This window comes from Sphingomonas sp., assembly GCF_031426035.1.
Taxonomy (GTDB): domain Bacteria; phylum Pseudomonadota; class Alphaproteobacteria; order Sphingomonadales; family Sphingomonadaceae; genus Sphingomicrobium.
In genome coordinates this window covers 1-40,949 of record NZ_JANPKO010000148.1, presented here as the reverse complement: position 1 = coordinate 40,949, position 40,949 = coordinate 1, and the positions used below count along the sequence as shown (strand labels likewise).

Genomic DNA, 40,949 nt, shown 5'->3' with positions numbered 1-40,949 from the left:
CCCGCCTGGCGCGCATATTGCGCCTGCACCGGCCAGATCGCCGGGTCGTGGCGCATCACCCCGCGGGTGTAATAATTGATCCCCAGCCAGTCGATCGGCTGGGCGGCCAAAGCGAGCTCCTCGGCGGTCCAGTCGCGCCACGCCGCGCCGAAGATTTCGGCCATTTCGGGCGGGCAGCCGAGGCCGAAGGCGGGGTCGAGATATTGGCGGTTCATGTAGGCGTCGGAGCGCAAGGCGGCGGCGCAATCCTCGGGCGAGTCCGAGGCGGGGAATTTGGGCTCGATATTGACCACCAGGCCGAACTCGTGCGCGCCGACCGAGCGGTAGCGCTGGACCGCTGCGCCGTGGGCAAGCATCAGATTGCGCGAGGCGATCGGCGTCTCGAACAGGTTGCGGTGGCCCGGCGCCAGCTTACCGTGGAGGTAACCGCCGTCGGTCACCACCCACGGTTCGTTGAGCGTCGCCCATTGCTTGACCCGCCCGTCCAGCCGCTCGAACAGCGCGGCGCCATAATCGGCGAACCACGACGCGATGTCTGGGTTGAGCCAGCCGCCGCGGTCGTCGAGCGCGGCCGGGAGGTCCCAATGATAGAGCGTCGGCAGCGGAGCAATTCCGGCCTCGAGGAGGCCATCGACAAGGCGCTCGTAGAAATCGAGGCCGGGCTGGTTGAGGCGGCCGGTGCCGTCGGGGAAAATGCGGCCCCAGTTGATGCTAAACCGGTAGGCTTGCAGCCCGAGCGAGCGCATCAGCGCGATGTCGTCGCGGAACCGGTTGTAATGGTCGCAGGCGATATCGCCGGTGTCGCCGTCAGCGGTCAGCCCGGGCGTATGGAGAAACCGTTGCCAGATGCTTGGCCCAGCGCCATCGGCCATGGGCGAGCCCTCGATCTGATAGGCCGAGGTGGCGGCGCCCCACAGGAAGCCGTCAGGGAATTTGATCATTATTGGTCCTCAGTTGGTCGCGGCGCCCGCCGCTGCTGGAGTAGCCACAGGTACAGCGCGGGGTCGCCATAGGCGGGATCCCAGCTATTGTGACCGAAATTCGGAAAAATGGTGAGCCGGGGCGCGCCGCCGCAGGTGCGAATTGCGCGGACCATGGCGAAGCTGCCTTCGGGAGGAACGGTGTCGTCGCGGTCACCGTGGAATGCCCACACCGGCGTTTCCTTCAAGGCGCAGGCGGTGGCGGGGTCACCAATTCCCGCGACTGGTGCGACGGCGGCAAAGCGGGTCGGCCGGGCGGCCGCCCAGCGCCAACTGGCGTGGCCGCCGAGGCTGAGCCCGGTCAGGTAGACCCGCGCACGGTCGATGCGCAGCGTGGCGAGAGTGCGGTCGAGCAGTGCGTCGAGCCGCGTGGCGTTCCAATCCTGGTCGCGGGGCAATTGCGGCGAGACCAGTACGAAGGGAAAGGACGGATCGCGGTCGGCAAGCTTGGGCGGACCGTGCGCCTTGACCGAGGCAAGATCGTCGCCGCGCTCGCCCGAGCCGTGGAGGAAGATGAGAAGCGGCCAGAGCGCTGCGCGGTCGGCCGCGTAGCTTGGCGGCAAATGGAGCAAATAGGCGTATCCGCCGGGCTCCACCGGGGGTTGCGGGTGCTGGCCGGCGGCGGGAACGGCGGCGAGTGCCAGTGCAGCCAGCGCAGTGATCATTTCCCTACCTCGATCCGGATCGGCTGGCCGGTAGCGCGAAAGGCCAGCACGCCGTCGCGCCATGGCACTGCGCGGCCATCGACACGCGCCGGGGGTGCGTTGCCGCTGAACGGCCAAGTGAGGACGAATCCGCCGGGCGGGCGTGCGCTGCCGCCGACTGTGGCGGAGAGCTGGCGAGCGTCGCCACGAATGGCAAAATCCAGCGTGCCATAGGGAGTCGCCAGCCCGGCGATGCTCGACCCTTCGCCGCTGAGCCAAGTCGCGGAAAGGCCCGCGCCCAGCACGAGCGCGCTGTCATCGCGGCGCTCCCAAGCGAACATGTCGAGCATGCCGCGCACGAAGTCGGACGCGACCCAGGCATGGGGCATATCGCCAATGAAGCGAATTTCGCGCGCGTCGCGCCCGACCACTTCGGCCCACTGATTCCACGCGGCGGGGCGGCGGTCAGCCATGAAGAAATCGAGCAACGTATCGATGCGGTCGCGCCAGCCGAGCCGAACGAAGCTGCCCAGCGTGCGAGTTTCGTAGGGAGTGTAATCCTTCCACGCCCGGGTGCCCGCGGCGCGTGTCTTGAATTCACTCCAGTAGCGCTCGAAGGTCGCGATCAGCATGGCGGGATCGAGCCGCGCCTGCTCGTTGCCGGGGTCGAGCGCGATGGTCGTCGAGGTAGCGTCGAAATCTCCAAGGCTGGTGGCGCCGGGGATGTGGGCGATTTTCCAATGGTCGCGCGCGGCGAGGATGGCGGCGTGGAGGTCGGCGGCGAACTGGTCGCGTGAAGACGCGAGGAAGGCAGCTTCGGGCCGGCCGAGAACCCGCGCAATTTCGGCCGCGTCGCGATAGCCGCGCAGGGCCCAGAAGTCGTCCCACAGGCTGTATTGCGGCTTGGCCGAATAACCCTCGTGGCTGATTGACGGCGGCATCAGCCCATACAGCATGCGTCGGCGGGGCGTGAGGTTGGCGGGGGTGCGCTCGCTGAGCCTAAGCTCGTCCATGTAGCGCGCCGCCGCGAACACCGACGGCCAGTCGCGGGCGAGCGCAGCGCGGTCTCCGGTGAAGCGGTAGAGCTGGTGAACGAGGAATATATACTCGCCGTGGCTGTCGTTCTCCGGCACCGGATCGGCGCCGCGGAAATCGACGCAGCAGGGAACCTTGCCGCTCTTGAACTGATAGGGGCGGTACCAGTCCGCGAAGGCGCGCGCGACATCGGCGCGGCCCATCCGGAGCAGGGCTTCGGACATCATCGCGCCGTCGCGCACCCACGCCCGGTCGTAGCTGCGGGTGCCGGGCTTGAGCATCGGCCCGTCGCGGCTGGTGAGGATGTGCGCGAAGGCCGTGGCGAGGGTGTCGGCGATCGCCTGCTTGGCCGGCGGTACACGTAGCTGGACGCGGTTGAGGACAGTGCGCCAATGATCTGTGGTTGCCGCGTACGCCGATTCCCAGGACGGCACGGCGCCGTCCGCGGCGGGCATGGTTAGGACAATCTGCTCGCTTGCTCCGGGCGCGAGTTCGAGGTGGTAGACAAGGTCGGTGGTCGCCATGTCCTTGCCGGGCAGCGCGGCGAAAGTCGCGGCGTCGGGCGCGCGGCTGGCGACCAGGGTGCGCACGGCCGGCGGGTCACCTTCGCCCAGCGGCTGGATGATGGTCAGCCGCGCGCCGTCGCGCCCGATGCTCGAGATGGCACTGACGCCACCCTGCTGGGCGAGGAACTGCGCAGGCGGATTGACCTGCCACGGGCGTATGCCGAGCCGCAGCTCGATGGCGCGGCGCGGCCCCGCGGAATTGCTCAGGCGGTAGCTAGCGTGCACTGCGCGGCCGGCGCTGTCGGTGAGCAGGGTAGTGGCGAGGCGGATGCCTGGCGCGGCCCAGGTCACGGTCGGGATCGGCAATTTGCCGTCGGCGAGCGAGTGGCTTGGGGAAACCGACGACCAATCGAAGCGGCGGCCGCGATCGATCACCACTGGCTCGATCGAGTAGCTGCCCTTGGCGGGCTCGACCGCGCCGTCTTCGCTGATCAGCGCGGTGACTTTGCCGCCGTCGCTGCCGGCCAGCGTCCAGTACGGCTGCTCGCCGATGAACGCGCGCGGGAAGGTGCCGCGCGGGCTGGACTTGGCGAGCACCGCGACGGCGTCGTTGGCAGAAGCTTCCGCCGGCCGTGCGGCGACTGGCTCGCCGGGCAGTGCTACGATGCTCAAACCGTCGATCGCGATGCTGCCGGCGCCGCCGTCGCGGTTGCGCGCAACCACGATCTCGATGCCGTCGGCGTGGCGCAAGGCCTTGTCCTCGGCCGGGCCCCAGGCGAAGCCGATCTCGCTCGCCGGGATGATGACATCCTGCCATTCGGCGGGCGGGCGGAAATTGCGCCACACCTTCCACCAAACATTGTCGCCGTCGGTCAGCTTCAGCTGAAAGTCATTGCGGCTGCCGGTGCCTTTGACCTTGAAGCGGATTTCGTAATTGCGCGGGATTGCGATGTCCGCCGTCCGACGCATGAAGGCATAGCCCGACACCTCGGCGAAATCGTAGTTCAGCGCGACCGCCTCGCCCGCCGCGCCGGGCACCACGGCGCTCGACGCGGCGACGCTGTCCGAGCCCTTCGCCACCCACGGAGCGGCGGTGTCCATCGGGTCGATGAGGATTGGCGCGGGCGCCGCTGCCAGCAGCGCCAGCGCGGCGAGCGAAACGAGGAGTCTCACCCCTTGACGCTCCCCGCCAGCAGGCCCTGCATGTAGTAGCGCTGGAGCACGAGGAACAGCAGCAGCACCGGCAGTATGGTGAGGACCGAGCCGGCCATCATCAATTCATTGTCCTGGACATGCTCGCGCGACAAAGCGGCGAGCGCGACGGGCAGTGTGTATTTGTCCTGGTCGGTCAGAATGATCAGCGGCCACATGAAGTCGTTCCACACCCCGAGGAAGGTGAACAACGCCAGCGTGACGAGGATGGGGGTCAGAACGGGGACGACGATCTGGAGGAAGATGCGGAACTCGCTGGCGCCATCGATCCGCGCTGCCTCGAGCAACTCATTGGGGATCGACAGCGCATATTGGCGCACTAGGAAGATGCCGAAGATGCTTGCGGTGACCGGCACCAGCACCCCGGCGAAACTGTTGATGAGGCCGATTTCCTTGAGCATCAGGAACAGCGGCAGCATGGTCACCTGAGCGGGGATAACCAGCGCCGCGAGCATCAGTTGAAAAATGCGGTTGCGGCCAGCGAAGCGCAATTTGGCGAAGGCGTAGCCGGCGGTGGCGTTGAACGCGAGCGACAGCGCAGTGCCGAGCGTGGCGACGAGCAGGCTGTTGAGGAAGTAGCGGGTAATCCCGGTTGTCTTGAACAGCGCGACATAGGCGCTGAGGCCGGGGTTGTCAGGCAGCAACGGCGGCGGGAATTGGCTCGCCTCGCCCGGCGCCATCAGCGACACCGACACCATCCACAGCAGCGGGAACAAGGCGAACGCTGCAAGCAGCCCGAGCAGAGTCAGCTTAAGCACGGACCCGCCGCGCGCACGACGCATCAGGCATCCCCCCGCGACTGGGCGAGGCGGTACTGGACTACGGTGATGGCGAAGATGATCACAAACAGGATGAAAGCGACCGCCGAGGCGAACCCGAGGTTCCACCATTTGAAGCCCTGCTCGTACATGAAATAGAGCACGCTGACGGTGCTTTCGACCGGGCCGCCTTGGGTCATCACATAAGGCTCGGCGAACAATTGGAAATAGCCCGCCATGGTGAGGATCGAGACCAACAGGATCATCGGCCCGAGCCCGGGCAAAGTGACATGGCGGAAACGGTGCCAGGCGTTGGCGCCGTCGATCCGCGCCGCTTCATAAAGGTCGTTGGGAATGGTCTGCAGCCCGGCGAGCAGGATCACCATGTTGTAGCCGAAGTTCTTCCACACCGCGAACAGGATGATCGCCGGCATCGCCCAATTGGGGTCGCCGAGCCAGTCGACCGGGTCGATGCCGAGCCGCTCGAGCCCGTAATTGAGCATGCCGTATCGGGTGTGCAGCAGATAGCGCCAGATCACCGCGACGGCGACCAATGTAGTCACCACCGGCGCGAACAAGGCCGTGCGGAACAGGCCGACCAACTTGGATGCGACGCCGTTGAGCAGCATCGCGGCCCCGAGCGACAGGCCGATCGACAGTGGCACGCCAACCAGCACAAAGTAGAATGTGTTGAGCAGGGCCTTCCAGAACAATGGGGTGGCGAGCAGGTCGCCGTAATTGCCAAAGCCAACGAAGCGCAGGTCGCGGTAATCGGCCAGCGCGTAGAGATCGAAATCGGTCAGGCTGAGGACGAACGCGAGCAGCACCGGCACCGCGAAGAACAGGCCGAGCATGAACAATGCCGGGCCGGCGAACAGCCAGCCGGCGCGCGTGCGGCGGACCGTCATTGGCGGGCCTCGCGCGCCATCTTCCAGCGGCGCTTCTCGAGAATGTCGTCGGTGTCGGCGTCAAGCGTGGCGCGAAACTTGGCAGCAGTGACCTGGCCAGCTACCGCGCGTTCGGAGACGGTGCGCATCTGTTGGCCGATGCGCTCCCATTCGGGCACCGCGGGGGGCGGCCTGGTCCGCTCGAGCTGCTCGCGGAAGGCCTTGGCGTAGGGATCGCCGGCAAGCACCGCTGCATCCCACGCGCTGCGCCGTGGCGGAAGATCTCCGGTCAGCTCGAAAAAGCGCAGCTGCACCTTGGGCTGCGAGAGGAATTCGATCAGCTTCCAAGCCGCCGCCTTGCGCTCCGATTGGGCGAACACGGCGAGGCTCGAGCCACCCGCGATCGACAGGCCCGGGCCTGTAGGGCCGGGCAGCGGCGCAGTCATCCAGTCGTCCTGGCGGTCAGCCGGTAGGCGTCGTTTGAACTCGCCTATGTTCCACGGGCCGGTGATGACGAACGCGAAATGGCCTTTCGCAAATTCGTCATAGATGTTCGAGATCTGGGTGTTGGTGGCGCGGGGCGCGAGACCCTGCCGGAACAGGTCGAGGTAGAAGTCCGAGGCGCGGACGAAGCCGGTCGAGCGGAAATTGCCGAAGCGGCCATCACCGCGAAGCAGCGGCTCGGGCTGCTGCAAGGCTAGCGCGAGCAGCGGCTCATATTCGTTGATGGGCAGGAAGATGGCATAATCGCGCGGCGCCGCGCGTGCCTTGACTGCGCGCATCGCCTTAACCCAGCCGGGCCAATCGGACGGCACAGTGTCGTAACCTGCCGCGCTGAGCAGATCGCGGCGGTAGAACAGGATGCGGGTGTCGGCGTACCAGGGGATGCCCCAGGTGCGCCCGCCGATGACATTGCCCGACCAGCCGCCCGGGAAATAATCTTGCGGGGTGACCGCTAGGGATTGCTTGAGCAGGCCGTCAAGCGGTTCGAGCGCGCCCAAAGCGACCAGCTCGGGGACCCAGCTCGAGCCCAATTGGGCGATGTCGGGGGTTACCCGCCCGGCGAAGGCGGTAAGCAGTTTCTCGTGCGCCGCGCTCCACGGGATCTGCTGCAGCTCGACCTTGATCCCGGGGTTGAGCCGCTCGAACTCGGGGATCAGCTCGGCGACCACTTCGCCTTCGCGGCCCATTGCCCAGAACCGCACGGTCTCGCGGCCGTCGTCGGCCTTGGCGCAGCCGGCGAGCAGGAGCAGGAGGAGCAGCCACTTCATGCGGCGAGCCAGCCGCCGGTGAAGCCGGCGCGCTGCAGCCCGCGGCGGATATGCGGGTTGCCGCGCATGACCTCCCAGATCAGCCCGCTGCGGTGGTTCTCGATCATCGCCAGGATCGGGCCCTGGTCGATGCCGAGATAGTCGCCGTCATACCAGCCGCGGGCGGGGACGTGGCGGCCGTGCTTGAGCGGTACGGTCGGCGGCAGGCTGGGATTGAGCGAGTCGAGGAAGCCGTATTGCTGGTACAGCTCGTCGCCATGGTCGGCGCGCATTGCCATCAGCGCGTCGATGCACAGCTCGGGCGCAAACGGCACCGACCCGCCGACCGCGGTGGGGGCGACGGTGCCGTCGTCGAAATCGCCGGGGCCGCGCGCCGAGTAGGTGCGGAAGGTGCGGCTGCGGCCGGCGACATCGACCGTGACGTCGGCCGGGCCGTCGCACGCGGTGAGCCCCCACAGGCGCGGGCCGTAGCCGGTCCAGCCCATCGGGTTGCGCACAGCGTAAGCGTGCTGGGCAAGCGTCGCGCGGCGGCTGTTCTCGAAATAGTCGATGCCCTTCTCGCGCGTGAAAGCATCCTGGATGCCGCGGAAATCGACCCAGATGTGGCTGTACTGGTGGCCGAACAAAGGACCGAAGCGGATCAGCTGCTGCCCTTCCTCGACGGTCCAATGCTTGGGCAGGCCGGCCGACCACGCGGTCCAGCTGTCGGGGCCGAGCGCGTGAGTCGGCGAGCCGAGCGCGAGGACGTAGACCAGCATCGCTTCCGAATAAGCGATCCAGTCGTACGGGAGATGCCCCTTTTCCGGGCTCCAGCCGAGCGCGACAGTGGGCGGTCGGGCCTGGCTCCAGCGCCAGTCGACGCGGGCGTAGATGCGGTCGGCGAGATCGCGGATCTCGGACTCGCCGGGGCGATCGAAATAGCCCTGGGCGAACAGGATGCCGCCGAGCAGCAGCGCGGTGTCGACGGTCGACAACTCGGTGGTCTCGAAGCGCCGGCCGCGCTCCATGTCGACGAAGTGGTAGAAGAAGCCCTGGTGCCCGGTCATGCCGGTCGGGGCATCGCCTTGGGGGGCGCGAGCGAGGAAGCGTAGCGTCGCCAGCGTTCGTGCGGCGGCGGCGTGGCGGCCGATGAAACCGCGCTGCACACCGATCGGATAAGCGGTGAGCGCGAACCCGACCGCCGCCGTGCTGGCGAATGACGGGGTTGGGAAGCGGTCGCGGGCGAGCCCGTTGGAAGGGTTGGTGGTGTCCCAGAAGTAACGAAAGGCGCGCCGCTGGACGTCGTCGAGAAACGCATCCCTGGCGCGGGCACTCAGTCGGGCCATGGGCAGCGGAGGCGGTGCCGGAGTGCAGCCGAGGCCAGCGCCAGCTAGCCCGAGTGCGGTCAGCTTGAACAGGTCGCGGCGGGTCGTCACGGTTGCACTCCCGGCTCCACGAAAAGGTGGGGCGGAGGCGGCCTGAAGGCAGCCCCCGCCCCAGCGGCTTAGAAGCGGAACGCGGCGCCGAGCTGGAAGCTGCGCGGCGGTCCAGCGAGGCCGTTCGGCTTGCCGAAGTTGGGATTGCCGTCGCAGCAGATGAAACCGTCCGCCGAGCCGAAATTTGCGCGGTTGAGCAGGTTGAACACCTCGGCCGAGATGCTCAGCTCCTTGTCGCCCCACATCCGGAAGATTTTCTGCAAGCGAAGATCAACCTGGAGGAAGTGGGGCAGTTCTTCGAAGTAACCGAGCCTGATATTACCCGGCTGGAACCCGTCACGCGCATCGACGACAAAGAATGGCAGGCCGGAGCCGTATGTAACGAGGCCCGACACGCGGAAATCAAATGGCAGATCGGCGACGCCGTTGAGGACAGCACGGTGCTTCTCGTTACCGGCACCCGGCACGAACGGTTGGTCGCCAATGTTAGGATAGTCGAAGTTAAACGCCGTGCCGCGTTCCTTGGCGCGCAAGACGCCAGTGTAGGCGAGCCCAACGCCCCATCCCGACGCCTTGGTGTAAGGCTTATCGACACTAAGGAAGATCGCGTCATATTTGGTCGCGCGGGTGTTGAACGCCGCGACCGCGTCGCCGTAACCATTGATCAGAGGAATGAAGTCAAAGAAGCCGTTCGTGCCCGGCTCGGCCGAGCGGTTGAGGGGCGCATAGCCGATTTGATCCTTGCCGACCGTATGGTTGAAGGTCAGCGAGGTGCGGAAGATTCCGAGCCGCTGACGGACACCGATGCTGAATTGGTCGGTGTAGGGAGTCTTGAGATCGTTGGGGATGGCGCGCAGCTGGTTGGTCCCCGGCGAAGTCGGATCGGCGGCAAGGCTGGCCAGCAAGGCGTCGAAGCCCTGCTGAGTCAGATAAGCGTCCTGGAACTGGATGGTCGGTCGGCCGTCGCGGGGCAGGCCATCGCGCGAAAACAGCAGTTCACCCGAGCGGAATTGGGCAAACAGCGTCTCCTCAGCGGCACTGCGGAACAATGCGCGGTCATAATAGCGGCCGTAACCGCCGAAGAAGACCGTTCGCTGATCGGCATTGAGATCGTAAGAGAAGCCGATGCGCGGGGCGAAATTGTTCTTGTCAGCCTTGCGGTTGCCGTTCGAAATATAGTCCTCGACATCGAAGTACGATCCGATGCGCGGGTCGGTGCCGAGCGCGCGCAATGCCGCTACCGCGCGGTCGGGCGTCCGGAAGCTGTTGTTCTTGGCGTTGGAATCATAGTCCCAGCGCAAACCCGCGTTGACGATCAAATGCTCGTTTACCTCCCAATCGTCCTGCACGAACAGCCCGATCTGAGTGGTTTTGGCTTTGACCTCCGGATTGCCGCCGCCGAAGCGGACCACGGCGGGGAAGGTGAAGTCGAGATCGTCGCTAGTGTCGTCGGGCGTGCCGCGATCGTTTCTGACGAACTCAAACTGAGGATTGGCGTTGGGGCCGGTTCCGCCGACGCCATATTTTTGCAACGACAGCTTGGCGCCGAGCTTGACCAAGTGGCGGCCATGCCACTCAAGATCGGTGAAGCTGAAATTGTTGCGGAACGTCAGGCCTTTTTGCAGCACCTCCTGGAATTGCGGACGCCCGCCGACGCTGATCACGCCTTGGTAGATGCGCCCGAAGCCGGCGCTGCCAAGCGCGCCGAATTGCAGGTCCGACTTGAGCCAGTCGATCGTCGCTTCGTTGAGAAAGCCGTCGCCGCGCCAGTCATAGCGGAGCTTGGCGGTGTAAACATTGTTGTCGACATCCTCGCCGCGCTCGCGCGCTTCCGACCCGCCGAAGCCGCGCAGATCGGTCTCCTTGCGAATGCTCGCGCTCAATTCGACAAGATGATCTTCAGCCGCCTGGAAAGTCAGCTTGCCGAAGCCGAGATGCTCGCGGAACGGGCTTCCGAAGCTGCCGCGGAATTGATCGACGTCGAACGGCACCAGCGCCTGTTCCGCAGGGCTTCCGCCGGGAATTACAGTCAGCGCGCGGTCCTGCAGATTGGCCTCGTAACTGGCGAAGAAGAACAGCTTGTCTGGGATGATCGGCCCGCCCAAGCCGGCACCATACTGCTTGCGCTCAAGCTCCGGCTCTTCGAGGTCGTCGCGTTTGACGAAGAAATCACGATTGATCATTTTCTCGTTTTGGTAGGAGCCGAAGACTTCGCCCCGAAGCGTGTTGGTGCCGGACTTGGTGACCGCGGTGATGATCGCGGTTCCCGCATCTTCGAACTCGGCTTTGAAGTTGGAAGTCAGGACGCGGAATTCGCGCACCGCGAGCTGCGAGAATGGATTGCCGCGGCTGACATCCTGACCGACGATGCCGCCCTGGTTGACGTTGCTCTTGAGGCTGACCCCGTCGATGAACACGTTGACCTGCGGGCCGCCGAAGCTGTCGCCGTCGCGACCGGCGCCGACGCCGCCGCCAGAAAAGGTCTGGCGCTGATCTGTCTGGTTGACGCGGATGCCCGGCGCCAATTGCGCGAAGTTTAAGAAATTGCGGTTGTTCTGCGGCAGGTTCTCGATTTGCTGGTTGGACACGTTGGTGCCGACTTCCGACGTGCGGGTTTCGATCAGCCGGGTGCCGGTGACGACGATGGTGCCCTCATCGGAGGTTGCGGCGCCGCCCGCAGTGGGCGCGTCGCCCGCATCCACGGTGCCTTCGGGAGGCACGGCAGGTGCCGCCGTATCGACGTCAAGCGAAGCGGTCTGCCCGACTTCGATAATGACGCGACGGGTAATCGGGGTTCCGCCGGCCGCCGCAAAGCTGATGTCGTAGGTGCCGGGCCTAAGGCCGGTGAGGACGTACGAGCCGTCTGCACCAGCTTGCGCTCGGGTGGTGGCGCCGTTGTCGACGTTGACCGCGGTCACCGTCGCTCCGGGGACCGCGGCGGTGGCATTGGTGATATGGCCGCGGATGGTCGACGTCGTCAGCTGAGCATGCGCCGGCATTGCGGTCAGCAGCGAAGTCGCCAGCAGTGCGATGTGCAGTCCGAAAGCGGGCTTCCGGTTCGACGTCGATTTAGCCATGCTCGTGTCCCCTTTTGATTGATGTCGTTTGTGTTGGCATGACCGATGATGCACGGATCACCAGTTTCGGTTTGAACAGGCGCCGGCCGCCCGGCTCGCGTCCGGCGATGGCGTCGACGCAGCAGTCAAGCGCGCGGCGGCCGATCTCGGCGATCGGCACCGCTGCGGTGGTCAGCGGCGGGCTGACGTAGCGCGCGATGGGGATGTCGTCGAAGCCGGCGAGCGCGATGTCGCTAGGCACCGCGATGCCCGCTTCACGCAGTGCTTCGAGGCAGCCGATCGCCATCATGTCGTTGGCGCAGAACACTGCATCGGGGAGGCCGTCGGCGAGCAAACGCTGAGCGGCCGCGCGGCCGGCCTGTTCGGTAAAGTCGCCCGCTACGATGATCTCCGGCAGCTCGGCAGTGCGGATTGCGGAACGATACCCGCGCTGGCGCTCGCGCGCTTCGCTGTTGGCGGCCGGACCGGTGACGAACACGATGCGGCGGCGGCCCGCTTGCGCAAGATGTTCGGTGATGGCGAAGGCGCCGCCATAATTGTCGATGACGAACGATGGATGGTCGCCGCTGCCGCCGTTGTCGCCGAGGAAAATCATCGGCCCCGCGCCGCGCGCCGCATGGACCGCGTGCTCCTCGCTTGCGCTGGGCATCATGACGATCACCGAGTCGACCCTGCTGCGCATCGCGCGCAGCGCCGCGGCGGCTTCGGCGGGGTCGCCGTGCGAGCTCGACAGCAACAGATGCAGGCCGCGCGCGCGGGCGGAGAGATCGATGCCGCGAATGAGTTCGGAGAAGAATTCGCCGTGGAGATCGGGGAGCAGCACGCCGATGGTGTCGGTGCGCCGCGTGGACAGGGCGCGGGCGCCGCTGTGGGGCACGTAATCGAGTTCGCCGGCGACGCGCAGGACGCGATCGCGCGTCGGCACGGCGACGGTCGCAAGGCCGTTCAAAGTGCGGGACACCGTCGCCACCGAAACGTCCGCCGCACGGGCTACGTCGCGAATGGTGGCGCCACGCATCAGCGCGAGCGGTCCATGGCGCAATGCGGCGCGCGGCGTGTGCGAGTCATCCGGTCCCCTTACTTATGTCGCCGCAACGCATTCCTTACACGCAAATGTGTAAACGGTTACAGCGGCAACCTAACATTTCCGCCGACGACTGCAAGCGTCTCATTTTGCTGTTTTTATGTCAGCGGGTCAGGCGGCCAGTGCGCCAGGTGTGCCCGAAGCCCGCGGAAACGCCGCGCCGTCCGCATCGAACAAGTGGCAATCGGCGGGCCGGGCCGAGATCGACACTTTGTCCCCCTCTGCGATTGCCAGCTTGGGCGGCAATTGCATGACCAACGGATCGGTTGAGAATGCCGTGGTGATATAAGCGAAACGGACGTTGCCGAGCCATTCGATCAAAGTGACCGTCGCGGGTATGGCCCCGGGTGCCTTGGACACGGCAAGATGCTCCGGACGGATGCCGAGCATGACCGAGTCGCCAGGCTGCGCCGACGCGGTGTCGACCGCGGCCTTGAGCGTTAACCCGTCGGCAATTTCGACATTTGCCGTGCCCCCGCTCGAGCGGCCGAGTTTGGCGGCGATGAAATTCATTTGCGGGGATCCGATGAAACCGGCGACGAACTGCGTTGCGGGGCGCTCGTAAAGATCTTCGGCGGTGCCGATTTGCTGCACCTTACCACGGTCGAGGATGGCGATGCGGTCGGCTAAGGTCATCGCCTCGACCTGGTCGTGGGTGACGTAAATGGTGGTGGTCTTGAGCCGCTGGTGCAGCTTGGCGAATTCGTAGCGCATGCGGACGCGTAGCGCGGCGTCGAGGTTGGACAGCGGCTCGTCGAACAGGAACACCGACGGCTGACGCACGATCGCCCGGCCGATCGCAACGCGCTGGCGCTGCCCCCCCGAAAGCGCCTTGGGCTTGCGGTCGAGCAGGTGCTCGATGTCGAGCAGATTGGCGGCATCCCTGACCGCACCATCAATTTCGGCGCGATCCTTCCCCATCAGACGCAATCCGAACGCCATGTTATCGTACAGGCTCATGTGCGGGTAGAGCGCATAGGACTGGAACACCATCGCGATGCCGCGCTTGGCCGGGGGCACGTCATTGACGCGTTGGTCGCCAATCAGGACATCGCCCGAATCGACATCGTCGAGCCCGGCAATGGCGCGCAACAGCGTCGACTTACCGCAGCCAGAAGGACCGACGAGGACGAGGAATTCACCGTCGGCGACGGTCAGGCTGACGTCGCGCAGCACCGGCGTCGCTCCGAACCCTTTACTTACCCCGCGCAGTTCGACCGTCGCCATGCCATTCCCGCCAATCCGTGAGTCTGGCTGCCAAGGTGCGGGATTGAAAAGAAAACTGCAACGGTCGCCTTTTCGTCAAGCGTCGGCTGAGCTTACTCGCCTGATGATAGCACCGCCTTTCAGGTGTTCATGGGCATGTCTATCACGCGGCCGGTGCGCGCGGAGATCGATGACAGCTTCACAATGTTCGTTTTGGGTGGAAAGCGGACGGAAGAATAAGCCGCTAAGGTAGAAATGCATCGACGAAGCCAACCTCACGCATCGTCATCTTCGACAGGTCCAAGCCGCACCCGACCCGCACGGCATCACCAGCTCGCCTCATGGCCGCCCGTGCAGGAGGGAAAACTGCTTGGGGCAGCTTGTCGTACGCGAGGAAGGCGTGTGTAACGTGCGTTCCAGTCTGGACATGGTCAATACGGAGGATGGCGGCCCCCTGCTCGTTGCCCGGCGTGAAGTAATACTCAAACTGCGCAACTGGCGTTCCTTCGGGAGGAACGACGAAGTCCAAGCGGTGCACCTGACCGAAAGCCTTCCGAAGCGCTCCGTCCACACATTTCACGTCTATCTTCGTGGGATACTCGGCCTCGGCACGTATTCCATATGCGGTATCACAGCCACCCAGACACAGGGCAAAGCAAACCAACGAAACTGATTTCCGGCGCATCAACGCCTCCAGCGCTGGCCCCCGTTACATCTCATGTGACAGCGACTGCTGATGTCCGCAATGGGTCGAAAGCGGACCTTGAGCGTTCAGTTCGACTAGGAGAGAAGGATCGCGATGATTAAGCGTGCCGCCATGACCGCATATTATCCCGCCGAGGTTGGGGCGAGCTGATGCGCGCGTAGCGAACAGACCCCCAGCCTCCCCCGCCCGCCCAGCTTGCGCTCGGCGGGTTTTTTATTGCTTTTATAAGGACCGGCCGATGCTTCACCGAGCGATTGCCACCGTGGCCGAGCCGCACAGCTGGCAGGATTATGTCGTACCACAACAGTGGGAGGCGTTTACCGCCGACGATCACGCGGTGTGGGATTTGCTGTTCGTGCGCCAGGTCGATTTGCTCGGCACGCGCGTGGTGACCTCCTTCCTCGATGGGATCGATCTGTTGCGTCTGTCGCGCCCTGGCGTCCCCGACCTCGGCGAATTGAACGCCATCCTGACGCCGCGAACCGCGTGGCGGACGGTGGCGGTGACCGGGCTGGTGCCCGACGACATTTTCTTCGCGATGCTCGCGGCGCGCGTATTCCCGGTCGGAAATTTCATCCGCAAGCGCGCCGAGCTCGACTATCTCGAGGAGCCCGACTGCTTCCACGATCTGTTCGGGCATATCCCGATGCTCGCGGACCATGACTTCGCGGGCATGGCCGAGCACATCGGCCGGTTGGGTGAGGCGGCGATCGCCGCCGGGCAGGGCGAGCGCGCAGCGCGGCTATACTGGCACAGCGTCGAATTCGGGCTGGCGTGCGAGGGCGAGGCGCTCAAGATCCTCGGCGCGGGATTGGCGTCGAGCTTTGGCGAGGCGCATTTCAGCCTGGAGAGCGAAGCGGTCGAACGACTGCCATTCTCGGTCGAGCGGGCGGTCGCCACGGACTACAAGCATGACGCGTTCCAGCCGCGATATCTGGTTTCGCGATCGCTCGAAGCGACGATCGCCGAGGTGATGGCGCTGACGCCCGAGCGGTTGCTAACGATCTAATTCCGTTCGTCCGGGGAACTGGTCTCTCGTCCTCGCAATGACGGACGCGCGCGCTATAGGCCAGGCATGGCCGACCAGCCGACACGCCTGGAATATCATTAAAAGCGACCGTCCAAAGTGTCGGTTCCCCGACTTGTCGCAAATCGCTGTTTTGCGCCCTAGTGAACGGGGCAACCTCAAGCACAAGGTGTTCAAGCGACTCACTGGAAGCGGACGTCGGTAGCCTAACGCCAAAGGCGCCCTCTGGCAGCGCTAGTTGGTAATGCCCCAGTGGCACCGTCGCACCGTCGCAGAACTGTGCCTCTGCGAGGCTGGAACCACGCTCCAGTTCATTGCCGACTGGCAGCGCTTGGGCACGCTGTCTAGCAATGCAGCGAGCTTGCTGTGGCGGGACTCTGGCGCGCTGGTCGCAACAATTTGCCTGGTCGCCGAAGCCTATCAAGTCTCGTGCACGCCGTTGGGACGAGAAAGTGTCGTCGCCGGCGTCGTGCCGTCCGATGACCAAGACCGATGGCGCGTCTGTGGCGGCGTTCACCTGTCCGGCCGCATTGCTAAGCAGTAGCGCATCTAAGCCGGGCGCTGCCTCAAATGTTCGACTGGACTGGCGAGCAAAACGGAGCATTGGTTGCTCATCGCCCGAAGGCGAGAGAAGCCGCTAGCCACTAAGGTTCGGTGGCTTGGGTCAGTGCCGCGGGATGGTCCCGCTGGCGTACAGGGGACCCAGAATGACCACCCAGAAAAAGGCGACCACCAAGGCTGCAATGGTGACCAAGATCCTTTCCCGCGAGAAGGGCGCGACACTGCCCGAGATGAGCAAGGCCACTGGCTGGCAGCCGCATAGCTGCCGCGCATTTCTGACCGGGCTGCGTAAAAAAGGCAGCATACTCAAAGAGCAGCGAAGCGACGGCCAGTTGGCCTACCGGATCGCGCCGGTTGTTGATCACCCAAGCCCGATCGACGCTGAGAGAGCCCAGTGAGTGAACTCGATCGCAAGCTCGCCCAGCTGCCTTCTATGTCCCCTGCCCAGCTTCGCGCCCTTTGGCGTGAATGCTGGCGCAGGCCGGCACCCGAGATCGGCACTGACCTTCTGCGTCGGGGCATCGCCTGGAAGCTTCAGTCCCGCGTGCACGGAGACCTGCCGAATGGCATTGGCAGGACTATCGATTCCTCCGCCGAACGGCTCAGGCGCGGAGAGGAGCTAACTGGTAGGTCACCCTCCCTGAGGGCGGGCTCTCGGCTGGTCCGTGAGTGGCGAGGTAAAACACACCAAGTCATCGTGCTCGACGACGGCTTCGAGCATGAGGGTCGCCGCTACTCGAGCCTCACCCAAATTGCCTCGGCGATCACCGGTGTGCGGTGGTCCGGCCCGGTGTTCTTCGGCGTGAAAAAGCGAGCGCCCGTAAGGCGGCATAGGGCGCAATGACCATGAAGCGCCGTTGTGCAATCTACACCCGCAAGTCGACTGAGGAAGGACTGGAGCAGGCATTTAATAGTCTTGATGCCCAGCGTGAGGCCTGCGCCGCATACATTCTCAGCCAGACCCACGAGGGCTGGGAACTGGTCGACGAGCAGTATGACGATGGCGGGTGGTCCGGCGGCAATATGGAACGGCCCGGGCTTAAACAGCTCCTTGCTGATGTCGCTGCAGGCAAAGTCGATGTGATTGTCGTCTACAAGGTCGATCGGCTGACCCGCAGCCTCGCTGACTTCGCCCGGATCGTCGATACGCTCGACAAGGCCAAGGCCTCATTCGTGAGCGTGACCCAGGCATTCAACACCACCAGCAGCATGGGGCGGCTAACTCTCAACGTCCTGCTGTCCTTCGCCCAGTTTGAGCGTGAGGTTACAAGCGAGCGCATCCGGGACAAATTCGCTGCCTCCAAACGGAAGGGCATCTTCATGGGTGGCCCCATCCCGATTGGATATCGCCTTGAGGACAGGAAGCTCATCATCGATGAGGTGGAAGCTCGTACGGTTCGGATTATCTTCGAGCGTTACACCGCGCTGCGCTCGATTGGCCAGCTGGTCGACGAACTTGCCCTTCGAGGTTTCCAAACAAAAGTCCGTCAAATGAAGAATGGCCGCGTGACCGGCGGTGTGCCCTTCTGCCAGGGTCCGCTGGCAGCCTTGCTCAAGAATCCTCTGTACATCGGCAAGGTAGCGTACGGAGGGGCTCTCCATGAAGGGGAACATGAGGCGATCATCGACGATGCGCTTTGGACCGAAGTTCAGTCGCTCATCGCCAGCAATCGTCACCGCCGCAAGTTCGGCCTAGGCGCTCGTAATCCCAGTTTGCTCACGGGCATGCTCACCGACCCGGACGGTGTCCCGATGACGCCAACGTTCACTACGAAGGGTAGCCAGCGCCATCATTACTACGTCACTCGGCTCAAACCCGGCGAGGACCGCAAGAATGCATGGCGAGTTCCGGCCAGAGAAGTTGATCGAGGTGTGATCGCCGCGCTGAAGAATTGGCTCCGGTCCAGCCGGGGGACTGAGCTCTCCGAAGATGTTCGTGCCATACGAGACCAACTCGCAAATCGCCGTCACCTCGCCACCGCAATATCTGACATGAGCATCGCCGAGCAGCGGCAACTCCTCTTCGACTTCAGAGTGACCGTACAGCTCGGCACCAACCAGCTGTCACTCAGGCTGGGCGATGTCGCCGAAGCAATTGTGATTGAACTGCCAGCGCGCCTTGCGCATCGTGGACCTGAGTTGAAACTGATACTCCTTGAAGGTGTGGATCAGGCCCGCGAGCCCGACCGGGTCCTGATTAAGTTGATGGCACTCGCCAGAGTGGCACAACAGGCTCTCATGAACGATGAGCCGGATCCTCTCATCTCCCACTACAGCAAGCGGCACTTATGGCAGCTGTTGCGCATAAGTTGGCTGGCCCCCGACATCATCACGGCGATCATTGGTGGGACCCAGCCGGCGACTTTGACCGGCCGCCGCTTACTCCGCGCCACGGACATCCCGCTCGACTGGAAATCACAGCGGGCTTACTTCCAATTTGGCTAGACCAAGTCTGCGGCCCGCAACTGCAACCGGTGCCAGCAAATCCGGGGGTAAGAGAAAGTCGCGCCCGTCGCGGCGTTCACGTGAACCAATTTGCTCTCTTGGCGCGACGACAGATCGCATGCCCAGAGCCAAGCTACCGTGATTGCGGGGCTAATTGCCAAAGGCGCCGACCCATAACACTCTGCTGGGGACAGTGAATTATGGGTGGTGCCGCTTACAGGACTCGAACCTGTGACCCCATCATTACGAATGATGTGCTCTACCAGCTGAGCTAAAGCGGCGCGGGCGGGGCGGACGGCCCCGGCAAGCGGCGTCCCCCTAACAGCGCGCCCCGCACGGGGCAAGCTCAGGGCCGCCGAGCGGCCTCAACGGCTGTTCGCAATCGGTTATGCTTAACGCTTTGGTAACGCGCATCCGCCACACCATGCGCGAACCTGGGGGAAATGGGACGGGCATGGACGGCTTTCGCGATCACCCGAGCGACTTCGACCCCGAGTCGGCCGCGCCCAGCGCGGGGGCTAGCGCCGGCGCCGAGCAGGTCGCCGCGGCGATCGGCAGCGACGAGCGGCGGATGCACGTCCGCGCGTATAATTATTGGGTGTCGCTGCTCGACGGCCGCGACTTTCCGTCGATCGAGGATCTCGAGCCTGCAGACCTCGAGGATTTCGCGCCCAACAGCGTGCTGCTCGACTTCACCGCCGGGCGCGACAACCCGGCGACCGCCTACATCGGCACCGCGATCCGCCGCGAGTGCGACCTCGACGACAGCGTCGGCAAGCTCGACGAAGTGCCCAGCCGGTCGCTGCTGTCGCGGCTGACCGACCATTACCTGCAGATCATCGCCAACCGCGCGCCGATCGGCTTCGAGGCCGAGTTCGTCAACCAGCGCGGCGAGCCGATCAGCTATCGCGGGATCATGATGCCGTTCTCGTCCGACGGCGACACCATCGATTTCATCTACGGGGTGATCAATTGGAAGGCGGGCAGCGAGGCGGCGCCCGCGGCGCAGGTCATCGTGCCCGCGCTGGCGCCCGAGCCGGAGCCCGCGGAAGAGCTCGCAATCCAGCCCGACTCCGACCCGATCGCGCTCGAAAATTTTTCCGCATCCCCGGTCACCCCGTTCGAGGACGCGCCGCTGCCCGCCCCGTTCGAGGAAGAGCGCGACGAGGCTTCGCTCGCGCCGGCCGCCGTGCTTGACGATGCCGTGCTCGACGATCTCGACGACGAACTGCTGCTCGACACCGCGGTGACCGACGACGCCGGGCTTGCCGACCGCTTGTCCGCCGCGCGCGAGATCGCCGAGGCGGTCAAGGCCGCCGACGGGCGCAGCCGCGCCGCGCTCTATCGCGCGCTGTCGCTCGCTTATGATTTCGCGGTCGCTTCCAAGGCCGATCCCGACGGCTATGCCGAACTGCTCGAGGATTCGGGGCTCAAGTCCCAGGCCCGCGCGCCGATGACCCCGATCGCCAAGCTGGTGTTCGGGATCGACTACGACAAAGCGCGGCTGACCGAATTCGCTTCGGCGCTGGCCTATGCCGAGCGCCAGCGGGTCGCCGAGGGCGGCTTCCTTGGCCTGGTCGAGAGTCAGCCGGGCGGGCTCAAGGCGCTGGTCGCGGCCGAGCGCCAGGCGCGCCGTCCCGGCCAATCGCCCGACGCCGGCACCGAAGCGGCGCGCGAAAAACTGCGCCGCGCCGCGCCGATCGCCTTGAACGATCTTCCCGCCGACAGCGAATTCGCCTTGGTGCTGGTCCGCCGCACCGTCGACGGCGGCGCCGAGCCGGTGGCGATGGTCGACGATGCCGCGCTGCTCGACCGCGCGATCCGCCGCGCCGCGCGTTAATCGCTCCTTCCGCGCCAACTGATCGGTCCTGACGGGTTGTCCCGGTGACGGCCGCGCGGCTATAGCCCGCGGACATCGCATCACTGGCGGAGCAACCATTCCGATGACGGCCCATTCGCGCCTGGCCAAGCCGCTGGTCGAGGCCCTGCGTTCCGCGCTGACCGCCAATGCCCTGCCGGGGGAGACCGAGGGGCTCGACCGCCGCGGCGAGCTGGAAGCCGCCGAGTTCGTCGCCGAGGCGATGGCGCAGCGCGCGGCGGGCAAGCGCGTGATCCACATCCAGTCGACCGGCGGCGAGGCCGGCAACCGGCGCATGCGGCTGGCGGTGATCAACGACGACATGCCGTTCCTGGTCGACAGCGTGGCCGGGGCGATCGCCGCCAAGGGGCTCGCCATCCATCGCCTGCTCCACCCGATCGTCCTCGCCACCCGCGACGGCGACGGCACGCTCAAGGAGATCGGCCGCGGCAAGCCCGAGTCGGTGATTTACATCGAACTCGACCGCGCCGACGCGCGCGGCCGCCAGGACCTGGTGCGCGAGGTCGAGCGCGTGCTCGACGATGTCCGCGCCGCGGTCGCCGACTGGCGCGAGATGCTCGCGCAGATGAAGGCCGACGCCGAGCTGCTCGACCGCAGCGATCGCGAAGCGGCGGCGCTGCTGCGCTGGCTGGCGGACAATAATTTTACACTGCTGGGCCACGCCGACGTCGACAAAGCGGGCAAGATCGGCAGCCCGCTGGGCATTTTGCGCAACGACATCGCCTTGTGGAACGAGGAAGCCGCGCGCGCCGCGATCGACCATTTGTCGCACGAATCGCGCAACGTGCTGATCCTCAAGGCCGACCGCATTTCGCCGGTCCACCGCCGCGTCCCGCTCGACGTAGTGATGGTCAAGCGCGCCGATGGCCGGCTGTCGGTCCACACCGGGTTGTGGACCAGCTCGGCGCTGCGCACCGCCGCCGAGCTGGTGCCGGTGCTGCGCGAGCGGCTGGCCAAGCTCGACAAGGAGCTCGGCTTCGCGCCGTCGAGCCATGGCGGGAAAGCGCTCGCGCACGCCATTTCGACGCTGCCCCACGACCTGCTGATCTCGTTCAACGAATCCGAAGTGCGCACCGCGGCGATGACGGCGATGAGCCTCGCCGACCGCCCGCGGCCGCGGCTGCTGCTGCTGCCCGGCGCGCTCCACCGTCATCTTTACGCATTCGTATGGCTGCCGCGCGAGGAGCTGACCACCGCGCGGCGCAAGGCGATCGCGACGATGCTGGCGAGCGAGCTCGAGAGCGAGATCACCAGCTGGTCGGTCGAGTTGGGCGAAGGCGAATTGGCGCTGCTCCGCTTCACTTTGCCGACCGACCCCAAGGCGCCCGCGCCCGACGCCGCCGGGCTCGACGAGGCACTGGTCGACATGGTGCGCGGCTGGGTGCCGGCGGTCGAGCACGAGCTGATCGCGATGGCCGGGGCGTCGCGCGCGACGCGGCTGTCGCTGACCTATCTGCCGGCGATGCCCGACGGCTACCGCGCCCGCACCAGCGCCGAGGAAGGCGCCGCCGACATCTGCGCGCTGGCCGATTTGAACGACGATTGCGACCGCGGGGTGCGCCTGTTCCGCTTCCCCGGCGACGCGCCGGGCCATTTGCATTTGAAGACCTATCGCCGCGGCGGTCTGATCCCGTTGTCGGAAGCGGTCCCGGTGCTGGAAAATTTCGGCTTCCGCGTGCTCGAGGAAATGCCGACCGCGCTGGGCGACGGCAATTTGGGCTACATCCACGACTTCCGCCTCGAACTGCCGCCCGAGGCCGATGTCGAGGCGATTTTGGCGCGCGGCGATATGATCGAGCGCGCCATCGCCTGCGTGCTGAGCGGCGCATCGGAGGACGACGAGTTCAACCAATTGGTGCTGTTCGCCGGGCTCGATACCAAGCCGGTGGTGTGGCTGCGCGCGTGGTTCCGCTACATCCGCCAGACCGGCAGCAGCTTCGGGCTGGTGACGGTGGTCGACGCGCTGCGGCGCGCGCCGCAAGCCACCGCGGCGCTGGTCGCCCTGTTCATCGCCGCGCACGACCCCGCCGCGGCGCGCGGCCGCGATGCGTCAGTCGCCCGCCTGCGCGAGGAATTCGACGACGCGCTGGCGCGGGTCCGCTCGATCGACGACGACCGCATCCTGCGCCGCCTGCGCGCTTTGGTCGAGGCGATCCTGCGCACCAACGCGTTCGCCCCGGCGGCGAGCGAGGCGGTCGCGTTCAAGCTCAATTCGGCGATGGTGCCCAATTTGCCGCGGCCGGTGCCGTGGCGCGAGATCTGGGTCTATTCCCCACGCGTCGAAGGCATTCACTTGCGCGGCGGGCCGGTCGCGCGCGGGGGCCTGCGCTGGTCCGACCGGCGCGATGATTTCCGCACCGAAATCCTCGGACTGATGAAGGCGCAGCTGGTCAAGAACGCGGTGATCGTTCCGACCGGCGCCAAGGGCGGTTTCTATCCCAAGCAATTGCCGCCCGCCGCCAACCGCGACGCGTGGCTGGCCGAGGGCACCGAGAGCTACCGCATCTTCATTCGCGCACTGCTGTCGGTCACCGACAATTTGGTCAACGACAAGGTGGTGCACCCCGACAGCGTGGTCGTGCACGATGTCGACGACCCGTATTTCGTGGTCGCCGCGGACAAGGGCACCGCGAGCTTCTCCGACATCGCCAACGCGATCGCGCTCGAGCGCAATTTCTGGCTCGGCGACGCGTTCGCCAGCGGCGGCTCCAACGGCTACGACCACAAGGCGATGGGGATCACCGCCAAGGGCGCGTGGATCTCGGTCCAGCGCCACTTCCTCGAGATGGGCGTGGACGTGCAGACCGACCCGGTGCTGGTCGCGGGCTGCGGCGACATGTCGGGCGACGTGTTCGGCAATGGCATGCTGCTGTCGAAGTCGATCAAATTGGTCGCCGCGTTCGACCACCGCCATATTTTCATCGACCCCGACCCCGATCCCAAGGCCAGCTGGGCCGAGCGCAAGCGGCTGTTCGAATTGCCGCGCTCGAGCTGGGACGATTACGACCGCGCCAAAATGTCCAAGGGCGGGGGGATTTTCCCGCGCACGCAGAAAGCGATCGAGCTGTCGAAGGCTGCACAAGCCGCGCTCGGCATCGCCGCCGCCAGCGTCGACCCCGCGACACTGATCAACGCGATCCTCAAGAGCCCGGTCGACCTGATCTGGTTCGGCGGGATTGGGACCTATGTGAAGGCCTCGACGCAAAGCCATGCCGACGTCGGCGACCCGGCCAACGACGCGCTGCGCGCCGATGCCGCGGAGCTGCGCGCCAAGGTCATCGGCGAGGGCGCCAACCTCGGCATCACCCAGGCCGGGCGGATCGAATTCTCCGAGGAAGGCGGACGGATCAACACCGACTTCATCGACAACTCGGCCGGGGTCGACTGTTCGGACAAGGAAGTGAACATCAAGATCCCGCTCAACCGCGAAATGCGCGAGGGGCGGCTGAGCGAGGCCAAGCGCAACGCGCTGCTGGCGCGGATGACCGAGGACGTGTCGGAGATCGTGCTCGAGGACAATCGCCTGCAGAGCCTGGCGCTGTCGATCGCCGAAAGCGGCGGCGCGCAGTCGCTGCCGGGCCAGGTGCGGACGATCGAATTGCTCGAGATCGCCGGGCGCATCGACCGCAAGGTCGAAGGCCTGCTCGGCAGCGAGGAATTGCTGCGCCGCGGGCAGGACGGCCACGGCATGACGCGGCCCGAGCTGGCGGTGGTGCTGTCGATGTCCAAGCTGGCGCTGCAGGACGCCGCCGAGCCGCTCGAGCTGGCCGACGACCCATTGGTGGAGGACGAATTGTTCGAGGCTTTTCCCAAAGCCATGCGCAAGCCCCACGCGCGCGCCATCCGCGCCCACCGCCTGCGCCACGAGATCCTCGCCACGCGGGTCGCCAACCGCATCGTCAACCGCTTGGGCCCGAGCGTCGCGCTCGACTTGACCGAGGAGGAAGGCGCCTCGCTCGGCCAGGTCATCACCGCGTTCCTCGTCGCCGAGCATTTGCTCGGCCTGCAAACGCTGTGGGAGGAGATCGAGACCGCGGCGGTGCCCGAGGCGGTGCGCATCGAATTGTTCACCATCGCGGCGACCAGCGTGCGCTCGCACCTGTCAGACATTTTGCGCGCGTCGGGGGGCGAGACCAAGGTCAGCAAATTGGTCAAATTGTTCGCGCCCGGCGTGCGCACGATCGGCGTGGCGGCGGCCAAATTGATCCGCGCCGAGGTGCGCAACGAAGCCGCCGCGCGGCGCGACCGCTTGCTCTCGCTCGGCGCCAGCGAGGAGATCGTGCGCGGGCTGCTGCGGCTGTACGAGCTCGACGGGGTGTTCGGGGTCGCCGCTCTCGCCGCTCGCCGCGGGGTCGACGAGCTCAAGCTGACCCGCGCCTACACCACGCTGGGCGAGGCGCTCGGGCTCGACTGGGCGCAGCAGCAGGTCGCGCGGTTCGTGCCCAAGGACCAGTGGGAGCGGCTGCTGACCGCCGGGCTGGCGCGCGATTTCGAGCAGTTGCGCATCGAGTTCCTGGCGCGCGGGCGGGGCAAGGAGCCCGACGCCGCGGTTGAGCAATGGATCGCCGGGCAGAGCGCACGCATCGAGCAGTTCCGCAAGCTGGTCGCGCGCGCGCGCACCGAAGGCAATGCCACCGCGCCGATGCTGGCGCAGATCGCCAACCAGGCGCGGATCCTGCTGGCACGTTGACGCGGTTCCTGATCCTGGTCCCCGCGCCGGAATATCCGGAGGCGTGGGGGTGGTCGTACGACGCGACCGCGGCGGCGCTGGTCGCGGCGGGGGCGGAGATCGAGACGCGGCCGTGGACCGAGCACGGCGGCATTACGCAATTCGACCTCGTCCTGCCGCTGCTGGTGTGGGGCTATAACCGCCGCTACGCCGAGTGGCTGGCGCTGCTCGACCGCATGGAGGCCGAGCGCTGGCCGGTGATCAACCCGCCCGCGGTGCTGCGCTGGAATAGCGACAAGATCTATCTCAATGAGCTCGAGGCGGCGGGGGTGCCGACCGTCGCGACGCGGGTCGCGGAAGCGCTCGGCGAGGGCGATCTGGCCGCCGCGCGCGCGGCGTTCGGCTGCGACATATTGGTGATCAAGCCGCCGGTGTCGGCCGCCGCCGACGGGACCTTCAAGCTGGCGCCGGGCGAGGCGATCCCGGACAGCGTGCGCGGGCAGCGGATGCTGATCCAACCGTGGCTGGCGGCAGTCGCGAGCGATGGCGAATATTCGCTGATCTTCTTCGCCGGCGCCTACAGCCACGCGGTGGTCAAGCGGCCCAGGCCCGGCGACTTCCGCGTCCAGCCGCACCTCGGCGGGAGCGAAGTGAAATGCTTGCCACCGCCGGGCTCAAAGGAACTGGCGCGCGCCGCGCTCGCCGCCGCGCCGGCGGTGCCGGCCTATGCCCGGGTCGACATGCTGGCCGACGATTCCGGGGCACTGCGGATTATCGAACTCGAACTGATCGAGCCGTCACTGTGGATCGAGCATGCGCCGGACCAAGGCGCGGCGTTTGCCGCCGCGATCATGGCGGCCGTCGGCGCCTGATCCGCGATGCGCACGCGCCAAAGCGTCTGCGCCAGGAAAGCGCGTTTCACATCGCGGCAAGAGGCGGCGGCGATCGCCGAGCGCTCAGCTGTCCCGCTCCGCCCCTACCGCTGCGACCGCTGCCGGCACTTCCATCTGACCAGCCGCACCAAAGGCAAGCGCATTCCGCGCCCGGCGAAGTAGCGTCAGATACGGAAGATGCGCGTCACTTTGTGGCTGTCGCGGCTGATCTGGTAGATCCGCGCGCCATCCGACCGGTAATAGACGTGTTCACTGTCGCGGTAGCGGTCCTGGTGCTGGTACGGGACGCCGAACATATCTGACGGAGCCGCACGCTGGCCGACACGCAGCGCGCCGCTCTGAAGGTCCGAGCCGGGCACGGCGGCCGCCCCCAAGCCTTGGCGGTCGTCTTCCCAGAATCCGTTGCGGTTGAAGTCCCGGTCATCCACACCATCGCGGTTCGCGTCGATCGGCGCGTTGGGCTCCGGCCGCAGGACATAGTCGTCGTCGGCGTCCCAATCCGCGAATCGGCCATTCGCGCCATTATCCGCCCGTTGAATCCGGGCTCGAACGGCGCGTACCTGCCGCTGCAGGAAGACCCGGTCGCTGATCGACAAATCACCCAGGGCCGAAAGGTCGCCGATAAGCTCCAAGCGCTTGCCGATCGCCCGCGCCTCGGCGGGATCGATGGAGCCACGGCGTTCGCCGTCCGTCAGGCGCAGGTGGAGGTGGTGAATGCTGGTCGACAGCGGGTCCGTCGCGCTGCCGCCGTCATCCGCTTCAACCGGAGCGTAGGCTTGCTGCGCCTGGCCCGGGACGGCCAGCACAGCCGCGGCGATTGCCGCCAGCGCGATATCAAGCGTGCTCATTTTCATATGCCCACCTGCTCATTGGTCATGCTGCCTTGCCGAGACGCGAAAGCGCCCGCCCCACCAGGGGCGAGGCAAGCGCCTCGAATGGCGTCAACCCTCGACGCGGACGCCTTCCTTGGGCCAGTCCTTGTCGACATCGACGCCGCGCTCGGCCCACTCGGCGCGGGTCCAGCATTTGACCTCCTCCAGGCGGCTGCCGAGGATCGCTTCGATATACATGCAATATCTGGTGTCCGGCGTGCCTTCGGGCGCGGTCGCGGGCGGATTGTCGGTAGCGGCGGCGGGGGCGGCGAGGAGCGCGATCAGCGCGAGTGCCAAATGCTTGTAGGCCATGTCGGTCTCCTTGAGTGAAAACGCTGGCGTGATTGCTTTACCGACTTTCGCGCGCGGACGCGAGCAGCCATTGGCGCAGGGCCGAGGTCAAATTGGGAACGCGCGAGGCCTCCAGCCGCGCGGCGTCGATTTCGGCGATCAGGGCGTTGACCGGCAGGTTGCGCGCCGCCGCGGCGTGCTCCAGCGCGGCCCAGAACGCGGGCTCGAGACTGATCGAGGTTTCATGCCCGGCGATGGTCACCGAACGCTTGATAGGGGTTCCGAAAGCGGGCGCCTCGTCCGTCATCAATACATGTGCTGCCCGCCGTTGATTGACAGCGTCGAGCCAGTGATGAACCCGCCGTTCTCGTCGACCAGGAAGGCGACCCCGCGCGCGATCTCGCTGGCCTGGCCCAAGCGGTTGACGGGGATCTTGGCGACGATCTTGGCGAGCACTTCGGGCGGCACCGCGGCGACCATGTCGGTGTCGATATAGCCCGGCGCGATGGCGTTGACGGTGACGTTGGCGCGCGCGCCTTCCTGCGCCAGCGCTTTGGTGAAGCCGTGGATGCCCGACTTGGCGGCGGCGTAATTGACTTGGCCGTATTGGCCGGCTTGGCCGTTGATCGAGCCGATGTTGACGATGCGGCCGTATTTGCGCTCCTGCATCCCCTCGAACACCGCTTTGGCCATGTTGAAGCAGCCGCCCAAATTGGTGTCGATGACGTCCTGCCACTTGGCGTGATCCATGCGCTTCATGGTGGTGTCGCGGGTGATGCCGGCGTTGTTGACGAGGACATCGACCGGGCCGAGCGCCGATTCGACTTCACGCACGCCGGACTGGCACGCGTCGAAGTCGGACACGTCCCATTTGAACGCGCGGATTCCGGTGCGCTCGGTGAATTGTTTCGCGCGCTCGTCGTTGCCGGCGTAATTGGCCGCGACCTCCATTCCCATGTCCTTCAAGGCGACGCTGATCGCTTCGCCGATGCCGCGCGTTCCGCCGGTGACGATCGCCACTCGAGCCATGTTGCAGTCTCCCATCCTGATTGCTTGGGGAGCGCTTAGGTCGGCGGCAGCCAGCCTGCAAGTTCGCGGCGCATGATGCACTGCAGCATAGCCGTGCCTTCGGCGCTGTCGTTGAGGCAATCGAGGCGCACGAAATGGGTGCCGCCCGCGGCGACAAATGTGTCGCGCCCGCGCAGCCCGAGCTCCTCCAATGTTTCGAGGCAATCGGCGGAAAAACCGGGCGCGGCGATGGCGATCCTTTTGACACCTTGCGCTGGGTATGCGGCGAGGGTTGTGTCAGTTGCCGGCTCGAGCCATTTGGCGCGCCCAAAGCGCGACTGGAACGCGGTGTCGACCGGCAACGATAGTTGGTCGGAGAGCAGGCGCGCGGTCTTGCGGCAATGGCAGTGGTACGGGTCGCCGAGAATGAGCGTGCGCTGGGGCATGCCGTGGAACGACAGCAGCAGGCGATCGGGGGTGAAATCGAGCGCCGCGAGCTGGCGCTCGATGCTGGCCTTGAGCGCGTCGATGTAGAGCGGGTCGTCGTGGTACGGCGGCAGCGTGCGCAGCGCGGGTTGCCAGCGCATCGCGGCCAGTGCGGCGAACACCGCGTCGTTGGCGCTGGCGGTCGTTGCCGCGCAATATTGCGGGTAGAGCGCGGCGGCGAGGATGCGCTCGCAGCCAGCGGTTTTCATGCGCTCGATCGCGGCGCTCACCCCGGGGTTGCCGTAGCGCATCGCCCACTCGACCAGCACGGAGTCGCCAAGGTCGCGTTGCAGCGCGGCGGCCTGGCGCGCGGTGATCGCGGCGAGCGGCGAGCCGTCCTCGGTCCACACCTGCTGGTAGGCATGCGCGGATTTTTTGGGGCGGGTGTTGAGGATGATGCCGCGCAGGATCGGCTGCCAGGCGATGGGCGGGATTTCGATCACGCGGCGGTCGCTCAAAAACTCGGCGAGGTAGCGGCGGACGGCGGATGCGGTCGGCGCGTCAGGCGTGCCGAGGTTGATCAGCAGCAGGCCGATGCGGCCGTGGGCGACGGCGGGGTGGTCAGGGGGGCGGTCCATATCAGGCGCTCATAGGGTCGAGCGGCAGCTCACGCATCCTTTTCCCGGTGGCGGCGGCGATCGCGTTGGCGAGCGCGGGGGCGAGCACCGGGACGGCGAGCCCGCTGACCCCGCCAGGCGCGGCGGACGAGGTAACCAGGCGGACATGGAATTGCGGCATGCCGGCGAGGCGCGGCAGGGCTTGCGGACGCGCTCTCGCAATGCCGCCGGCGATGGTCGGCGCGGGGGCGAGCGCGAGGCCGAGGGCCCAGATCAGCCCGCCTTCGATCTGCTGGCGGACCAGCGAGGGGTTGATCACCCGCCCGCAATCGACGGTGGCGACCAGGCGGCGGACTTCGATCTGCTGGGAGGGGCCGAGGCCGGCGTCGGCGAGCAAGGCGATGTGCGAGCCGTAGGCCGAGGCGGCGGCGAGGCCGAGCGTGCTGCCCGGCCCGCCGCCGTCCCATCCGCCGGCCGCTGCCGCCGACTGCAGGCAGCGGGCGAGGCGCGGTTGGCCGCTGAGCATCGCCATACGGAAGCCGAACGGGTCGGCATTGGCGGCGCGCGCGAGCTCGTCGACGAAGCTTTCGGAGGCGAAGGTGAGGAAGCGCTCGGGGTCGCCGCGCAGGTAGCCGGTGGCGAACGGGAGATCGGCGGCGACGGTGTCGATCGCGACATTGGGAATGGCGTAGGGCGGGACGGCGCCGCGCAGTTCCGACTTGTCGTCGGTGCCAGACAGGCGCGCGAAAGCGGCGGCGAGGCCGTTGGCGCCGGCGACGCGCATTTTCCACGCCGCGACTCCGCCGCCTTCACCGGGCATTGCGCTCATCTGGCCCGCGGCGGGCGGGCCGAGGCGGTCGTGGTTGTGGTTGGTGGTCGTGGATAGGGTGAGCTGGACCGGGCGGCCGAGTTTCTTGGCGACGGCGATCGCGACCGGCACCGCATTGGCCTCGAGCGCGCCGCCGCCCGAGTCGCCGACCGGCATCGGGTAGATGGTGACGTGGGCGGCGCCCGACGCGCGCTCGGCGCTGGCGCGGAGCAGGTCGGGGGCCAAGGTGGCGGCCCACACTTCGAGGCGATCGCCAGTCCACCGCGCCGCGGCGCCGGCCGCCTCCAGCGCGAGATGCGCGGCGGGGGCGGCGCGGTAGGTTGCTTCGAGCGGCGGCTTGCCGTCGACCGCTGACCCGTAATCGCCGCGCTCGAACCACGCCTCGCCGCCGTCGCCGTCGAGCGCGGCGTCGAGCAACGCATCCCACGGGTCGCCGGCGGGGCCGGTGAAACGGGCGTTGGCAATCTTCAGCGCGCGCTCGGCGGCCCAGCCGGTATCGGCGGCGACCGCCAACCAGCGAGCGTCGGCGATCACCGCGCGCACGCCGGGCACGCCTTCAGCCCCGGCGCGCGAGAAACCGGTCAGGCGGCCGCCCAATGGCGCCAGCCGCGCTGCCGCGAACAGCATGCTCGGCAGCCGCACGTCGCCGGCGAAGCGCAGGCTGCCGTCACTCTTGGCGGGGAGGTCGAGGCGCTCGAGCGGGCGGCCGGCGAGACGGCCACTGCCGGGCGCGCGCAGCCGGATCGCGCGTGGCTCGAGCCCGGCGGCTTCCTCGGCCAACTCGCCGAAGCCGAGGCGCCGCGCGCCGGCGACGACGAAGCCGTCGGCGGTGTCGCATTCGCCCTCGTCGATATTCCAACGCTCGGCGGCGGCGGCGATCAATTGCCCGCGCGCGGCGGCGCCGGCCTCGCGGAGCGGGCGCTCGAACGCGCGCACCGAGGTCGAGCCGGCGGTGATCCGCAACAGCGCCGTTTTGCCGCGCCAGCCTTGGTCGGCGGCGAGCGCGTTGGCATAGCGCGGCGACAGCGGCGCGGGCTCCACCGCGACTGTCTCCCACGCCGCGCCCAATTCGTCGGCGAGGATTTGGGGCAGCGCGGTCCACGCCCCCTGCCCGGTTTCGGCCTGCGGCACGGCGACGGTGACCCGGCCGTCGCGGCCGATCTTGAGGAAATGATCGAACGCCTGCTCGTCCGCGCCCGCGCGCAGCGGCGACACTTGTGCGCGCGGCCACAGCGCGAAGGCGACGATCAGCCCGATCCCGGCGCCGCCGCCGATCAACAATGTGCGGCGGTCGACGGCAGGCATGGTCAAGCGAGCTGCTGCGCTTTCAGGGCGACGCGGTCGATCTTGCCGGTGCCGAGGCGCGGCAGGGGCGAGCGGGCAAACACGAAGCGCGCGGGGATCTTGAACGCGGCGAGTCGCGGCTCGAGGAATTTGCGCAGCTCGGCCTCGGTCAGCTTGCTGTCCTCGGCGAGGTGGATGATCGCCACCGGGACTTCGCCGAGGCGCTCGTCGGGCACGCCGAACACCGCCGCCTCGGCGACATCGGGGCAGGCGTAGCACGCGGCCTCGACCTCGGCGCTGGCGATATTCTCGCCACCGCGGATGATGATGTCCTTCTTGCGATCGACGATGAACAGGTAGCCGTCCTCGTCGAGGTAACCGATGTCGCCGGTGCGGAGGTACCCGTCGGCGGTGAAGGCGGCGGCGGTGGCTTGCGGGTTGCGCCAATAGCATTTGATATTGGCGGCCGAGCGGATGGCGATTTCGCCGCGCTCGCCGGGAGGTAGCAGACGGTCGCCGTCGCCGAGGATGGCGAGCTCGACAAACGGCGGCTGGGCGCGGCCGGTGGATTCGGGCTTGGCCGAATAATTGCCCCAGAAATTGCTGCACCCGACGGCGTTGGTTTCGGTCAGGCCATAGCCGAGCGCCGGTTGGGCGAACGGAAACGTTTCCTTGAGTCGCGCGACGTGGGCAACCGGGCGCGGCGCGCCGCCGGCGGTGATGTCGGTCAGCGAGGACAAATCGTAGGCGCCGCGATCGGGATGGTTCATCAATTCGAGGCTCATCGTCGGCACCCCGACGAAATAGGTGATTTTTTCCTTTTCGATCAGCCGCAGCGCCTCGGTCGCGTCCCACTTGGGCATCAGCACCATGGCGCGGCCGACGACGAAGCTGTTGAGCATCACCGGCACCTCGCCGGTAACGTGGAACAAGGGCACGCTGAGCAGCGTGCGCGGCTGGGCGGTCGGCGCGCGGCCCTCGCTGGTGAGGATACCGAGCAGGGTCATCAGCCCGGTGGCATAGGCGTAGACGCCGGTGGTCACCGCGCGATGGGTCGACAAGGCGCCCTTCGATTCGCCGGTCGAGCCCGAGGTGAACAGGATCGTGGCATCGTCCTCGGCGGCAATCTCGGGCAGCGTCGCGCCCTCCCCCGCGGCGCCCTCGAGCAAGGGCGCCAGCGCCTGCTCTGCGAACAAGTCGACCGCCAGCGATACCAGCTCGAACCCGTCGCGCCCGCATGCCGCAATGCGCGCCGCGCGCGGGGCGTCGGCGATGATCAGCTTTGGCTCGGTCAGGGCCAGCGCATGCTCGAGCTCGGCCGCCTGCCACCAGCCGTTGAGCAGAGTGGCGATCGCGCCGGCCTTGACCGCGGCCATGTAGCAAATCACCCACGCCGGGCAGTTGCGCATGGCGATGGCGACGCGGTCGCCCTTGGCCACGCCGCGCGCGACGAGGGCGTGGGCGACCCGCTCCGACCAGGCGTCGAGATCGGCGAAGCTCAGCCGCTCCTTGCCCGAGACCAGGGCCTCGGTCGCGCCATGCGCCGCGCAGAAGGTGCGGAACAGCAGCGGCAGGGTCGGCGGCAGGTTGGTGGCGATGGCGCGGCCGTCGCCGTCCTGGCCGATCACCAGCCGCCCGCCCGTTCCGATCACCTGCGCGAACACCGCATCGAACTTGCGGTCGAGATCGCTCTGCATCAACGCGCCCTTTTGCCCTTTGCTGCGGGTCACCTTATGAGGCGGTGAACTCCAAGGGGGAAGTCCTTGCCGACCGACATTTTTGCGTCCGCCGCGATTGCCTGGACCGACCTTCATCTGTCGCCGGTGGCGCTCGACCTCGGCTTCTTCCAGCTGCGCTGGTACAGCCTCGCCTACCTCGCCGGGATTTTCGTCGGCTACTGGTATCTGCTCACGCTGCTCAAGGAGCCCGGCGCGCCGATGGCCCGCCGCCACGCCGACGACCTGGTATTCTACGCCGCGCTGGGGATCATCCTCGGCGGGCGCATCGGCTATGTATTGTTCTACAATTTGCCGTTCTACCTCGAGAACCCCCTCGACATCTTGAAGCTGTGGGATGGCGGCATGTCCTTCCACGGGGGAGTGGTCGGGACCACGCTCGGCATTCTCTATCTTGCGCGCAAGGAGGGACTGCCGTGGCTGCGGGTGCATGACTATGTCGCGTGCTGCGTGCCGTTCGGATTGTTGTTCGGCCGCCTCGCCAATTTCGTGAACCATGAGTTGTGGGGCGCGCCGACGACGGTGCCGTGGGCGGTTCGCTTTCCCGAGGCGATCGGCGGGGTGACCATGCTCGGGCCGCCGCGCCATCCGACGCAGATCTACGAGGCGGTGCTTGAGGGGCTGGTGCTGTTCGCGATCCTCGCCGCGATGTTCTGGAAGAGCGACGCGCGTTACCAGCCGGGCAAGCTGGTCGGCGCGTTCATCCTGTTCTACGGGCTGTTCCGCTTCGCCATCGAGTTCGTCCGCGAGCCCGATGCGCAATTGGCCGGATTCGCCGCGCAGAGCGGGCTGCACATGGGGCAGTGGCTGTCGCTGCCGATGATCATCGGCGGGGCGTACCTCATGGCCACCGCCAAGCGTCGCCGGGTGCGGGTCGAGCCGACGCTCGGGTCGGCCAGCGTCGCCTGAAGATTCCCCTCCCGCCTGCGGGAGGGGTTAGGGGAGGGCCTGTGATGGCGTCCGCGACAGTCCCTCCCCCAGCCCCTCCCGCGAGCGGGAGGGGAGGATTTGCCGAGCAGCTTCGCGCTCGAATCTCGTTCGAAGGCGGGATCACCGTCGAGCGCTACATGGCGCTGTGCAACGCGCATTATTACGCGACCCGCGATCCGCTCGGGGCGGCGGGCGACTTCACCACCGCACCCGAGATCAGCCAGATGTTCGGCGAGCTGGTGGGGGCGGCGCTGGCTGACTGCTGGCTCCGCGCGGGGGCGCCGGGGGACGCGGTGTTCGTGGAGCTTGGGCCGGGGCTCGGGACGCTCGCCGCCGATGCGCTGCGGGTGCTGCGCGGGGCGGGATTTGCGGGCCAAGTGCATCTGGTCGAGACCAGCCCGCGGCTGCGCGCCGAGCAGGCCGAACGGGTGCCCGATGCGGTGTGGCACGATGCTGTCGAGTCGCTGCCGCGAGTGCCACTGCTGCTGGTCGCCAACGAATTCCTTGACGCGCTGCCGGTGCGGCAGTGGGTCGGCGCCGAGGAGCGGATGATTGTGCTCGAAGGCGAGCGGCTGGCGTTCAGCGCCGAGGGTGAGGTGCGCGAGGATTCGCCGGCGCGCGATGCGGTCGTGGCCGAAATCGCGGCGCTTCTGGTGGCGCATGGCGGGGCGGCATTGATGATCGATTATGGCCACGCCGCGAGCGCGCCGGGCGACACGCTGCAGGCGGTGCGGCGGCACCAATTCGCCGACGTGCTCGATGCGCCGGGCGAGCAGGATCTGACTGCCCATGTCGATTTCGCGGCTGTGGCGTGCGCCGCGATCGGCGCCGGGGCGGCGGTAACCGCGCTCAGCACCCAAGGCGCGTGGCTCGGGCGGCTCGGGATTGCAGCACGGGCGGCGGCGCTGGCCGCGGCCAACCCCGAGCGCGCCGACGAAATTGCTGCGGCGCGCGCGCGGCTGTGCGATGACGATGCGATGGGCGAGTTGTTCAAGGTCGTCGCGATCCAGGCGCCGGGCTGGCCCGCGCCAGCCGGGCTGGCGGCATGAGCGTGACCTATCGCGACGCGGTGCCGGGCGACGCCCCTGCCCTCGAGGCGCTGTTCCGCGACACTTTCGTCGCCACGTTCGGGCATCTCTACGGAGCGGAGGATCTCGCCACCTTCCTCGCTGGACATGGCGAGGAGAAGTGGCGCGAGGAGCTTGGCGATGCGGCCGTGGCCGTGCGCATGGCGGAGGACGATGGCGCGGCGGCGGGCTACCTCAAGCTGACGCCGCTGCGCTCGCCGGCCAATACCGAGGCCGCGGCCGCCGAGATCGGCCAGTTGTATGTCGCCGCGCGGTGGCATGGCAGCGGGGTAGCGGCGGCGCTGATGGAATGGGCGCTGGGCGAGGCGCGGCGGCGCGGGGCGCGCGAGCTGTATTTGTCGGTGTTCATCGACAATCACCGCGCGCGGCGGTTCTACCAGCGCTATGGGTTCACCGTGCACGGGCCAAATGTCTTCATGGTCGGCAACCAGGCCGACGAGGACGTCCTGATGAAGCTCGAGCTGTGAGCGTCGAGGTGATCCACGCGCCGGCGCTGGGGGCGGTCGCTCATGGCTTTCTCGGGCGGGGCGGCGGGGTCTCCACGGGTGCGCTGGCCGGGCTCAATGTGGGATATGGCAGCAGCGACGATCGCGATGCGATCGCCGAGAACAGGCGCCGCGCGGTCGACGCGGTCCTTCCCGGCGGCGAGCTGACCACCGTCCACCAGGTCCATTCCGCGCTGTGCGTCGAGGCACGTCAGGCGTGGCCGCACGACGCCCGGCCGCATGCCGATGCGATGGTCACCGCGACCCCCGGCCTGCTGCTCGGCATCCTCACCGCCGATTGCGCGCCGGTGCTGTTCGCCGACCGGCGCGGCGAGGTGATTGGCGCGGCCCATGCCGGGTGGCGGGGAGCGCTGGCCGGAGTCACCGACGCGACGATCGCGGCGATGGAATCGCTCGGCGCGCGGCGCGAGCATGTCGCCGCAGCGGTCGGGCCGTGCATTGCGCGCGATTCATATGAGGTGGACGAGACGTTTCGCACCCGCTTCCTCGACGAGGACGGCGACAATGCGCGGTTCTTCACGCTCGGCCCCGCGGGCAAGCCGCACTTCGACTTGCCCGGCTATGTCGCGCATCGGCTGGTCGCGGCGGGGGTCGGCACCGTCGCCACGCTGGGGCTCGATACCTATGCCGACGCCGCGCGCTTTTTCAGCTACCGCCGCGCGACCCATTCCGGGGAGTTCGATTACGGCCGCCAGCTCAGCGTGATCGGGATTTCCGCGCGCGCTTGACGGGGCTGCCTGCGCAACCTAGCGGCTGGTCCCGGCTGGGACTAAGGGGGCTTCGAACAGGAGACCAACTTGCCCAGCGATCATGACAGCGGCGAACCGACCCAGCAGCGCTCGCCCAAGCCGTCGCCGACCACCATCGGCAATCACCGCATGAAACCTTCGACCCTGATGATGGGCCACGGCTTCGACCCGGTGCTCAGCGAAGGCTCGCTCAAGCCGCCGATCTTCCTCACCTCGACCTTCGTGTTCGAGAAAGCGGAGGACGGCAAACGCTTCTTCGAGGGCATCACCGGGCGCCGCTCGGGGACCGGCGACGGGCTGGTCTACTCGCGCTTCAACAACCCCACCCAGGAAATCCTCGAGGACCGGCTGGCGGTGTGGGAGGACGCCGAGGAAGCGCTCGCTTTCTCCAGCGGGATGACCGCGATTACAACCTTGCTGCTGACCTTCGTCGGCGCCGGCGACGTAGTCGTCCATTCGGGCCCGCTGTATGCCGCGACCGAGACCATCCTCAACAAGATCCTGGCGCGGTTCGCGGTCAAATATATCGACTTCCCCGCCGGCGCGACGCGCGAGGAGCTCGACGCGGTACTGGCCAAGGCCAAGGGCATGGGCCGGGTCGCGCTGATCTATCTCGAAAGCCCGGCTAACCCGACCAACGCGCTGGTCGATGTCGAGGCGGTTCACGCCGCGCGCGCCGCTGCCTTCGGCGGCGAGGAATTGCCGCCGATCGCCATCGACAACACTTTCCTGGGGCCGCTGTGGGCGCGCCCGCTCGACCAGGGCGCCGACATCTCGGTCTACAGCCTGACCAAATATGCCGGCGGCCATTCGGACCTCGTCGCCGGCGGGCTGACCGGTTCCAAGGGGCTGCTCGACAAGGTGCGGGCAATCCGCAACACGATGGGCGGGATCTGCGACCCCAACACCGCGTGGATGCTGCTGAGGAGCCTCGAGACGCTTGAATTGCGCATGACGCGGGCCGGCGAGAACGCCGCCAAGGTGTGCGCATTTTTACGCGAGCATCCCAAGGTCGAGACCGTCGGCTATCTGGGCTTCCTCGAGGCCGAATCGCGCCAGGCCGACATCTACGCCCGCCATTGCCTCGGCGCCGGGTCGACCTTTTCGCTCTACTTGAAGGGCGGCGAGAAGGAGGCGTTCGCGTTCCTCGACGCGCTCAAAATCGCCAAGCTCGCGGTCAGCCTCGGCGGCACCGAGACGCTCGCCAGCGCGCCCGCCGCGATGACCCATCTGTCGGTCCCCGACGAGCGCAAGGCGGCGCTCGGCATCAGCGACAATCTGGTGCGCATCTCGATCGGGGTGGAGGATGCCGACGATCTGATCGCCGACTTCGCCAACGCGCTCAACGCGGTTTAGCCCTTCCCCACCGGGGGAGGGTTTAGCCCCAGTCCTCGACCGCCCAGCCGCGCGCCTTGGCGAGGCGGGCGAGGCGGGCGTGGGGGTTCACCGCGACCGGCTCGTCGGCCCATTCGAAGGCCGGCTGGTCCGAAGCGTGGTCGGAATAGAAGCGGACGTGGCCGTGCTTGCCGGTGAGGCCCGATTTTTCGACCCACTCGGCGATCATCCGCAGTTTCGCCTCGCCATAGGCGTTCTCGCCGAGGATGCGCGAGCGGACGCGCTCGTCGAGCCCGATCACCGAGCCGGTGCCGATCACGTCGTCGAAGCCGAGGCGCTCGGCGATGGCGTCGGCGTAAAGACGGTAGGACGCGGTCGCGAGCACCAGCCGCCGCCCCTGTGCCTTGTCGCGCGCGACCGCTTTCAGCGCGCCGGGGCGGATGTTGCCGGCGATCGTCGCGTCGGCGAAGCTGTCGACCAACGGTTTCAGGTCCTTGGGGTGAATCCAGCGGCCGAGCAGCAACCGATGGTTGATTTCCTTCAAGCGCCCGCGGTCGATGATTTTGGCGACGTAGGCGAGCATCGAGGCGGCGACGACCGGCAGCAGCAGCAGCCGCCACGGTGCACGGCGCAGCGCGCAATGGAGCAGGAACGGGGTGTAGGTGGCATGGCGCGTCAGGGTGCGGTCCATGTCGTAAACGGCGAGGTCGCTCATGCCCGGCCCGCGATAATCGCTTCGACCAATATATGGTCGGCGGGCTTGTCGACGTCGACCGCGGCGAGGCCGTCGCTCAGCGCGACGGCGTGGATCGCGACATGGAGCTTGAGGCTGACGCGGTGAAGAGTTTCGGCGAGCGTGCGCAGGCGCAGCGCGGCGCCGAGGAACAGCGAAGGCCCGAGGCTCCACAGCAGCGCCAGCGCCTTCTTGCGGTCCTGCTCGACCGCGCGCCATTGCTCGAGCGCGGGAGCGACGCTGGGGCTGCGCAGAATGAACAGGTTCGCCCCGCTGTAGGCGCCGCCGCGGAATTTTATCCAGGTGCGCTGCGATTGGGGCAGGCGCTTTTGAAGCGTCGCGCGTTCGACCACGCCGATCGCAACATCGGCGCCGCCCGCATGGGCACAGAATTCGGCGATCATCGCCGGGCTCAGCAAGGCATGGTCGGCGGTGGTGATCAGCAACGGCCAGGCGGTTGCGGGGTCGGCGCAAATCGCCCGCACTGTCTCGGCGATGGTCCCGCGCGACGGCGCCACGGTCAGCCGCGGGTCAGCGGGCAGCACCGCGGCGATGCGCTCGGGCTGCTGGGCGAGGACGCGCACCGCGGCGATCTCGGGCGCTGCCAGCAAGGCGCGCACCGGGCGCACCACCATCGGCTCGCCGGCGACCGGGATCAGCGCCTTCAAATCAGTGCCCATGCTGGCGGCGAACGCGTCCGGCCCGGGGCGCGACCCGGCCAGTACCAGCGCGGTCCAGCGAGTCACGCGATCCACGATTCCACCGTCCCGCCGCGCTCGGCACGGGCGTTGGCCTGGGCGAGGCGGACGGCGTGGAAGATCAGCGACAGCACGGTCCACAATGCAACCAGCTCGAACCCGACGTCGGGCCGGCCGATCAGCATCGCGGCGACCAGGATCGCCATGTTGGGGTTGCGCCGCGCGGTGACTAGGCGGAACTGGCTGTCGATCCGCTGCCAGACGTGGATGTGCATGCCGAAGCGGCGGATGAACACCCCCTCGATGACGCGCTGGGCGATGTAACCGCCGACGATCGCGGCCAGCAGCATGGCCGCGTAGACCGGCTCGAGCGGAGTGCCGTAGGCGGCCAGCCCGTGCGCCCACGCCCACCACCAGAATGGCGGGTGGACGAGGTCGATGCCGTGATCGAGGAAGTTGCCGAGCGGCGACGAGGTGCCGGTGCACCGCGCGAGCTTGCCGTCGACGGTGTCGAGCACCATGAACGCGAAGCCGGCGGCGATGCCCGACCAGTAATAGCCGTTCCAGAACAGGATGAAGGCGAGCAGGCAGAGCAAGGCGCCGACCGCGGTGACGGTGTTGGGGTCGATCCCGGCGCGCGCCGCCCAGCGCGTCAGATGGAACGCCGGGCGCCGCCACAGATACAGCGTCAGCGCATCGGTCACGCCCTTGTAGGCAGCGTCGTAGGCGGCGCGCTCGACCGGTTCGGGGTTGGCCGGGTCGAGCGGGAGCACGAACGGGCGGTCGCGCTTGCGCAGCTCGGCGTTGCTCAGCTCGATATTCTCGGCGGCGAGGCGGTCGAGGCCGGCGAATGGCTCGGCGCGGCCCGCGGCCATCGCGGCGGCCCCATCGGCGACCGCGAACCCGCCCGGCAGATGGGCCAGTACGGGCTGGCCGGCGAGCGTCAGCAAGGTTCCTGGGCGGCGCACGATCTCCTTGAGCCACGCCGGATCCCAGGCATAGCCGTCGCTGGCGATCACCGCGGCGCGGCCATCCTCCGGCGCGGGGGCACATTCGAGCCCGATCCGCGCCGCGATGCGGCAGGCGCGGGTCCCGGCGTCGATGCCGAACAGCCGCGCCGGGCTCGATCCGACGGTGACGAACAAGGGCGGGCGCTGGGTCGGCATGGCGGCCCGAGCATAAGACCGACGAGTTGGGCAAGAAAGTGGCGGGCGGCCGTGCTCTTGCCGCGCCTGTTAATTTCGCGCAGTCTCCCGCGCACATGACTGCTTCAGCAACGGATGCGCCTGGCGGGGGGGATAACGCCAACTACCGCTGCGTAGGGGCGATGACGATTACCCGCGCCGGAACCACCGCGCGCGAGCTCGAGGCTGCGCCCGACCCGCTGGTGATCGACTTAAGCGGCGTCGACAAGATGGACACCGTCGGGGCGTGGCTGATCTACCGCACGGTCCGCGACCGCCAGGCCAAGGTGGTCGGCGCCAGCAAGCAGGTCGAGGGCCTGCTCGATCAGGTCGCCGAGAACGACAAGCCGGCCAAGGTACGGCCGGAGGAAAAAGGCGGGGTCGTCCGCGTCGTCGGCGAGCTTGGCG

Annotated in this window: 34 protein-coding genes and 1 tRNA gene; 13 read left to right on the top strand and 22 right to left on the bottom strand. The window is 67.1% G+C overall.

What is annotated here, in order from left to right:
* From RMP08_RS11115 to RMP08_RS11065, 11 genes are all read right to left on the bottom strand, one after another.
* Window positions 1-941 (bottom strand): family 1 glycosylhydrolase (locus tag RMP08_RS11115; RefSeq protein WP_310469066.1); only part of this gene is annotated, 941 nt, incomplete at its 3' end.
* Window positions 941-1,645: an alpha/beta hydrolase-fold protein gene (locus RMP08_RS11110; RefSeq protein WP_310469065.1), complete on the bottom strand. Its 705-nt coding sequence runs from the start codon at window positions 1,643-1,645 to the stop codon at window positions 941-943. The genes RMP08_RS11115 and RMP08_RS11110, both read right to left, overlap by 1 nt.
* Window positions 1,642-4,338 carry a hypothetical protein gene (locus RMP08_RS11105; protein WP_310469064.1) on the bottom strand — a complete coding sequence of 899 codons (2,697 nt, stop codon included), beginning with the start codon at window positions 4,336-4,338 and terminating at the stop codon, window positions 1,642-1,644. The genes RMP08_RS11110 and RMP08_RS11105 overlap by 4 nt, the downstream gene beginning before the upstream one ends.
* The gene (locus tag RMP08_RS11100) at window positions 4,335-5,135 is read right to left on the bottom strand and encodes a carbohydrate ABC transporter permease (RefSeq protein WP_310469063.1); all 801 of its coding nucleotides are present in this window, start codon (window positions 5,133-5,135) and stop codon (window positions 4,335-4,337) included. Before RMP08_RS11100 ends, RMP08_RS11105 begins: the two co-directional genes overlap by 4 nt.
* A 23-nt stretch (window positions 5,136-5,158) precedes the next feature.
* Window positions 5,159-6,043: a sugar ABC transporter permease gene (locus RMP08_RS11095; RefSeq protein WP_310469062.1), complete on the bottom strand. Its 885-nt coding sequence runs from the start codon at window positions 6,041-6,043 to the stop codon at window positions 5,159-5,161.
* On the bottom strand, window positions 6,040-7,293 hold the full coding sequence (locus tag RMP08_RS11090; RefSeq protein WP_310469061.1) for a sugar ABC transporter substrate-binding protein: 1,254 nt from the start codon (window positions 7,291-7,293) through the stop codon (window positions 6,040-6,042). The genes RMP08_RS11095 and RMP08_RS11090 overlap by 4 nt, the downstream gene beginning before the upstream one ends.
* Complete coding sequence (locus RMP08_RS11085; protein WP_310469060.1) at window positions 7,290-8,708, bottom strand: glucoamylase family protein; 1,419 nt, start codon at window positions 8,706-8,708, stop codon at window positions 7,290-7,292. The genes RMP08_RS11090 and RMP08_RS11085 overlap by 4 nt, the downstream gene beginning before the upstream one ends.
* Before the next feature lie 68 nt (window positions 8,709-8,776).
* The gene (locus tag RMP08_RS11080) at window positions 8,777-11,785 is read right to left on the bottom strand and encodes a TonB-dependent receptor domain-containing protein (RefSeq protein ID WP_310469059.1); all 3,009 of its coding nucleotides are present in this window, start codon (window positions 11,783-11,785) and stop codon (window positions 8,777-8,779) included.
* Complete coding sequence (locus tag RMP08_RS11075; RefSeq protein WP_310469058.1) at window positions 11,778-12,803, bottom strand: LacI family DNA-binding transcriptional regulator; 1,026 nt, start codon at window positions 12,801-12,803, stop codon at window positions 11,778-11,780. The genes RMP08_RS11080 and RMP08_RS11075 overlap by 8 nt, the downstream gene beginning before the upstream one ends.
* 177 nt (window positions 12,804-12,980) lie before the next feature.
* Window positions 12,981-14,096, bottom strand: coding sequence for an ABC transporter ATP-binding protein (locus tag RMP08_RS11070; RefSeq protein WP_310469057.1), 1,116 nt, complete (start codon window positions 14,094-14,096; stop codon window positions 12,981-12,983).
* Between the two features lie 223 nt (window positions 14,097-14,319).
* The gene (locus RMP08_RS11065) at window positions 14,320-14,604 is read right to left on the bottom strand and encodes a hypothetical protein (RefSeq protein WP_310469056.1); all 285 of its coding nucleotides are present in this window, start codon (window positions 14,602-14,604) and stop codon (window positions 14,320-14,322) included.
* A 415-nt stretch (window positions 14,605-15,019) separates the two neighbouring features.
* Here RMP08_RS11065 and RMP08_RS11060 point away from each other — a divergent pair, with 415 nt between their 5' ends.
* From RMP08_RS11060 to RMP08_RS11045, 4 genes are all read left to right on the top strand, one after another.
* Window positions 15,020-15,790, top strand: coding sequence for a phenylalanine 4-monooxygenase (locus RMP08_RS11060; RefSeq protein ID WP_310469055.1), 771 nt, complete (start codon window positions 15,020-15,022; stop codon window positions 15,788-15,790).
* Between the two features lie 725 nt (window positions 15,791-16,515).
* Window positions 16,516-16,767, top strand: coding sequence for a DUF3489 domain-containing protein (locus RMP08_RS11055; RefSeq protein ID WP_310469054.1), 252 nt, complete (start codon window positions 16,516-16,518; stop codon window positions 16,765-16,767).
* On the top strand, window positions 16,764-17,213 hold the full coding sequence (locus RMP08_RS11050) for a DUF2924 domain-containing protein (RefSeq protein ID WP_310469053.1): 450 nt from the start codon (window positions 16,764-16,766) through the stop codon (window positions 17,211-17,213). The genes RMP08_RS11055 and RMP08_RS11050 overlap by 4 nt, the downstream gene beginning before the upstream one ends.
* Window positions 17,210-18,814: a recombinase family protein gene (locus RMP08_RS11045; RefSeq protein WP_310469052.1), complete on the top strand. Its 1,605-nt coding sequence runs from the start codon at window positions 17,210-17,212 to the stop codon at window positions 18,812-18,814. Before RMP08_RS11050 ends, RMP08_RS11045 begins: the two co-directional genes overlap by 4 nt.
* Before the next feature lie 205 nt (window positions 18,815-19,019).
* Here the strand turns inward: RMP08_RS11045 and RMP08_RS11040 are convergent.
* Window positions 19,020-19,095 (bottom strand) — tRNA-Thr (locus RMP08_RS11040).
* 173 nt (window positions 19,096-19,268) lie between these two features.
* Here RMP08_RS11040 and RMP08_RS11035 point away from each other — a divergent pair.
* The 3 genes from RMP08_RS11035 to RMP08_RS11025 all read left to right on the top strand — a co-directional run bounded on the left by RMP08_RS11035 (window position 19,269) and on the right by RMP08_RS11025 (window position 26,234).
* The gene (locus RMP08_RS11035; RefSeq protein WP_310469051.1) at window positions 19,269-20,654 is read left to right on the top strand and encodes a hypothetical protein; all 1,386 of its coding nucleotides are present in this window, start codon (window positions 19,269-19,271) and stop codon (window positions 20,652-20,654) included.
* A 103-nt stretch (window positions 20,655-20,757) separates the two neighbouring features.
* On the top strand, window positions 20,758-25,383 hold the full coding sequence (locus RMP08_RS11030; protein WP_310469050.1) for an NAD-glutamate dehydrogenase domain-containing protein: 4,626 nt from the start codon (window positions 20,758-20,760) through the stop codon (window positions 25,381-25,383).
* Complete coding sequence (locus RMP08_RS11025) at window positions 25,380-26,234, top strand: hypothetical protein (protein WP_310469049.1); 855 nt, start codon at window positions 25,380-25,382, stop codon at window positions 26,232-26,234. The genes RMP08_RS11030 and RMP08_RS11025 overlap by 4 nt, the downstream gene beginning before the upstream one ends.
* 185 nt (window positions 26,235-26,419) lie before the next feature.
* Here the strand turns inward: RMP08_RS11025 and RMP08_RS11020 are convergent, their stop codons facing one another.
* The 7 genes from RMP08_RS11020 to RMP08_RS10990 all read right to left on the bottom strand — a co-directional run bounded on the left by RMP08_RS11020 (window position 26,420) and on the right by RMP08_RS10990 (window position 33,279).
* Window positions 26,420-27,109, bottom strand: coding sequence for a hypothetical protein (locus tag RMP08_RS11020; RefSeq protein WP_310469048.1), 690 nt, complete (start codon window positions 27,107-27,109; stop codon window positions 26,420-26,422).
* A gap of 87 nt (window positions 27,110-27,196) precedes the next feature.
* Window positions 27,197-27,439, bottom strand: coding sequence for a hypothetical protein (locus tag RMP08_RS11015; RefSeq protein WP_310469047.1), 243 nt, complete (start codon window positions 27,437-27,439; stop codon window positions 27,197-27,199).
* A 37-nt stretch (window positions 27,440-27,476) separates the two neighbouring features.
* Entirely contained in the window at window positions 27,477-27,725 is a 249-nt protein-coding gene (locus RMP08_RS11010; RefSeq protein WP_310469046.1) for a ribbon-helix-helix domain-containing protein, read from the bottom strand.
* Entirely contained in the window at window positions 27,725-28,447 is a 723-nt protein-coding gene (gene phbB, locus RMP08_RS11005) for an acetoacetyl-CoA reductase (RefSeq protein ID WP_310469045.1), read from the bottom strand. The genes RMP08_RS11010 and phbB overlap by 1 nt, the downstream gene beginning before the upstream one ends.
* 35 nt (window positions 28,448-28,482) lie before the next feature.
* Entirely contained in the window at window positions 28,483-29,490 is a 1,008-nt protein-coding gene (gene hemH / locus RMP08_RS11000; RefSeq protein WP_310469044.1) for a ferrochelatase, read from the bottom strand.
* Window position 29,491: 1 nt separating this feature from the next.
* Window positions 29,492-31,603 (bottom strand): molybdopterin cofactor-binding domain-containing protein, encoded by a 2,112-nt coding sequence (locus tag RMP08_RS10995; RefSeq protein ID WP_310469067.1) that lies wholly within the window; start codon window positions 31,601-31,603, stop codon window positions 29,492-29,494.
* 2 nt (window positions 31,604-31,605) lie between these two features.
* Window positions 31,606-33,279, bottom strand: a complete 1,674-nt coding sequence (locus RMP08_RS10990) for a class I adenylate-forming enzyme family protein (RefSeq protein WP_409049793.1) — start codon at window positions 33,277-33,279, stop codon at window positions 31,606-31,608.
* Window positions 33,280-33,345: 66 nt separating this feature from the next.
* On the opposite strand from RMP08_RS10990, the gene lgt reads away from it, so the two are divergent.
* From lgt to RMP08_RS10965, 5 genes are all read left to right on the top strand, one after another.
* On the top strand, window positions 33,346-34,227 hold the full coding sequence (gene lgt, locus RMP08_RS10985) for a prolipoprotein diacylglyceryl transferase (protein ID WP_310469042.1): 882 nt from the start codon (window positions 33,346-33,348) through the stop codon (window positions 34,225-34,227).
* 44 nt (window positions 34,228-34,271) lie between these two features.
* Window positions 34,272-35,297 carry an SAM-dependent methyltransferase gene (locus RMP08_RS10980; RefSeq protein WP_310469041.1) on the top strand — a complete coding sequence of 342 codons (1,026 nt, stop codon included), beginning with the start codon at window positions 34,272-34,274 and terminating at the stop codon, window positions 35,295-35,297.
* A complete protein-coding gene (locus RMP08_RS10975; protein WP_310469040.1) occupies window positions 35,294-35,803 on the top strand; it encodes a GNAT family N-acetyltransferase in 510 nt (169 codons plus the stop codon). The genes RMP08_RS10980 and RMP08_RS10975 overlap by 4 nt, the downstream gene beginning before the upstream one ends.
* Window positions 35,800-36,570, top strand: coding sequence for a peptidoglycan editing factor PgeF (gene pgeF, locus RMP08_RS10970; RefSeq protein WP_310469039.1), 771 nt, complete (start codon window positions 35,800-35,802; stop codon window positions 36,568-36,570). Before RMP08_RS10975 ends, pgeF begins: the two co-directional genes overlap by 4 nt.
* A 69-nt stretch (window positions 36,571-36,639) precedes the next feature.
* Window positions 36,640-37,947: a cystathionine gamma-synthase family protein gene (locus RMP08_RS10965; protein WP_310469038.1), complete on the top strand. Its 1,308-nt coding sequence runs from the start codon at window positions 36,640-36,642 to the stop codon at window positions 37,945-37,947.
* A gap of 22 nt (window positions 37,948-37,969) precedes the next feature.
* On the opposite strand, the gene RMP08_RS10960 is transcribed toward RMP08_RS10965, so the two are convergent.
* Genes RMP08_RS10960 through RMP08_RS10950 form a run of 3 tightly spaced genes read right to left on the bottom strand, consistent with a single transcriptional unit; the run spans window position 37,970 to window position 40,523 of the window.
* Complete coding sequence (locus RMP08_RS10960; RefSeq protein ID WP_310469037.1) at window positions 37,970-38,641, bottom strand: HAD-IB family hydrolase; 672 nt, start codon at window positions 38,639-38,641, stop codon at window positions 37,970-37,972.
* Window positions 38,638-39,414, bottom strand: a complete 777-nt coding sequence (locus RMP08_RS10955; RefSeq protein ID WP_310469036.1) for a nucleotidyltransferase family protein — start codon at window positions 39,412-39,414, stop codon at window positions 38,638-38,640. Before RMP08_RS10955 ends, RMP08_RS10960 begins: the two co-directional genes overlap by 4 nt.
* On the bottom strand, window positions 39,402-40,523 hold the full coding sequence (locus RMP08_RS10950; RefSeq protein ID WP_310469035.1) for a CDP-alcohol phosphatidyltransferase family protein: 1,122 nt from the start codon (window positions 40,521-40,523) through the stop codon (window positions 39,402-39,404). The genes RMP08_RS10955 and RMP08_RS10950 overlap by 13 nt, the downstream gene beginning before the upstream one ends.
* Before the next feature lie 161 nt (window positions 40,524-40,684).
* Here RMP08_RS10950 and RMP08_RS10945 point away from each other — a divergent pair.
* A partial coding sequence (locus tag RMP08_RS10945) for an STAS domain-containing protein (RefSeq protein ID WP_409049792.1) occupies window positions 40,685-40,949 on the top strand: 265 nt, incomplete at its 3' end.

Bases quoted from the DNA above. Each gene is read 5' to 3' on its own strand.
- RMP08_RS11110 (WP_310469065.1), bottom strand. From the start codon at position 1,645: ATGATCACTGCGCTGGCTGCACTGGCACTCGCCGCCGTTCCCGCCGCC.
- RMP08_RS11095 (WP_310469062.1), bottom strand. From the start codon at position 6,043: ATGACGGTCCGCCGCACGCGCGCCGGCTGGCTGTTCGCCGGCCCGGCA.
- RMP08_RS11090 (WP_310469061.1), bottom strand. From the start codon at position 7,293: ATGAAGTGGCTGCTCCTCCTGCTCCTGCTCGCCGGCTGCGCCAAGGCC.
- RMP08_RS11080 (WP_310469059.1), bottom strand. From the start codon at position 11,785: ATGGCTAAATCGACGTCGAACCGGAAGCCCGCTTTCGGACTGCACATC.
- RMP08_RS11075 (WP_310469058.1), bottom strand. From the start codon at position 12,803: ATGCGTGGCGCCACCATTCGCGACGTAGCCCGTGCGGCGGACGTTTCG.
- RMP08_RS11070 (WP_310469057.1), bottom strand. From the start codon at position 14,096: ATGGCGACGGTCGAACTGCGCGGGGTAAGTAAAGGGTTCGGAGCGACG.
- RMP08_RS11060 (WP_310469055.1), top strand. From the start codon at position 15,020: ATGCTTCACCGAGCGATTGCCACCGTGGCCGAGCCGCACAGCTGGCAG.
- RMP08_RS11055 (WP_310469054.1), top strand. From the start codon at position 16,516: ATGACCACCCAGAAAAAGGCGACCACCAAGGCTGCAATGGTGACCAAG.
- RMP08_RS11045 (WP_310469052.1), top strand. From the start codon at position 17,210: ATGACCATGAAGCGCCGTTGTGCAATCTACACCCGCAAGTCGACTGAG.
- RMP08_RS11035 (WP_310469051.1), top strand. From the start codon at position 19,269: ATGGACGGCTTTCGCGATCACCCGAGCGACTTCGACCCCGAGTCGGCC.
- RMP08_RS11030 (WP_310469050.1), top strand. From the start codon at position 20,758: ATGACGGCCCATTCGCGCCTGGCCAAGCCGCTGGTCGAGGCCCTGCGT.
- RMP08_RS11020 (WP_310469048.1), bottom strand. From the start codon at position 27,109: ATGAAAATGAGCACGCTTGATATCGCGCTGGCGGCAATCGCCGCGGCT.
- RMP08_RS11015 (WP_310469047.1), bottom strand. From the start codon at position 27,439: ATGGCCTACAAGCATTTGGCACTCGCGCTGATCGCGCTCCTCGCCGCC.
- RMP08_RS11010 (WP_310469046.1), bottom strand. From the start codon at position 27,725: ATGACGGACGAGGCGCCCGCTTTCGGAACCCCTATCAAGCGTTCGGTG.
- phbB (WP_310469045.1), bottom strand. From the start codon at position 28,447: ATGGCTCGAGTGGCGATCGTCACCGGCGGAACGCGCGGCATCGGCGAA.
- hemH (WP_310469044.1), bottom strand. From the start codon at position 29,490: ATGGACCGCCCCCCTGACCACCCCGCCGTCGCCCACGGCCGCATCGGC.
- RMP08_RS10995 (WP_310469067.1), bottom strand. From the start codon at position 31,603: ATGCCTGCCGTCGACCGCCGCACATTGTTGATCGGCGGCGGCGCCGGG.
- RMP08_RS10990 (WP_409049793.1), bottom strand. From the start codon at position 33,279: ATGCAGAGCGATCTCGACCGCAAGTTCGATGCGGTGTTCGCGCAGGTG.
- RMP08_RS10980 (WP_310469041.1), top strand. From the start codon at position 34,272: ATGGCGTCCGCGACAGTCCCTCCCCCAGCCCCTCCCGCGAGCGGGAGG.
- RMP08_RS10975 (WP_310469040.1), top strand. From the start codon at position 35,294: ATGAGCGTGACCTATCGCGACGCGGTGCCGGGCGACGCCCCTGCCCTC.
- RMP08_RS10960 (WP_310469037.1), bottom strand. From the start codon at position 38,641: ATGAGCGACCTCGCCGTTTACGACATGGACCGCACCCTGACGCGCCAT.
- RMP08_RS10950 (WP_310469035.1), bottom strand. From the start codon at position 40,523: ATGCCGACCCAGCGCCCGCCCTTGTTCGTCACCGTCGGATCGAGCCCG.